Below are 57,671 nucleotides of genomic sequence, written 5' to 3'. Positions count from 1 at the left end.
TTCCATGCTTTCGGTGTCTTCTACTCCATTTTTATCGACCATTCCCAAATGCTTAAAAATAATTTGGCCGGGCTCATCCAGACTGTCAATTGTTGAAACCATTCCTTCACCTTCTGTATTCACAAAGTAGGTTTTCCCATCCACTTTCCAATCGCTCTTCATTTGTGATGGTGAACCTGGATTAAAAAATTTCGTCCATTCACTATACGTTTCATCTCCCCAAAGAATATCCCAAACTCTCTGTTTCGGAGCATCAATGATTTTTTCGTAAGATAAAGTTTCCATATTTTTAGATTTTTAATTTGAATATTAAAATTGGTTTTCAGAAAGTTGCTTCACGATTTGCATTGCCTTTGGAAATTTCTCTTCAAAAAACTTTTTGAATTCTTCATTAGTCTGAATTTCACTTTTAAGTTTCGTTCCTTCTTCATTTTCTTCTAAAATCCAAGCTTCGGTCGCGTCACCCCAATTTTGCGGAGTTTCAATTCCACCATAGATATCTCCGAGATGTAAAAATTTCATTTCCTGATTAGGAATATTTTTCTCTACCCGACTATACATTCCGTTATTATTCGGATCAAAAAATTTCACGATGCTTCCTTCTTCCAAAGTTCCCGTGTAAAAAGAACCTTCCGTAAAAGCCGTCGTCCATTGCCTATAAGAAATATCGTCCCAAAGCACACTCCAGACCTTTTCGGGTTCTGCATTTATCTGTATTTCAAAATTTAATTTTTCCATAGTCTAAGCCTTAAAATTTATTTAAAGAATTTGTAATTAATTTGTCATCCTGGGAAGAAAGAGTCTTCATAAAAATTGAATTTATCCTCCTACAAAGTCTCCGCCATTAATATGAATAATTTCTCCTGTGATAAAACTTGAATCTTCCGAAGCCAGGAAAACATAAGCCGGAGCCACTTCAGAAGGCTGTCCAGCCCTTTTCAAAGGATTATCTTTTCCGAAAGCCGACAAATTATCAAAAGTTTCCTTTACAAGAGGTGTCCAGATCGGACCGGGAGCAACGCCATTTACCAAAATTCCTTTTTCTGCAATATTAACAGCTAAAGAACGTATAAAAGTAGCAATTGCACCTTTCGTTGCCGAATAATCGATCAAATGATCGCTTCCGCGATAGGCTGTAACAGAAGTTGTACAGATAATTTTTCCGCCTTTTTTCATTAGTGCTAAAAAGTCTCTCGTCAAAGCAATCATTGAAATAATATTAGTGTCAAAAGTTTTCTGAATCTGATCATCTGAAATCTTTTCGATATCATTTTTAGGAAACTGGATTCCCGCATTATTGACAAGAATATCCAATGTTTTCCAGTCTTTTTTGATCTTATCTAAACATTTTGTCCTGAAAGTCTTTTTTGAAACATCACCTTTCAGCAAAATACATTTCTGACCTTCTTTTTCAACCAGTTTTTGAGTCTCTTTGGCATCTTTATCACTTTCTTTGTAAATGATCGCAACATCTGCGCCTTCCCTAGCGAAATGAACAGCAACAGCCTGTCCGATCCCACTGTCGCCACCGGAAATTACAGCTTTTTTATTAAGAAGCTTTTTACTTCCTAAATAATTTTTACGGATAATCTCAGGATAAAGCCCATCTTTTGGAACTTTAGATTTTGAATTTGACTTGTTCTGTGTTTTCATAAGCAAATCTTTTTATGAATACCATCAAACAATAAGCCGAAGAGGAAAAATTAAGAAAGCCAGATAATGGAAGCTGAAAGTTTTTAACTCCGTTAAATAATTTAACTTCCCGCTTCCATCTTCCAGCCATATCTTTAAGAATTGTAAGCGGCTTCCAAATCCTGAATAACAATTTTCTGCATTCTCATCATAGCCTGAACTACTTTTCCTGCTTTCTCCTGATCCGAATCACTCATCAGCTGAATCAATCTTTTTGGAACAATCTGCCAGCTGAAACCATATTTATCCTTTAACCAACCGCACATGCTTTCTCTTCCTCCATCAGAAGTCAAAGCATTCCAATATTTGTCTGTTTGCTCCTGATCGTCGGTCATCACAACCATTGAAATTCCTTCATTGAAATCAAATTGATGATCGTAAGAATTATCCATACAGAAGAAACTGTAGCCGTCGATTTCAAAATGTGCATGTTGAATATTTTCCGCAGGTTCAGGAGTTGGATGGCCTTCACTTCCATCGCCATATTTTAAAATGCTTCCGATTTTAGAATTCGGGAAAGTTTTTGTGTACAATTCCATCGCTTCCATCGCCTTTCCATTATTTTCATGGATAAACATCAAAGTCGGAATAATTTTCTGCTCGGTTCTCTTCTCACCTAAAAATATCTGCCACGTGACATCATATTTATCTTTAAGCCAGCCATATTTTTTGCTCCAGGAATAAGAGTCCAAAGGCATTAAAGCCATTCCGCCTTCCATCAGCTGATCCCAATATCTTTGAACCTCATCTTCCGTTTCACAGATTACCATGAAAGAAACGGAAGCATTTTTTTTGAATTGCGGACCTCCGTTTAATAACATTAATTTTTGACCAAAAAGATCAATGTTCATCACAACAGGCGTATCTGCAGTAATTTTTCCTTCAAATACTTTGCAGTAAAATTCTGCTGATTCTTTTGCGTTTCCGTCGTACCAAAGACACGGGAAAATATCATTATTCATAATTTTAAATTTTATTTTTTTTGCCTTAAACACTAATAGGTAGAAATATTTCACGAATAATCACAAATGCTTCGACAAGCTCAGCATAACATCTCTAATACTAACAGTTTATTTAGCGATATAATTGATGCGTTGTCATGCTGAGCATGTCGAAGCATCTAACCAAAATAATGTATCAAAGTGAAAATTTGTGCAAACATTAGTGCAATTTGTGTTTAATATCAATTTTTAAAAGAAACATGATTCTCATGCATATATACTTTCAGTTTTTTCATCGTATTTTTACCGAAACCATGTAACTGCATAATTTCTTTCTCGGAATAATCCGATAATTTTTCCAGAGAATCTATTTTCTCTTTTTCTAAAGCTCTTCTTGCCGGCATTGCAATAATTCCTCTCAGAAAATCTCCTTCCACAACATGATTAACAACACAAATAGAGCTTAAACATTTCGCCATTATTATTAAGTTTATCATGATGCTTTAAAAGTTTTTTAGTGATTTTCAACGTATTTATGGAAATTATTCAGGATAGCATACCAACCGTCTCTTTGCATTTCCGTAGAATTTTGTTTTTCAGGATCGAAAGTTATTTTAACATTTGTCGTATTTTCATCAATAGAATCAAAAAAAATATCTACATTTCTTCCGTCTTCCATATGATATTTTATTCTTTCATTAGGAATAACCCCATCATAAGTTCCTATAAAATCAAATCCGAAGCTTTTATCTTTCGCTTCCATTCTGTTTTTAAATTGTCCGCCAACTCTTAAGTCGTTTTCGGAACTCGGACACTCCCATGATTCATGGGCAAAATTCCATTTTGTAATATGTTTTGGCTCATTATAATAATCCCAAACCTTTTGAACGGGAGCCAAAATCGTAATGTCAATATGAATAGGTTCCATAATAATATTTTTTTAGGTGTTATAAAGGGCAGCCAAAATTCAGCTACCCATTTTTATAATTTAGTTTAAAGATAGGATTATTTTGTATATTGTTCATTATAGTTCACCATCCAATGAACACCATATTTGTCCTGAAAGCTCCCGAAATAGTCGCCCCAAAATTGGTCTTCAATAGGCATTTCAACGTTTCCACCTTCTGAAAGTCCTTTAAAAAGTCTGTCTGCTTCATCTTTCGATTCAGGGAAAATTGAAACATAATTGTTGTTTCCTACATTCAGTTTTTGCCCAAAACTTGGAACAATATCTGAAGCCATCAACAAATCTCCACCGATAGGAAGCGCGATATGCATTACTCTGTTTTTTTCTTCGTCTGATAAATTTTCAGTTCCGGGTGCATTTCCCATTTTGTGAATTTCACCAACAAATTCACCTCCAAAGACAGATTTATAAAAATTGAAAGCTTCTTCTGCTTGTCCATCAAAATTTAAGTACGGATTTAATTTAGCCATGATATTTTATTTTTAAAGTTTGTTTTTTATTTGTAATTGCGAGCTTGCTACGTGGCAATCTCATCTTTTTTAAACGCAAAGAGAACAAGGATTTTAATTATGAATATTTCGTTTGCAAAAGCATTCTATTCAGCAAATATTGAACGTATAGATTGTCATTCTGACGAAGGAAGAATCTATTTAATGATCTTAAATATTCAAAAATTTTGCAACCTCATTCACAGTAAAATCAATCAGTTTTTCATCCACATTCCCTCCAAAATCCGCCATCATATAGGAACCGTGAGTGGCAGGAAGAATCATTAATTGAGAACCTTCCACCAAACGCCACATTTCAACGACGTGTTCGGGTTTCATTACATCTTTATCACCGGAAATAAATAAAGCTGGAGATTTTATTGAAGTTAAGATATCTTCGCTCCAGTCTTCAAAAGTCTGCATTCTTTTGCTGTCTTTATCAAACATATTTTCAAGCGCAGAAAAGTCAGGATTCAGGTTTAAAAAATTAATTTTAAGCGGTTCCGGCATTGATTCTAATGTTGCTTCCATCATATTTTCGAAGAAACCATCCATCATTCCGCTTCTTTTATAAAATGCGGATGCAATAACGAGTTTTTCAACCCATTGAGGATGTCGGTGGGCAATTTGCATCACTGTATTTCCTCCGTTGCTGAAACCCCAAAACGAAGCTTTTTTAATATTTAGGTCTTTCAAAAGAGCAGCAACATCATCTGCATCCTGCTCGAAGGTTTCAGGAATATCGCGATGTCCGGTCATTCCGTGGTTTTGAAGATCAATCCCTATTAATTGAAACTTGTTTTCCAGCCTCGAAATCACTTCTTTATAATCAAATAAAATAGAACCGCCTCCTCCATGAACTAATACCAAAGGTTTTCCTGAACCGTAGATTTCATAATACATCTGAATTCCATTGATGTGCTTAAGACCTTTTTCAACAGGATTCATGTTTAATATTTTAGATCTTTATCAAAATCGTATTTCATTCCCTCGTAACCAAGAATTCTTCGCATTAATCCGATTTGTCCGCTCAGATAATCTTCACGACCGATGCACATTCCTACGAAATTCAGAACCGTTTCCGGAAAAAAATCGATGTTCATTCCCACCGGAAAAGCTTTATCCAATTCCTCGTCGGAAACTTCCAATAATTTATTATAAACAAGAGGTGAAATTGTATGGAAAGCATCTTTAAGCTGTTGTAAAGTCGGATATGTTAAATTTTCATCCAACGCTTTTCCCTGAAAGAAAAAATCTTTAAATTCAAATTCTTCCTGAAGTCCGAGAACAAACCCCAAAGCGTAACGCATATCGAGAAAATTCCCGACCATCCAAACGATATGATTGGTTCTGCCTTCAATTCTTTTCAGGGCATCTTCTTCAGAAATTCCGTCGAGAACCATCAGAAAATTCTGACTGTGACCTCGAAAAGCCGGAATAATAATGTCTAATTTTTTTGATTTTGGTGTATCCATTTTGTTTAGTTTTAATATTCTCTTTTGTTTCCGCAGATTATACGGATTTACACAGATTCTATTGGTGTAACCTTAAATCTATTTTTCTTGTGGATTTTGCAGATTGAGCAGGTTTATTTTATAGCTCCGGGTTTTCCTAAAATTCTTCTGAGATAGCCGAATTGACCACTATGGTAAATTTCGTGAAGAGACAATCCTGAAATGTCATTAATTATTGAAGGATCAATACTTTCAAGGCTATTCAGTTTTGTTTCAAATTTGTTCTGAGATTCTTTTAAATAAGATTTTAATTCTTCAAAACTTAAAAATTCATCTTTCCGATTCAAAGGAATTTCACCTCTGTTGTAGCATGAAAACTTCCCGTTATCCCAAATCGATTCTTCACCTAAAACATTTAGAAAAGCATTTCTTATGTAAATTAAATGTCCTAAAATCCAATTCATACAATTGGCTTCTCCATTAGGAAAAATCATTGCTTCTTCGTTTGAAATATCATTAATATTCATCGAAATTACTTTGTAATTACTAAGTATCAAATACTTTATAATTTCAACATCGTTTGATTTTGTTTCCATTTAATTATCCTTGAGGAAGTTGAGAAAGATCTGCAAATGTTACATTCCAGCCATGTCCATTGATGTCCCAAAAAGAATTTTGATACATCCATCCGTAATCTTGTGGTTCTTCATGTTGATGAGCCCCGTTTTCGACGGCAGCATTTACCACCTGATCAACTTCTTCACGGCTGTTTAATCCGATCGCTACTAAAACCTGAGTGGTATCGCCTTTTGGAACAGGTCTCTCAGAGAACGTCTGAAAATATTCTTCCGTCAAAAACATAACGTAAATATTGTCATTCATTACTACACAAACTGCTTTTTCATCTGAAAACTGTTCATTGACAGAGAATCCAAGTTTCGTCCAAAACGCTTTTGTTTTCTGAATATCTTTAACCGGAAGATTGACATAAATTTGATTGATTTTCATTTTGTAATTTTTTAAATGTTAAACTTTTAACCAAAATTACCTAGTTAACATGAAAACCAACTTGCCATAAGACAAGATTTAAATTTTCTTCGGATGAGACACCAGCTCTTTACGAATTCTGCTTAAAGAAGTATCTGTAACTCCCAGATAGGAAGCGATTTGCTTCAATGGAGCAAACTGTACAACATGAGGTTTTTGTTCTAAAAGATTAAGATAACGTTTTGTCGCAGAAAGCGTAAACATCTCTACCGAGCGTTGCTTATAAACAAAAAGCTGCTGAGACATCCAAGCTCTTCCCCATTCTCTGAGATTCGGAATTTTGTGGAATAATTCCTGAAAAGTTTCAAAACTGAATTTCCAGCATTCGCAATCTGTAATGCAGACAATATTTTCCTGCGTCGGAATTCGTTGAAATAATGAAGAAACTTCGATAATGATTTCGTTTTCTACAAAAAAATGTGTCGTCACTTCATTTCCATTAAAATCATTGACAAACGAACGAGCCAAACCTTTCTCCAAAATATAATATTCATTGGCAGTTTTTCCTTCTTCAAGAATACAATCTCCTTTCTGGAAAACTACTTTTTCGTGAGCATAAAATATCTCTTCCAGCTCTTCATCTAGAAAAAAAGGGAAATCGTAGCAGATTTCTAAGGCTTTATTTGTCATCAAGTCAATGTTTTTTAAGTTTTTTAAAAATAGAATTTTTATTGGACTTGATGAAAAAATCATTAAACAAAATAACGAATTGTGATAGATTATTTTATTGCAATCCTTTACACATAATCGTTGTAAGCTGTTTATATTGATTATAAATTATTAAACGTTCTGTTCGATCTATCATTCTAACGAAGGAAGAATCTCTAAAATTCAATTATATTTAAAAAAAGATTCTTCATTACACTGCGTTTCATTCGGAATAACAAACGAGCCGTCTATTTATAACTTTTAAAACAAAGAAAGCTGAATCGGTTTCGGACTGGAAGGTTTCTGAACATCCCCGAAAACTGTTTTCCCGCCAAAACGCCAGGAATTTTGTCTTTCTTCTTCAATCACTTCCTGAATATCAAAATTGGGTGTAAAATCTTTTTCTGTGGCTTCAACAATTTGATGAAGTTTATTCAGCGTCTTTAATTTATCTGAATTTCCGAGCTTTGATTTTTCAATTCCAGATTTAAGGATTTGAATGCTTTCATCATAAACTTTGGTCGGAACCGGGAAAGGATGTCCGTCTTTTCCGCCATGCGCAAAAGAAAATCTTGCAGGATCTTTGAATCTTGAAGGCGCACCGTGAATCACTTCACTTACCAACGCCAAAGACTGCATCGTTCGCGGGCCGACACCTTCCAGCATCAATAAATCTTCGAAATTCTGAGGTTGTTGTTCTCGCGTTACGTATAAAAGCGCTCCGAGCCGTCTTAAATCAATATCAGAAGCTTGTACATCATGTTGATTGGGAAGAATTAATCTTGAAAAATCGCTCATAATTTCTGCAGAATCGGTATGGGAAATATCTAAAATTCCTTTTCTGTTTTCTGATGCTTCCGAATCTGTTAAGTTTAAAATTTTTCCTCTTGAAATTCCATTGATTCCTGTGTGAGGCTCTTCAATAAAGGATTTTATATTTTCTGAATGCCAATGATAACGTCTTGCGGTTCCATCTGACTCATGCATTCCTTGTTGAACAACGCTCCAGTTTCCGTTGTCTGACAAAATAAAATTATGCAAATACAATTGATAACCATCCTGAATCGCCGTATTATCAACTTTTGCAGAAAGTTTGCTGGCTCTCACCAATTCGGTTCCGTTCAACCCTGTTTTATCAGCAATTTGCAGTAATTCTGACGGTGTATCTCTGGAAAATTTACCCTTTCCTCCACAAATATACAGTCCGAGTGTTTGAGAATTAGGATTAATTGAACGCTTTAAAGCACCCATAACGGAAGTTGTAATTCCTGAAGAATGCCAATCCATTCCCATCACCGCTCCAAAACTCTGGAACCAAAACGGATCAGCCAATCGGCGCAGAACTTCATCTTTTCCATAATCTGTAAGAATTACTTCAATAATTGAAAGCCCGAGAATAGACATACGCTCATACAACCACAGCGGTACTTTGCCATAGTGAAGGGGTAAATCTGCTGTTCCGGAACGTTTCATTTATTTTGTAAAGTTAGGTTTTAATATGATGATATTTTGATGATTTGAATCAGTATTTAAACACGAATGGTACAAATGTTTTTCACAAATAAGCACAAATTATTAATCAATAGGAACGGGCTTTAGCCCGTTTAAGAAATTAAAAACATCATATTGGCTTTAGCCAAAATTTATAAACCTTTATTTAATTAGTGATATTCGTGAAAAATATTTGTGCCATTCGTGTTTAAAATAAACCTTTATGTTTGTCCTCATCAAACTTTTCATTAAAAATAATTTTATTTCCAAAAGGATCATCGACGGTAAAAGCAATGGCATTGTAAAACGTTTTTTCTAAACCCGGTCGATTGTATTTGTACTTTTTATCGATCAATTCTTTATGATAATCTGCGACGCCTTCACCCCAGATAAAAACCCTGCTTCCGGGAGTTCCGTCACCGTGATGTTCGCTTAAATGAAGAATGATATTATCTTTTTTAACTTCCATATAAACGGGAGTGTCGTCTTCAAAATGATGTTCCCAAACAATTTCAAAACTTAGCCAATCGATATAAAATTCTATCGTTTTTTGATAATCAAAAATTCTGAGAATGGGAATAACTTGTTCTGCTTTCATATTTAATATTAAACTTATTGATGTGAAAGAATATTAATTAATTTTCCAAACGGATCTTTGACGAAGAATCTGCGAACTCACCAGTCTTCATCGGTAATTTCGTAAGTAATTTCAAATTCTGAATTCTTCACTTTTGCATACCATTTGATTGAAATTTAGAAATTCTTACTGCCAAAAAAGCCTTGCGAAATAAAACTTTCACAAGGCTTTTATAAAAATTTTATTGCTAAATTATTTTAATGCTTCAATTGCTGCACTATAATTTGGTTCGTTGGCAATTTCTGAAACCTGCTCCGTGTAAACCACTTTATTATTTTCGTCAGTTACGATCACGGCACGGCTCAAAAGACCTTTCATCGGAGAATCTGTGATTGTTACTTCATAATCATCACCAAAACTGCTTCTGAAATCTGAAAGTGTTTCAACATTATTTAAACCTTCTGCTGCACAAAATCTTGTTAAAGCAAAAGGTAAATCTTTAGAAACGTTGATTACAACAGTGTTTTCAAGGCTTGAAGCTTCCTCATTGAATTTTCTTGCAGAAGACGCACAAGTCGGAGTATCGATGCTTGGGAAAATATTGAAAACTTTTTTCTTTCCTTCAAAGCTTTCAAGAGTTTTTACATTTAAACCTGAATCTACCAGAGCAAAATCTCTTACAGTGGTTCCTACTGCCGGCAAAGTTCCTATTGTATGTACTTCGTTTCCTTTTAAAGTGATATTTGACATAATTTTATTTTTTAAGTTTTTCAAATTTAATCAAAATGAAGAGGATTTTTTGTCAAATAAAGGTTAAATAATTCTTAAAGTGGAAAATCTTATTTAGGTTTAATCTAAAAAAATTAAATTTTAACTAAATTTGTGGAACTAAAAAATCAAATAATAAATAATAGTATAATGTCAGACAAATCAAAAATCTATTACACATTAACGGATGAGGCTCCAATGTTGGCGACACACTCGTTTTTACCGATTGTAAAAGCATTTACAAAATCAGCAAATATTGAGATCGCAGTTCCGGATATTTCTTTGGCAGGAAGGATTTTAGCAAACTTCCCTGAATTTTTGAAAGATGATCAGAAAATCGATGATGCGTTGGCTCAATTAGGTCAATTGGCAACTCAACCTGACGCAAACATTATCAAATTACCAAATATTTCAGCTTCTGCACCTCAGTTAGACGAGGCAATCGCTGAATTACAATCTAAAGGTTTCGCAGTTCCGAATTATCCTGCAGAACCGAAAAATGATGAGGAAAAGGCAATCAAAGCTAAATATGCTAAAGTATTGGGAAGTGCTGTAAATCCTGTGTTAAGAGAAGGAAATTCTGACAGACGTGCTCCAAAAGCTGTTAAAAACTATGCAAAAGCAAACCCTCACAGAATGGGAGATTGGGCTTCTGACAGCAAAACCGACGTTGCTCACATGAACAACGGAGATTTCTACGGAACTGAAACTTCTATAACGCTAGAAAATGCCACAAAATATAAAATCGTTTTCAAAGGAAATGATGGTGCTGAAACTTTATTAAAAGATTTCGCAAGTCTTCAGGCTGGGGAAATTATCGATTCTTCTGTTATGAATTTAAACGCTTTGAAAGCTTTCGTACAGGAAGCTATCGAAGAAGCTAAAAACAGAAATGTACTTCTCTCTGCTCACTTAAAGGCTACGATGATGAAAATCTCTGACCCTATTATTTTCGGAGCGATCGTAGAAACTTTCTTTAAAGATGTTTTCACTAAATATGCTGAGACTTTCAAGTCTTTAGATGTTAATCCAAATAACGGTCTTGCCGATCTTTTCGAAAAAATCAAAGGAAATGCTCAGGAAGCTGACATTAAAGCTGACATCGAAGCTGCTTTGGCAAACGGACCAAGAGTGGCAATGGTAAATTCTGATAAAGGAATTACAAATTTCCACGTTCCTTCTGACATCATCGTTGATGCATCTATGGCTGCTTTGGTAAGAGGTGGCGGTAAAATGTGGAACAAAGAAGGGAAAGAAGAAGATACGGTTTGTATCATTCCGGACCGTTCTTACGCTGGTTTCTATCAGTCTGTAATCGATGATATGAAAGCTCACGGAAAACTGGATCCTACAACAATGGGTTCTGTTCCGAACGTTGGTTTGATGGCTCAAAAAGCTGAAGAATACGGTTCTCACGACAAAACTTTCCAGGCTACGGCAGACGGAACAATTGAAGTTCAGGATGAAGCAGGAAATGTTCTTCTTTCTCAAAAAGTAGAAAAAAGCGATATTTTCAGAATGTGTCAGACTAAAGATGCTCCGATTCAGGATTGGGTAAAATTGGCAGTAAACAGATCCAGATTATCTGATACGCCTGCAATTTTCTGGTTAGACAAAGGAAGAGCGCACGACAGAGAAATCATCAAAAAAGTAGAAAAATATCTTGCAGATCACGATACAAACGGTCTTGACATTAAGATTCTTGATGTAAAAGACGCAATGACGGAAACACTGAAAAGAGCAAGAGAAGGAAAAGATACAATTTCTGTTTCAGGAAACGTATTGAGAGATTATTTAACGGATCTTTTCCCAATCCTTGAGCTTGGAACTTCTGCAAAAATGCTTTCTATCGTTCCATTAATGAATGGTGGCGGTTTATTCGAAACAGGTGCAGGAGGTTCTGCTCCAAAACATGTTGAACAGTTCCTGGAAGAAGGTTATTTAAGATGGGATTCTCTAGGTGAATTCTTGGCTTTACAGGCTTCTTTGGAGCATTTAGCACAAACTCAGGGGAATACAAAATCTCAGGTTTTAGCTGATGCATTGGACGAGGCAAACGCGAAATTCTTAGCTACGGACAAATCTCCTGCAAGAAAAGTAGGACAAATCGATAACAGAGGCTCTCACTTCTATTTGGCAATGTATTGGGCAGAAGCTTTGGCTAATCAAACTGCTGATACTGAATTGGCTAAACAATTTGCTCCGATTGCAGAAGCCATGAAAGAAAATGAAGAAGTTATCAATGCCGAATTAATTGGTGCTCAAGGTAAACCTCAAAACATTGATGGCTACTACAAAACTGATACTTATAAAACGTATGCAGCAATGAGACCAAGCACCGTTTTAAATGAAATTATTGACGGAATTTAATTTTCTGATTTAATATAAATAAAAAGCTCCTTTTTAAAAGGGGCTTTTTTATTTTTAAACAAATAGCACGAATGTTTTTCACAAATAAACACAAAATATCCCATCTCTTTTGTCATTCCGGAGGAATCTAAGCGTAGTATTAGCGAAATATTTTTAAGTTTTAGCTAAAGCCAATTTTGATTATATAAATTGAAAACGGGCTAAAGCCCGTTCTATTGATGGTACAACATTATTATATATTGTGGAATTAGTTAAAATATTCGTGATCATTAGTGTTTAAAACCATCCTCCACAATCACTTTCCGATGCTCCCTTCCCCAAATAATCATTTCCTGAATAATATTCCCAAATGTTCTGCAATAATCTGTTGCCTCATATTCTATTAAAACAGGAGTTTCGGGATAAACATTTCGTTTGACCAATTTGTTTAATTCCATGTCTTTTAATTCCTTTGAAAGCATTCTTGTGGTGATTCCGGGAATGCTTCTTTCAATTTCACGGAAACGTTTGTGACCATTACAAATAGCATTAATAACAGGAATTCTCCACTTCCCGCCAATGAAATAAAGGGTGTCTTGTAATGCTCTCAGCTCTTCGGTTTGATCTCTTTCCATGTTGCAAATTTACGTGATATAATTGATGATACTGATATACTCTATGATACTGATTACAAAAGTATATCAATTTAAAATAACTTTGTCAAAAATTTTAAAGATTAAAAAACAATGAATAAATTTAATAACAAATTAGCCATCGTAACCGGAGGAAACAGTGGAATCGGGTATGCAACCGCAAAAGAATTAATCGCAGAAGGCGCAAAAGTAATCATCACAGGAAGAAGAAAAGAAGCTATTGAAAAAGCGGCTGAAGAGTTGGGAGCAATTCCGTTTGTGGCGGATCAGTCAAATCTTAATGATATTGATTCGTTAAAAAATGAAGTAGAAAGTCAGTACGGCAAAGTTGACATATTATTTATCAATGCCGGAGTGACGGGAGGTTTAATTCCTATTGAAAATATGAGTGTTGAGAATTTTGATAATGTAATGAACATCAATTTCAGAGGAGCATATTTTACGTTGAATAAATTCATTCCGTTGTTGAATGAAGGATCTTCTGTTGTCTTTTTGTCTTCGATCGTTGCAACAATGTATCACCCAAATAATTCCGTTTATCAGGCAAGTAAAGCAGCATTAAATTCAATTGCAAAAACAGCAGCTGCGGAATTGGCACCAAAAAAAATCCGGGTCAATATGGTAAGTCCGGGACCAACAAAAACGGAAATCATGTCGAAAGCGGGATTAGATGAAGAAAAACTGAAAGGCATCAACGAATGGTTGATCGACACCATCCCTTTGAAAAAAATGGGAACAGCGGAAGATGTTGCCAAGCTGGTTGTTTATCTGTCTGATGATAACGTCTCAAGCTTCATGACGGGAACAGAAATTATTATTGATGGCGGAATGATTTTATAGAAATGATAAATAAATTAAGAACAAAGGCTCATTTACTTAAGATGAGCCTTTTCAATGAAATTACATTTTAACTAAGTCTTGAACAATGTGAGCACAATGGCTTACCTCCAGTTCCAGACCTTTTGTTTTTTGCTTCAATGTTATTTCCTTCTGTACACTTAGTGTTGTTGTGGTGAACATTCTGCTGAATGCTGTGCCACGGTGATGTTTTTGACATAAATTAATATTTTAAATTCAAAGATGAATTTATCAACATATTTTATTAAATAATTGTGGGAATCCGTTATGAAAATTTATAAATAAGAATATGTAAATCAGTTACAAGGTTAACCTCCATTTAAATTTTAAACTCTTAAAATTCCATTTTCACCTTTCGATTTGCCCGGCTCACCTAATTTCCCATTCCGAAACATCCTTCAACAAACTACTTTTGAGCCATAAAAATAAATCATTATGGACTCAGTAAAGAAAAAAAGAGCAATAAAACCGATAGCCATTATATTTTTGACGGCTTTAGGAATCTTTGCCATTTTACAGCTTTTTAACAAGCCATTAGAAGGGAAACCTGTCGCAAAAAAGATTGAAGCACCTCACAAAGTTTTGGCAATTCTGGAAAATTCTTGTTTTAATTGTCATTCGAATCAACAAAATTTGAGTTGGTATGATAAAATTGCCCCGATTTCTTGGGTAGTGAACAAAGATGTAAAAAGAGCGAGAGAAGTTCTTAATTTCTCCGAATGGAATTATTCGGCAGGCGAACATCAGGGAAAAATATATGCTATTCTCAACATGATGCAAAGCGGAAAAATGCCACTTCACGAATATACAATTCTTCATCCGTCAGCAAAAATCACACAAAAAGATATTGATGTAATTAAAAAATATACACTTTCATTATCGAGTGTTGCTCCTGTAAAAAATGAACTGAAAAATATTCATCAAAATATTGAAATTAAAGAAAATAATACACCATCAAAATTTCCGGTTTCGCCAAACGGTGTAAAATATACTGATGATTATAAAAACTGGAAAGTCATTAGCATGAGTACACTTTTCGATAATTCAATTCGTGTAATTTATGGAAATGATATTGCCGTAAAAGCCATTGAAACGGAAGATTTTCATCCTTGGCCAAACGGAAGTATCGTGGTAAAATCAGTTTGGAAACAGGAAAAATTATCTGATGGAGAAGTAAGAGCAGGAGAATTTGTAAATGCGCAATTCATGGTAAAAGATTCAAAAAAATATACCGATACAGAAGGTTGGGGATTTGCGAAATTTTCAGGAAAAGATCTTCATCCGACAGGAAAAACAGCTTCATTTGCCAAAGAATCCTGCATTGCCTGCCATCGACAATTAGCCGAAAAAACAGGATATCTATTTGATGTTCCCATGAAAATAAATACGGAAAGATTAATTAAAAACCTTCAGAAATAATGAAAAAAATATTATTTATCATTGTATCAGTTTGTGCAATATTTACGGCATGTAAAATTGATGAACCCGATAAAAATTTGCACAGAGTTGTTTTTGATCCGGGAAATTTGAAATTTATTTCAACTTCATTAAATACTACAAAAGAAACATCATCCGCTTTGTATGGAAATAAGGAAGCATTACAATCATTACAAAGTGAAATTCATCAACCAAAACCAGATTCTGAATTAAAATTAGTAACCTGGAAATATCACGAAAATCCGCAATATATCGGAGGTACAATTACAGGAGAATTACTAAGTGTTGAAACTCTTAAAACCGATAAAAACGGAAAGATTTTCTATCAAATTCAAAATTCATCTGAAAAAGAAAATAATCAATTCAATAAAGAAGAAAGAATTAAATATATAATGAGTTACAAACCTGTCGTAAGACCATAATAAAAGTAAAGTGAGGTATTTTTCAATCTGGAGTCGGGAAATCGGCTTCGGATTGTCTGTTAAAATCAATAATGACCAGGCAATCACATTATCACTTAAAAATATTAACTTAACATTTTTAAAATTCGCAGTTCTCATGCAGCAGCAAAAAATAAAAATTTCACAAACCATCATCTGGATAAGTTCCATATTTTTAGGAGCATTATCTTCGGTTCCACAACTCGCTTCTCATGCTTTCAACTGGAAGGAAGCCGTAGTAAACTCGGCTATCACAGCGGCTTTTTCCATCATCATGTGGTATCTTAACATATATTTGCTCAATCGAAATTCAGAAAAAAAGAGGCAACAAATATCCTATTCAAGATTAATGGTTGTTCTGGCTTTCGGAATGGTTGTCATGTTTTGTCTGGCATGGATTCAACAACTTATTTTATCACACATCAATTTCGGTGCGGCAATGCTGATGGTCGAAGTCAGAGGGATTTTGATCAATCTTGTATGCTATATGTTTTTAACTTTACTTCAAAATAATTACACCGGACAACAGGTTCAACTGGAATTAGAAAAAGTAAAAAGCGATAATTTGGGAGCTCAGTTTGAGTTATTAAAACAACAAATTAATCCACATTTTCTTTTCAACAGCTTAAATACTTTAAAATCGATGGCTGAAACGAATGACTCCGAAACCGTCGATTTCATTATGAAATTGTCTGATTTTTATCGTTTTACATTAGAAAGCAGAAAATTGGATTTAATTACTGTTCAGGAAGAAATGAAAATTATCGATTCGTATATTTTTCTGCAAAAAGCACGTTTTGGTGAAGGAATTACATTGACTAACGAATTAAATAATGAAGTTTTAAAAACTTTAATTCCGCCATTTACCTTACAATTATTAGTTGAAAACTGCATCAAGCATAATATTGTTTCACAAAGTAAGCCTTTACACATAAAAATTTATACTTCAGATAATAGAATTGTTATTGAAAATCCTATTCAAAAGAAAATGACGACAGAAGATTCATTAGGAATCGGACTGGACAATGTAAAATTGCGTTACAAACACTTATTAGAACAGGAAATTCAAATTAATTCAGACGAAAAAATATTTCAAATAAAACTACCTCTCATCCATGAATATAATCATCATTGAAGACGAATTCAGAGCTGCGAAATCTCTTCAGAATTTAATATCAGAATTAAAACCAGACGCCAAAATTCTTGGAGTTTACGACAGTATTGAAATGAGCGTCGAAGCTTTATCAAAAGATGTAAAGCCCGATCTTATTTTCATGGACATCCATCTGTCGGACGGACTTTCGTTTGAAATTTTCAAGCAGGTGGAGATTACCTGTCCGGTAGTTTTTTGTACCGCTTTCGACCAATATATGCTGGATGCTTTTAAAAGCAAAGGGGTCGATTATGTATTGAAACCTTTTTCAAGAGAAGACATTGCTGAAGCGTTGAGGAAAGTTGATGAATTAAAGAAATTCTTCCAAAAAAACGAATTACCGGATCTGGAATCTCTTTTACAAAAAATCAGTCAGCCGCAATCTGCGGGCAAGAGTAGTTTTTTGGTCTTTAAAAATCAAAAATACACAACAATTCTCACGGAAAACATTGCCTATTTCTACATTCACAACGAGATTACACATCTTGTAACTTTTGATAAAGAACAGTTTCAGTTAACTCAATCTTTGGGACAGGTCGCCGAACAGGTTTCCGAGAAACAATTTTTCAGAATTAACCGACAATATTTGGTCAATTTTAAAGCAATTAAAGAAATGGAACATTATTTTCAGCGTAAAATATTGGTTAAATTAACGATAGAAACTGCTGAAAAACTTCTTATTAACAAAGAAAAAACACACAGTTTTTTTACGTGGCTGGAAGACCGCTAAGCTTCTGAAAATTTTCAACTTTATATTATACAGGTTCACCTTTCATTTTGTCCGGCTGAACCTTTTTTGTATTCTTTTGCGCCGGAAAGGTATTTACTTTTGAATAAAATTAAAAGAAATGGTACTTAAAAATTTAATAGGAACAGCCGCTTTTGCAGCATTAATGTTCATCGTTTCTGCTTTTGCTTATAACAGTAAAACTGAAGAGACTCCTAAAAATTTAACTTCAGAAAACAACGGTTTTGCCGTTTTGGAATTGTTCACTTCAGAAGGTTGTTCGAGCTGTCCTCCCGCCGATCAACTAATGGGCGAAATTGAAAAACAATACAAAGATCAACCTGTTTACATCCTCGCCTATCACGTCGATTACTGGAATAATCTTGGCTGGAAAGATAAATTCAGCAGCGTCGAAAACTCTAAACGCCAACAGCAATACAGTCAAACTTTACGCTCACAGGTTTACACACCTCAACTGGTTGTCAATGGTGAAAAAGAGTTTGTAGGTTCCGACCGCAATGCAGTGGAAAGTGCGATTCAGACAGCTTTATTTAATACGAAAAATGCTAAAGTTGATTTATCTGCCAAAGTTTCTGAGAAAGAAATTAATGTAAACTTCAAAACTGTAGAAAATTATTCACAAAACAAACTTCTTATAACGCTTGTCGAAAAAAAATCATCTACAAACGTACAAAAAGGTGAAAACGAAGGTCGTCACTTGATCCATTGGCAGATTGTTCATCAGCAAAATCAGATTTCTTTAAAAAATTCGACAGAAGGAACGACGAGTTTCAAACTTCCTGAAAATTTCAATACCAACGACTGGGAAATAATCGGAATGATTCAGAATGTAAAATCCGGTGAAATTCTAGGCTCTGCAAAGGCTTCTTTTTAAAATTATTCTTCGCAAATATTCAAAATAAAAACAGTAACAACTTAAAACATTAAAAAAATGAAAACAAAAACAACAAAAATCATCTATTGGTCAGGAGCAATTTTTATGTCATTATGGTTTGGAGCAAGCGGCTTCTTTGAACTGACAAAAAATCCTGTAGTTTGGGATATCACCTTGCAATTAGGCTATCCATCGCATTTTATCTATATTCTAGGAGTATTTAAATTAGCCGGAATTCTGGTTTTATTACTTCCCAACAGATTATTGAGATTGAAAGAATGGGTTTTCGCAGGAATGTTTTTCGACATCACTTTTGCGTTCTTTTCAAAAATCGCCGTGCTTGGTTTTCCGTCAACGATTGATGCAATTGTAGCATTCACGGTACTTTCAATCACTTATTTTATGTTTAGAAAACTGCACACTCCAGAATTAATTTTTGGAGAAGCTTAGTTTAATTAAATTTTAAAGTAAAAACAAAATACATTCGTCTTTAACAAAACAAATATTAACTTTTCAGACTTATGTTAAAAATAAATCCTCCCAGCAATGAGAGGATTTATTGTTGAAAATTATGAGTAGAAAATATAAATCTTTATAAATTTCTTAATGATTTAAGCATGAGCTTTTCTTAATTTGACCATCATTAAAACAAGTAATCCTAAAATTCCAAGTACAAAATAACCTTCTGCAACCTGTAACTGAATTTGAGGTCTGATGATTGCAACAATTCCGTAACTGATCGCTGATGTGATAATGAAAGCAATTCCCCCTGTCAAACCGCCTGCAATTCCTGCAGAATTCGGGAATCTTCCGATACAGTAAGAGAAATAATTGTTAAAAATAAATCCCGCAGTCACATGAATCAAAAATGCAAATGCAACCAGACTGTAAATATTATTTGAAAAATAGGAAGCCAAAAACATCAAAATAATTAAAAATATTTGGATAAAGTTGGCGTAACGAATTTTAGGTAAAAACGCTTTATTGATTAATGCTTTTCCTAAAAATCCACCTGTCATCCATGCAAAACCGAGAATTAATGAGACATAGCCTGCAACAACTTCAGAATAACCCATTTTATGCTCAATAATAAAAGAACCACACAGATTGAAAAACATAATCATTGAATAGCTCAATCCGCACATTACCATTCCATAGAAGAAATCTTTTGCTTTAAACATAGAATTATATTCCTTCAATAAGAATTCCAGACGAAAAGGATTTCTCTTTTTTAATGTTTCACCGGAAAATATAAATTCTAAAATCAAAAGCAGCAAACTATACCCTGCCAAAACATAAAAATTTGACTGCCATCCGAAATTTTTCTGCAAATATCCACCAATAAAAGGCGCAATGATAGGACCAACCGACCAAACGATCGTCATGATACTGAGATAATGCTTCCTTGCTTCACCTTCATAAACATCGACAAAAAATGCCCGTTTTGAAACGACGGCGAATCCTGATAACATCCCTTGTAATACACGCATTGCATAGATTACAAAAATATTTTGTGTAGTTGCTGTAATTAAGAATGAAACAACGAACAACGCCAATGAAATCATTGACACCTTGTATCTTCCGAATGAATCTACAATACTTCCGGCGAAAAACTGTGTCAATCCGTAACTGATTAAAAATATCGATAAAGTAAGCTGAATATTGCTTTCCGTCTGATGCAGTTCTGTCGCCATACTTGGCATTGAAGGCAGATAAATATCCGTCGCCAAACCCGACATCGGAATTACAGCAAATGCTAAAATTGTAGCAATAGCTTTATTTTTTTCTTTGAGTGTTACCATTCTTTTCATTAAATCTTTTCATTAAATCTTTTCATTAAATCTTTTCATTAAAAACTCAGATTTCTGTTAAAATTTTTCAGAAATCTGAATTTTATAAATAGTTTTTAGTTGTTTACTAATTTCATGGAACCTTCGCTGTATCTTTCTCCAATATTTGGATATTTTTTCAGAATAGCGTCGATGGTTTCCAGATCTGATTGAGAAAGCTCAATATTGACAGCGGCAATATTTTCTTCTAAATATTTAATACGTTTTGTTCCCGGAATCGGAATAATATCTTCACCTTGATTCAATACCCAGGCAAGAGCTAACTGAGTTCCTTTTACACCTTTAGATTGAGCAAATTCATTGATTTCTTTGGCTAAATTTCTGTTATTTTCAAGATACTCTTCCTGATAACGAGGCAGAGATTTTCTGAAATCTTCATCTCCAAAATTCTGAACATCATTAATATTCGAGAAAAGCCCTCTCGCCAAAGGAGAATATGGAACCAAACTAATTCCCAACTCTCTGATTGTCGGTAAAATTTCTTTTTCAACATCTTTTGTCAACAATGAATATTCTGACTGCAAAGCTGCAATCGGATGAATTTTATTCGCTTTTCTGATGGATTCTGCAGAAGCTTCTGACAATCCTAAATATCTTACTTTTCCCGCTTTTACCAAGTCTGCCATTGCTCCGACCGTTTCTTCAACAGGAATATTCGGATCAACTCTGTGAGCATAATACAAATCGATTTCATCAATTTTTAATCTTTGAAGACTTAAATCAACCGCTTTCTTGATCCATTCCGGTGAACCGTCAAAATAAGTTCCGGGAGCTCCACTGTGACTTGCTTTTCCATCTTTAAACCTGAATCCGAATTTTGTAGCAATAAAAATTTTATCACGATTCGGAACCAAAACCTTTGATATCAGTTTTTCATTTTCTCCGTTTGCATACATATCTGCTGTGTCCCAAAAGTTCACTCCTAAGTCCAAAGCTTTGTGTAATGTATTGATACTTTCCTGTTCGTCAGCCGGTCCATATGCAAAACTCATTCCCATACATCCCAGACCGATAGCAGATAACTGCTCATTTGTTTTTCCTAATTTTCTAAATTTCATGATAACTGTGATTTTAAATTGATAAGACAAAATTATAACAGAAATCCATCGATTATAATATAGAATTCAAACGAAGAATTATAAAATTCAAACAACAGCGTTTCTTACTGTATTCGGAGTTATTCCGGTTTGCTTTTTAAAATAATTGGTGAAGTAAGCGGGTTCTTCAAAACCTAATCCGTAGGCAATTTCTGAGACATTCCAATCGGTGTGTTTCAACAAAGCATTCGCTTCCTGAATGATTCTTGACGTGATCTGCTGGCTCGTTGTTCTTCCTGTAATCTCTTTCACAGAGCGGTTTAATGAGTTTACATGGATGGATAAACTTTCTGCATAATCAACCGGACTTTTCAATCTTAAAAATCTTTCCGGACTGTCGATCGGGAATTGCCTTTCCAGCAACTCCATGAATAAAGAGGCAACTCTTTGTGAAGCATTCTGATAAGGTTCAAAATTTTCTGCAGGGTGCATTTTCATCGTTTCATGGATTAAAAGATGGAGATAAGCCCGAAGCATATCATATTTATGCAGATAATCCGACTGAATTTCGGTCATCATTTTAGTAAAGATATCACTTACAGTTTTCTGTTGTTGCTCATCAATAAAGAAAACCGGAGTTCCGCCAACTTTAAAAAGCTGCGAATCCTGAAGTGTTCCCAAACGGTTTCCATCATATAAAAAATGGTCTGTAAAAAGACAGAAAAACCCCTTTTGATTTTCATCTTCTGCCTCCCAGGAATAGGGAATTACAGGATTTGAAAATAATAAAGCCGGTTTATCCACATGAATCCATTTATCTGCATAATGAAGCTTACCTTTTCCTATAATTAACGAGATTTTATAGTAGTCTCTCCTGCTATAAGGCGTAATGGATGAACAATTTTCACGCGAAAATACATTAAAATGCCCAACTCCGGGAGTTTTAATGCATTGCAAACCTTTATTTTGAGCATTTCGCTCATAAAAACCTTTTATTGATTCTCTGGATTCCATGATCCAAAATTATAAAATTCAAACAGAATTTGAATCATAAAATAATTACAATTGATAAAATGATTTGAGAGCTTTGTCTAATTTTTCACTTTCGTTTATATTCTGTTTCTAAATTAGCCCCGATAGAAACGGTTACCCCGCAACTGGTGTTGGAAAGCTGAAGGGTTTAGGCTTGGAGAGCGTTGGCGTGAGGAGTATGAGTGGATAGCGGGAAATAGCTTCTAAAATTATTAATAATAATGAATGAGTGAGTGAAGATTTCTCCTTCGTCGAAATGATAATTGGAGTATGTGTTTTTCGGGAAACTATTTATAAAACAACAAAACCACTCTTTACGAATGGTTTTATTTATTTTGAAACCGAGTTTTTATTGGTAGATTACTACATCATCTTTTTTAATTTGATAGCGCGTTTTCTTGTAAGGAACTAAAACATAGCTTTCTTTAATATGGCTTCCACTTTTCCAGAGCTTACCCTTTCCCTGTCTTGTAAGAATAATGCTTTTTGCAGCTCCATCCGGAATGAAAATTTCAGCTTTTTTCATGTCTTTACTGAAAATAACTGCCGTCATTGTGGTATATCCTTTATCCGAGCCTACTTCATTTAATTTAATTTTTTGCTCAAAAACTCTTACACAATCATTTTTAATTTGTGAATAAGTGTATCCTGCAGAACCTTTGCAGCCATGAACATCTTTGTCACCTCCGACCATCGGAGCTTTTTGCGCAAAAACCAAAGAACCAAGGAACATCGCGCTGAATAAAATTGTTTTTTTCATATTTTAATTTTTTAATGTTTTCAATTTGGTATTAGATAATCTGATTCTAAGATACGAAAAAGCCACTCAAAATGAGTGGCTTTAAAATATTATTTTGTCCAGTTGATTTTTGAATGTTTTACATCTTCGGAATTTGTACCAATCATGATATCAAATTCTCCAGATTCCCAATCATACTTCAAATCTCCGTTATAGAATTTCAAGCTTTCAGGAGTAATATCGAAAGTTACTTTTTTAGATTCTCCTTTTTTCAACATCACTTTTTGGAATCCTTTTAACTCTTTTACAGGTCTTGTAATGCTTCCCACCATATCTCTGATGTATAATTGAACAACCTCAGCACCATCGTAGTTTCCAGAGTTTGTTACCGTCACTGAAGCCTGAATTGACTGATTTCCTTTTGGATTTACATCAGAAACCGCCACATCAGAATAATTGAACTTTGTATAGCTCAATCCATATCCGAACGGATAAAGAGGTGTATTACACTCATCCATATAGTTTGAACGGAATCTCTGATACTCACATTTATCAACTAATTTTTGGTCTAATGGACGACCTGTATTTTTAGCATTATAATAAATCGGAACCTGTCCTAAACTTCTTGGGAAAGTCATTGGTAATTTCCCTGAAGGGTTTACTTTTCCAAAAAGAACGTCAGAAATAGCGTTTCCAGCTTCTGAACCTGCAAACCAAACATTAAGAATTGCATCAGGCGTATCTTTTACATTCGTCAAGGCTAATGGACGACCTGTGAAAAGTACCATTGCTATTGGCTTTCCTGTCTTTTTTAATTCGTTTAACAAATCTACCTGAGATTGTGGAATAGTAATCTCCGTTCTTGAAGAAGATTCCCCGCTCATTTCTGCAGATTCTCCGATCGCTAAAACAATGACGTCTGCTTTGTTGGCAACATCAACCGCTTCTTTTAATAAAGTTTCTTTTGAGCGATTATCTCTGTCGGTTTTTTTACCGTGAGCTGCATAAATATCTTCCAATTTTGCATCATAATCGATGTTTGCACCTTTAGCAGAAAGGAATTTCACTTCTTTTCCGAAATTCTCCTGCAAACCCTGCATTAAATTAACTGATTTTGCATGTTGAGCGGCAACACTCCAAGTTCCCGCCATGTTTAAAGAATTATTTACCAATGGACCAATCACCGCCACCGTTCCTGATTTTTTCAAAGGAAGAACCTGATTATCATTTTTCATTAAAACCATTGACTGAGCTGCAGCATTTCTTGCAATATTTCTGTTTTCCATGCTGTAAACTTCTTTTGCCGCTAATGCTGCATTCCCATATTTGTAAGGATCTGTAAATAATCCTAAGTCATATTTTGCTTCAAGAATTCGTTTTGCTGCAGTATCGATTTCAGCCTGAGTTACTTTTCCTTCTGATAAAGACTTTTTAAGTGTCGTTAAAAATCCTTCACCCACCATATCCATATCGATCCCTGCTTTTAAAGCTAAAGCCGAAACCTGCTGAAGATCTCCCATTCCGTGGTCAACCATTTCGTTGATTCCGGTGTAATCGGTCACTACAAAACCTTTGAAGTTCCATTTATTTCTTAAAACTTCAGTTTGCAGCCATCTGTTTCCTGTTGCAGGAACTCCGTCAACTTCGTTGAAAGAAGCCATCACAGAAGCTACGCCTGCATCAACAGCCGCTTTGTAAGGTGGAAAATATTCATTGAACATTCTCACGTGGCTCATATCAACTGTATTGTAATCTCTACCCGCTTCACCTGCTCCATACAATGCAAAGTGCTTTACACAAGCCAAAATTGTATTTCCTTGAGATAAATCTTTACCTTGATAACCATAAACCATATTTTTAGCAACCTCGCTTCCTAAATACGGATCTTCACCCGAACCTTCAGAAACCCTTCCCCATCTTGGTTCGCGGGAAATATCCACCATGGGAGAATAGGTCCAGTTGATCCCGTCAGAAGAAGCTTCTTTAGCTGCGACTCTTGCAGACTGCTGAATCAGATTCATATCCCAAGAAGCTGCTAAACCTAGTGGAATCGGAAAAGTTGTTTCATAACCGTGAATAACATCCATCCCAAAAATCAATGGAATTTTCAGACGGCTGTTTTCAACAGCAACTTTCTGAACGGCTCTGATTTTATCAGCACCTTTTATGTTGAATAGTCCACCGACTAAACCTTGTTCAACTTTTTTTCCGATATCGGAACTTTTAGCCAAACCTGTAGTAAAATCGCCTGAACTTGGTAAATTCAGCTGTCCGATTTTTTCATCTAAAGTCATTTTCGACAAAAGATTATCTACAAAAGCTTTCTTTTTAGCCTGATATTGAGCCGTCTGATAAGACTGAACGGGCTTCGTTACCATTTCCTGCGCCGAAAACATCGGAGCAAGTGCTAAAGTTGCAATTACAATTAACTTTTTCATAAATCTATCTTCGTTATAAATTATAGTTCTGTTTTTATTTTAATTTTTTGACTGGTTAAACACAAAGGCGTTTCACTCAGCAAAGGTTTTATGCTTTACTTTCTAAATAACAATTATTTTGCTTTTCTTTTTGACAGCATCCACTCATATAGCTTAGGATTTGAATAGGTTGAATCCCAAGAATTGTGATTGTCATTCGGAAAAATTGTCAATTCTGCATTTGGATTGACCGGGTGTAATTTTTGGTAAAAATTAAGAGCATTTTCAGGTAAAACTACATCATCCATTCCGCCATGAAATATTTTGATGTTCAAATTTTTGTACTGATCGATATTTGCTTCCATTACTCTATCCGTCGGAGCACATACTGAAACTACAGCAGCGAACATTTCAGGATGTTCCATTGCCAATTTCAACGTCCCCCAACCTCCCATTGAAAGTCCGGTAAGGTAAATTCTGGAAGCATCAATCTTATATTTTGCCTGAATTTCTTTAATCAAATTATAAACTGTTTCCGTATCCCACCACATATTTTCGGGACATTGGGGCGCTAAAATAGCAACAGGTTCTTTGATTAGATTTTTATAGGTAAAAGGGCTGTGAGCCTTTACAATTTCAAGATTAGTTCCCCTTTCACCCGAGCCATGAAGAAACACAATCAAAGGAACATTTCCTTTTGTATTTTGAGGATAATCCAATATGTAGGAAATTTTTTCCTGTCTTTTGACTTCTTTGTTCAATTCTCCTTTAATTTCCTGAGCGTTTAGGCTTAGAGAAAATGGCAGAAGTAAAAGAAGGATATGCTTTAGTTTTAATTTCATATGAGAATTTTTAAGCTTTGGCTACAGCCAATTTAATTAATTCTTTTTTATTTAAACGGGTTAAAACCCATTCTTATTGATTATTTTATGAGCCTTGTCAAGGTTGACCGATATTAACTAGCCCCGATTGCAGCAATTGTTTGAGCTCATTTTCTGGGTTTCGGCGGCGGCTTTCCCCCCACCGAAACCAAAAAAATAGCGAGTGCGGAAAGCGGGAAATAGCTCCTAAAAATATTACTTAATGTTATACTTTTCAGACTTAAAGCTTAATTTCTTTAATCCTTGTTGGATTTCAGGAGCATTCATAAATAATTTCCATAAAAATCCTGTTCTGTAATTTTCAATCATTGGAGCAATTGTTCCCTGATCGATCGCCAAATATCTTGGAGTCGTCCAATTATTATAATTGATTGAAGTTGCGTCGTAAGGTCCTGCAGAACCTATAAATTCAGGTTTTTGAGTATAAATGAATCTCAAAAAGTCCATTGATTCTTTGGGTGAATATGGGAAACTGCTCAAAGCCGCTGTCGGAGAGATTACACCATGATCATTTTGTGGAAAATGTGCGTCGTAACCAACACTTCCATCATTATTTCTTGAATAACTAGCTGTTAATCCCCAATAATTTGGTCCGTAACCTTTCCATTTTTTTGGATTTTCAATGCAATATTTATAGTCGATAAGAACTTGATTTTTATTTAAATCAAAGTAATTTTTAATTAATTTATCAGATAAATTGGTTGGATCTAAACCTATGTAAGAATATTGTGTCCAAAATAAAGGTCCGCCATATTCTTCAGCTCCATTATGTTTTACATACATTGGTAATCCATATTTTTCTTTGTCTGAAAGATAAGTTCCGTTTCTTGTCCAGCCTTTATAATACGTTTCGGCATCAATTGAATAAGTAGGTGATGAAGCAGCTAAAATGTAAGTAATCAAACATTCATTATAGCCTTGTAATGGGAAATTCATTTCCCACTGATACTCCGGTGACCAATGCCAATATAAAACTTTTTCGCCTCCTTTTGTGTACCAGTTCCATTGAATTCCTTTCCAAAGTTCGTCACATTTTTGGGCAAGAGCTTTTTCTTCAGCGTTTCCGTTTTTGAAATATTCACGAACCATTAAAATTCCTGAAGTTAAAAATGCTGTTTCCACTAAATCTCCGCCATTATCTTTTTTACCAAAAGGAACCGTCTTCCCTGTTTCCCCATTGATCCAGTGTGACCAAGCTCCTTTGTGACGGTCTGCCTTTGCAAGGAAATCCATCATTATAGTCAATCGTTTCACCGCATCTTTTCTTGGAACAAAACCTCTTTCAACTCCGACCAAAATAGTTGCTAAGCCAAATCCTGATCCACCCGTTGTAACAACGTGTTTATCATTATCCGGATAGATATTGTCTTCATGATAGCGCTCTCTTCCCAACATGGAATGTGGTTCCGCGTAATCCCAGAAGTATTTCAAAGCATCTTTCTGAACTCTGTCCATTAATTGTTCGTTGGTAATACTACTTTTTACCACTTCAGCTTTTGAAACCTCTTGTTTGGTTGTTTGGGAATTTTTGCAGGAAACAAAAAATATAGGAACACTTAAAATTGATATTATACTTAGCTTCATATAAGTTTTCAATTTAAAAATAAAAAATTGGTTAAAAAAATAACCAAAGTTAAACTTTGGTTATTTTTATGTTTATGATTTTTAGTAACCAGGGTTTTGGACGAAAAGCCCATTACTCTGATTCATTGCATCTAAAGGGATTGGGAAAAGTTCATTTTTTCCAGTTACAAATCCTTTAGATCCTAAATAAGTAGCAGCTTGTCCTGTTCTTACTAAGTCTGGGAATCTATCATTTTCCATTGCTAATTCTACTCTTCTTTCCTGCCAGATAGCGGTTCTAAGTGTAGACTGAGTACTAGCTGTTGTATTAGCAAGGTGAGCTCTAGTTCTTACTTTATTTATATTTGTAATAGCAGCAGCGGTATTTCCTAACTCATTGGCAGCTTCTGCATTGATTAAAAGAATATCAGCAAATCTTAATATTCTTATATTTTGAATAGAACCATATCCACATGCGTTATTATTTAAAGATGATGGCACATAGACTTTCTGATTCCAAGAATTTCCTGCTTGAGGATCCTGTTTGTGAATCAAATCTCCTTCAAGAGTTGTTTCTCCTTCTCTCAAAATACTCAATTCTTTTCTGATATCTCCAGGCTCAAATGCATTTTCCAACGCTTGTGTAGGAGTAAAGAAACCCCATCCAAATTGATTTCTAACCCCTTGAACTTCAGCATACTGACTTCCTCCAAAACCTGCAGCACAATCACAATTAACTTCAAAAACAGATTCTGTACCGAATTCTCCAGCTGGTCTGAATAAATGGTTGAAATCCGGGTCTAGACTATACCCCATTCCAATAACTTGGTTTGAAGTATCATAAGCTTTTTGATAATCTTTCATATAAAGATATACCTTTGAAAGTAATCCTAAAGCCCCCCCTTTCGTTACTCTTCCACGATCCGCAGCAGGATATGTCTGAGGTAAAACCGCAGCAGCAGCCGTAAGATCAGAAACTATAAAATTATAAACTTCTGCTGTAGAGTTTCTTGCTTTCAGATAATTCCCATCTGCTGGTAACCCATCATATATAGGAACTCCGCCATAAATTCTTACCAAATTGAAATAGAAATAAGCTCTTAACATTCTAGCTTCGGCTATCAATCTATTCTTAAGTGTAGCATCCATATCTATTTTAGGAACATTTGTAATAACTTGATTTGCCCTGTTAACAGCTTGCCATTGTCCAATCCAATAACCTCTTACTCCATCATCACTTACTGTAAATGTAAAGTTATCGTATGCATTAATAAATGATGCATCCCCAGGATTAGATCCTTTTTCTACATCATCGCCTGTTACTCCAAATACATACTGAGCAGGGAAACCTGAATTTTCCCAGCTTCTTAGGAAACTATAAATAGCAGTGGTTGCCTGCATGGCATCCTCTTGTGTCGTGAAGAAATTTGACACATCTGTTTGTCCTTCATCTTTAATATCTACAAAATCATCATTACAACTTACGATTAATGAAAATATAGAAAGTGTTAAAAATATTTTTTTCATGATCTTTTAATTAAAATGTTAAGTTCATACCTACTGTATAAATCGCAGAGATTGGGTAAATATTATTATCAATTCCCATTTGTACTCTATCCGTATTTGTAATCTCTGGTGAGAAACCATGATACTTGAAACTAGTCCAAGGGTTCTGTGCACTCACATATAATCTTAATTTTGTAATAGAAAGAGCATTTGCAAATGCTTTCGGTAAATTATATCCAACCTGAATATTTCTGATTCTGATATAGCTACCATCCTCTACATAAAAACTATTTGGTAAAATAATGGATTGATTAGATGTAATCATTGAATTAGTATTAGAAGTACCAGCTCCCTGCCATCTGTTATTATACATATCTAAATCCCACGTCTCATTTCCATAACGTTGTTCACGGTTATAATTGTATATTTTGTTACCAAATACACCTTGGAAATCAACGGCAATATCAAAAGCATAAATGTTAAAATTAACACCAAAACCATAATTACCTTTAGGAATCGGACTTCCTAAGAATGTTTTATCTCTTGAGTCAATAACGCCATTACCATCCTGATCTGCGAACTTAAACCATCCTGCTTTTGCTCCAGCTTGTCCTGATGCAGCAGCTTCAGCATCTGTTTGGAAAACACCGGCAACCTGATAACCATAATAAGAACCAACTGACTGACCTGCCTGTAATCTTACAATAGAATTTCCAAATAAACTTGCTCCGGTTTCTAAGTAGGATCCACCGTAAACTGACGTAATTTCATTTTTAAGTGTTGTAAAATTACCATATATTCCAAAAGTAACGTTTTCACTAAGTTTAGTATTGTAATTAACAGAGAATTCAAAACCTTTGTTATTAAAAGAATATGCGTTGGTATAAAAACTATTCCAGTTAGCTGCACCAGATACAGTTCCTTGGTTTACACCGTAAACCACATTCTTAGAATCTTTATCATAATAAGCTGCATCAATCTTAAGTTTATTATTAAATAATGCCATCTCCAATCCTACATCTTTTCCTGTTGTAGTTTCCCAACCAATAGTTGGGTCAATAAACTGATCAATCGTCGCTGCAGGATAACCCGTATTTCCAAAATAAGCACCACCACCTATAATAGATGTATTTGCATTAAACTTTCTTGATACATTAGGATTTCCCAACTCCCCATAGCTGGCTCTTAGTTTTAGTAAATTGAAGACATTCTGTTCACTCATAAAATCTTCTTTAGATATTACCCAACCAGCACTAACTGCAGGAAAGGTTCTGGATCTATCAACACTAATTTGTGAACTGGCATCTCTACGAATTGATGCATTTAATAGATATTTACCTTTATAATCATAGTTAATTCTTCCAAAGAAAGATTGAATTCTTTGTTGATCTTGGAAAACACCGGAAACAACAGCATCATCTCTATCTATACCACTTACATGAACAATGTCTGTTCCGTTTGCAATATTTAGAGACCCATTTGTTCCGTCATAATTAACATTTTTAGCAGACCAATAATCTTGTGATAAAGAAGTTCGTGTTCGTGAAAAACCTGCAAGTACCTCTAAATTATGACTTCCTAAGCTCTTTTTCCAATTAATGGTATTATCCCAAACATAATTTCTATTTCTAAAATTTCTTGTAACTAATGTAGATGCTACTTGACCAGAAACAGGAACATAAGAAAGTGTTGGAGTATATTCATATTGACTAGGGCTATAATTATCACTAGAATAGCTAATTCTGAATGTGAAATCTTTCAAAAATTTCAATTCTCCCCATACGTTATTGAGCAATCTCTCCTGTCTTACCTGAGAACGATAAAGATCAAGCATAGCTCTTGGGTTGGCAATAGAATACCCATTAAAGTATTGATAATCTCCCGTATTCGGATTCATTACTGAAAATATAGGCGGAGCAACAAAAGCTGTCAATAATGGATTTTGTGATACATCAGTACGCATTTTGGAGAAACTGAAGTTATCTCCAATCGTAATATTATCAGTAATTTTATAGCTAAGGTTTAATTTACTGTTAAATCGATTAAAACCACTTCCTGAATTGATACCTCTACCTGCTGCAAGGTTACCTTCATCCTGAAGATATCCTACACTTGCATAATAATTAAGTTTCCCCAGACTTCCTGTTGCAGAAAAATCATTAGAATTGATTATGCTTGTGCGAAACACTTCATCAAACCATTTTGTATCAGCCGGAAATTGATTTCTGTTAATTGACCCTGCTCCGTTTCCATTATCATTATAAAGTTTTTCATTATAAAGCTCAATGTACTGATCAGAATTAACCATTTCAGGAACATTAGTTACCTTTTTAAATCCCATATAAGAATTGAAATTATAAACAGGTTTTCCTTTTCCAGTTTTGGTTTTGATAATTATAGCCCCATTAGCAGCCTGAGCTCCAAAAATAGCCAAACTTGATGGATCTTTCAAGACACTCATTGATTCTATATCCTGAGAACTAAGATAAGAGATATCAGTAGTAATCATACCATCTACAATAAAAACGGTATTTCCTGTAAGAGAACCAACTCCCCTGATGTCTACTCTTGGAGAGCCTCCGGGAGTACCAGAATTCGTAATGTTTACCCCTGCAAGTTTTCCCTGAATAGAACTAATAGGATTCGCATTGGGCTTATCTGCCAGATCTTTTGCTGAAACCATTCCAATACTTCCTGTTACATTCTCTTTTTTCTGTGTACCATATCCTATAAGTACAACCTCTTCAATCTTTTGTTCTTTCGGAACAGTGTCTCTAGGGGTTGTCTGTGCATTGACATTCATACCGAAGTATAGAACTGCAATGAGACATGAATACTTTAAATCACTTTGTTTCATATAGTTTAATTTTATTCGTACAATCACTATTTTAACAAAAAGACATTCGCCTTTTTTGCCCCTTTCATTGAAAAATCCTTTATTCTCAAAAAAAGACATTATTCAAAATTATAAAAATATATTCAACAATGTTAATTTTACTTAATATTTTTATCATTCTGCCAATACCTTAAATTTACATAAAAACAATTAATTTTCTTTTATATTCATTAAATCATTCAACATAATCAGAATAATTAAATATTTTTTAATTCCATAATAATTCTATTTAATTAAAAAAAAATTTAAAATTTCTTCTTATTACCTTATATGAAAGGTTTTGAGAGGTAATATATCACAAAAGGTGTTCATTTTATTATATAATAACTAACAATTAATATCCTTCGTAAAAGTTTGTTAAAATAATTATTGTGTTTAAATTTGGTTCATTATTTGAAAACTATTAATGTTTAATCAATATCAATGAAAAAATACATTATCGCAGCTGTCTTGCTTGTAGGAACAGGAGCTGTTATCAATACCACAATGCAGTCTTGTACTTCTTTGGCGACATCTGATCTGGGGCTATCAATTATTAAAAAATTCCTTTTGAACGGAATTGATAAAGGAGTAAATGTTTATAGCAACAGAGATGCTTTTTTACAAAATAATATGGTTGATAAGGCATTACCAAAACAACTGAGAGATATCAACTCAATGTTAGAAAAAGTTGCTCCGTCTTTGGTTACAAAAGAAAGACAATATATTGCTGATGCTGCAGTTTATACCATAAATATCTCAAAACCGATTTTGGTAAGCGCAGTGAACAGCCTGAATGCCCAGGATGTTACAAGAATTATTCAGGGAGAAAAAGGAACTGCTACCTTGATTTTAAAAGAAAAAACAGCTCAGCAATTAGTTGCTGCAATTACCCCGAAAGTTGATGAGCAGCTGAACCAATACGGAATTGTGAAAAGCATCAATACGGCTTTATCAGGAAGCAATTTATTAAGCAGCCTTCTTGGCGGAAACAAAAATACTGTGAATGCGGGTGGTCTCAGCCAGTTGGCTTCGGAGCAGCTGGTGAACGGAATATTTAATATCATCGAAGATTACGAAATCCAGAACTCCAAGTCACTTCTTGGACCTCTTGGAAAATAAAAAATTTTTCGCTATATTTATATATAATTTAAAATTGGTGATGGATATATTACAAGGAAATCAACATGCAAATCCTGAAGAATTTTACAGTTCTTTAAAGGAAAAACTGGAAGATCATCATGATTTTCCCGAAGATTATTTATTTAAATTTATAATTCCTACGGATCAGGCAAAACTTACGGAAATTTACAAGGTTTTTGACGGTATAAAATTCACACTGGGAAACCGCGAAAGTAAAAACGGAAAATATACTGCCTGTAATATAAACGCATTTGTTTTGGATGCAAATCAGGTAGTACATATTTATAAAGAAGTAGCAAAAATAGAAGGTGTAATTCTATTGTAAAAATAAAAAAGTCAGCTTTACGCTGACTTTTTTATTTTTACATTTTTATCTATCTATTATTTTTCAATAAAATATTTTACATTCTCGATCGGTCTCCCCAACATGGCTACAGAACCTTTAATTATGATTGGTCTCTGTATCAGAGAAGGATTTTCAGATAAGACTTTTATCCATTCTTCTTCGGATAAATTTTTGTTTGCAAAATTTTCAATATATAACTTTTCTGTTTTTCTGATGATATGAAAAACACTTTGATTCAATTTTTTCAGAACTGTTTTGATTTCAAGAATACTTAGCGGATCTTCCACAATATCAATGATCTCAAACGGCACTCCATTTTCATCCAGATACTCCAAAACCGCATTCGATTTTGAGCAGCTTCCATTATGTAAAACCTTAACCAACATATTTAATTATATTTAAAAATTAAACTTGTACTTAACAAATTTAAAAAGAAATCAACCTATCCGAATCTTAATTTGTAATAAAACTTTGTTAAAACAAACCGTTCAGTTCTGCTTCAATTTTTTCTAAAATAAGTCCAAAATCTTCCGGTTTTTCAACGAAATCCAAATCATCAACTTCAATAATCAACAATTTTCCTTCTGTATAATTGGAAATCCATTTTTCGTATTTCTGATTCAGTTTTGAAAGATATTCGATACTGATGGATGCTTCATATTCTCTTCCTCTTTTGTAAATCTTTTTAACCAGATTCGGAACATCAGATTTAAGATAAATCAATAAATCCGGTGCAGAAACGAAAGATTTCATTAAACTGAATACAGCATCATAATTTTTAAAATCACGATCCGAAAGAAGATTCATGTCATTCAGGTTTTCCGCAAAAATATGTGCATCTTCATAGATCGTACGATCCTGAATAATGTTTTTCCCACTTTCTCTGATTTCTTTTACCTGACGGAATCTGCTTCCCAAAAAATAAATCTGCAAAGCAAAGCTCCATTTGCTCATGTCTGCATAAAAATCCTCCAGATAAGGATTATGATCTACATCTTCAAACTGAGCATCCCAACCGTAATGCTTGGAAAGCATCGTTGTCAACGTAGTTTTTCCTGCTCCAATATTTCCAGTAACCGCAATATGCATATTTTTCCCTTAATGTATTTGTTGATTTTGATAATAACTAAACTCCGACAGATTCAACTTCCGAACTATCCTCAATCAGCTTCTGTAAAGAACTTTCCGCAGGATTTTTATCTTCTATTTCCTGTGTTTTTTTCTCTAGCTTTCCTTCCGGACTGTCTGGTTCTGCAGTTTTTTCCGCCGATTTTTCTACATCTTGTTCTGTAACCTTTTCTTTATGATCCGGTTGATCAGGTTCTGTTTGCAGCTTAGCTTCTTTGCTCTTTTCGAGGTTGTAAAGATAAAGCTTGTTGGCTTTGATTTCAAAATAAGAAAGGGTGTTTTTATCCACAATTTGTGCATCGGGATCCTCGAAAATCTTAACCATTTCTTTTTCCGGAATGTACTTTAGAATAGAATTATTTGTTATGACTAAAATAAATTCGTTTTCCCTTCTGAAACGTTTTCCGTTTTCAATGGGAGCTTCAAAGATTTTTTCAAACTTAAAAGTATAAACTCTGATGTGTTTTCTCGTTAAAATATATATCTTATTTTCGTAAACCAAAAGATCCGTAAGATCATCAAAACTGGCATCAAAAGGATAAGAATTAATTGTCGTCTCGTTTCTGAAATTATACTGTATCAGACGTTTTGTGCTTTCATCCAATAGCCATAATTGCTGCAAATCTTCGGCATAAGCCATTTTGATAAAACCAAATTTCTGCTTGAAATCCACCTTTTGAATTTCATTCATATTCTGATCAACATATTTCAGTTCCTGAGCATTTTCCGAAAATAAAGGTACACTTAAAGGATTCTGAACGCCCTGAACTTTATAAGGAACCGTAAACATTAGTTTTCCGATCTGTTTTCCCAAAGAATCATACTTCGTAAAACTGAAATCTTTGCTTTTATAGATGTATAAATTTCCGTAATCGTCGGCAAGCATATCTTTAGCTTCCTTAAGCTTCAAAGTGTCTAAAGGAATGGCTTTCTGCGCAGATAACGAACAGAAAATCAATATAAATATCAAATGTAATATTCTCAAATTCTTGTAGATAATATTCCGGTGGAATTCCGGCAATTTACATGTTTTATTTTATTAAGAAAGCCGTTTTTAATTATTTAATAGAAACCTCATACATTTTTGCCCAGTTCTTACCTGTTACCAACATATTATCACCCTTAAAGGCAATTCCGTTTAAGACGTGATTTTTGTCGTTTTTAATATTTTCGTCGGTAATTTTTGTAAAATCAAACTTTCCTACAACCTCTCCTGTTCCGGGATCAATTTTCAAAATAATAGGTTTAAACCAAATGTTGGAATAGATAAACCCGTTGTGATATTCCAATTCATTCAGCTGATCGTAAGTTTGTTTATTTCCTGCGACAGAAACCGTTCTCACAACTTTTGAAGGATTATTAACATCGAGAAAGAACAAGTTCTTTGAGCCATCCGTTGCCACAAGATTTTTCCCGTCATACGTCAGTCCCCATCCTTCACGAAGCTCTTTCGGCAAAGGAAATTCTGAAATTTTCTTCAATGTATTTTTATCATAAACAAAACCTACTCTATTTTGATAAGTAAGCTGATAAATTTTATTTCCAACGATGGCACAACCCTCAGAAAATATATCTGCAGCCTGTTTTTCTTCAACAATTGGAGTGGTTCCTCCCAATGTATATTTTATTAACTGAGAAGAATTCGCCAAACCGTCACTTTCATAGACCGTACTTCCTTCAAGAAGAAAACCTTCAAGAAAATTATTCTGATCATGAGGATATTCTGCTACGATTTCATAAGAAATATTTTTTTCAGGATTCTTTGCAAAAACATTAATTGTAGCATCCTGATTCAAATTTTCACCGCTTTTTGTTTTAATATTAAAGGTAATCTCGTTATCACCCAAAGTAAAAAACTTAGGATCAATGATTAAATTTGATGTTTCACTGTCTCCGAAACTGATCGAAATATTCTCTGCAATTTCCGTTACTTCTTTCGGAAGAGTGAGTTTATCTCCGAAATGATATCCGTTCTGCATCATCGAATTGTTGTAATCTGCCAAAGAATTAAGAATATCCTTATTGTCTTTGCATGAAGCTAACAATAAAAATGCAGTGAAACCAATCAATATATTTTTCTTCATTGAATTTTAATAATTTTTCAAAAATAGTAATTTTTTATTCCTTTTACGAAAAATAGCGCTCCGAAGAACGCTATTCATTATTTTTAATAAATATATTGAAATTTTTCACTTATTTGATCGCAACTTCATAAATTTTTGACCAGTTTTTCCCTGTCACCAACATATTTTCACCTTTGAAAGCAATTCCATTTAATACATCATCGCTTCCTTTTGTATTTTGTTTTGCGATTTCTGTAAAATCAAATGTTCCGACAACTTCTCCATTTGCCGGATTTATTTTTAATATAATCGGTTTTTGCCATACGTTTGCATAGATAAACCCATTGTGGAATTCAAGCTCGTTCAATTGATCATAAGCCTGAGAACTTCCTGCAACAGCAATGTATTTCACCATTTTTGAAGGATTATTTACATCAAGGAAATACAACAATTTACTTCCGTCTGACGCAATAAGGTTTTTTCCGTCATAAGTTAATCCCCAACCTTCTCCTAATACATTCGGATAAGCGAATTCTGATAATAATTTCAAAGAATTTTTGTCATAAATGTATCCTTTTTTGCTCTGCCAGGTCAGTTGATATACTTTATCACCCGCAATTGTACTTCCCTCAGAAAAATCTTCCTGTCCCTGTTTTGTAGAAGCCAAAGGAGTTGTCGTTCCCAATGTATATTTTAAAATCTGTGAAGAACCGTTCTGCCCGTCACTTTCGTAGATTGTATTGCCTTCGATCTGGAAGCCCTGTACGAAATTTTTAGGATCGTGAGGATATTCTGCTACAATTTCGTAAGATAATTTTTGTTCGGGATTTTTTGCAAAAACGTTGATCGTTGCATCCTGAGTCAAAGTTTCGCCACCTTTTGTTTTAATGTTGAAAGTAACTGCATTGTCACCCAATGTAAAGAATTTTGGATCGATCGTTAAATCCGAAGTTTCTTTATCTCCAAAACTGATTGAAATACTTTCCGCATCATCCGTTACATCTTTTGGCAATGCTAATTTATCACCAAAATGATATCCTTTCTCCGTCATTGAATTGTTGTAATCCGCCAATGAATCAAGAACTTTTTTATCATTTTTACAAGACACCAACAACAAAACCGCTGCAAAACCTATTATAATATTTTTTTTCATTTAATTTCTAAAATTTCCCCAAAATTAGCAAAATTTATTCCTCTTTGCTAATTTCATCGATATGTTGACCAAATTGTAATATGTAACCATTGTTATCATAGATCGCAAACTCTCTCATTTCCCAGTCGAAAGTCTCGATTTCGTAGCATATTTTTGCTTTAGTTTTTAATTCTTCCCAAAGCTCATCAACATGATCAACATTAAAATAAAATGAACCTGTAAAACCTATTCCATTGAATTTTTCGTGTGAATTGGGTCTTGACAACATGATCTGTACATCATCTTTTTTAAGAGATGCCCATTGCCAGTCTGTATTTGCGCCCAGCAATGTAAAGCCAAGACATTGAGTGTAAAACCCAATCGTTTCTTCAAGATTTTCTGTCCATAAAACCGGACGAAGGAAAGTAAATTTTGCCATCTTATATTAAGTTTACTTACTTTCTAAATAAGGCTTCAGACTTTGACCGATAATTCCATTCCAGCCTTCTGTAAAAGATTTTTTAGAAAAATTTTCGCCCAGATCTTTAAAATTATCAATATCATCATGAGTCAATTTCACCAAAGTCTGTTCACCTTCCGGTTGAAGTTCCCAGGTTATCACTGTTTTTTCTTTTGAAAACTCGGGATAAGACCAGGTATGTTTCAGTTTCTGATTCGGAACAATTTCTAGAATTTCCGACTGGTGATGATATTTTTTCTCATCTCCAGGCTCGTAAAAATTAAATATTTTTCCGGGTTCCAATTTAAAATCATAAATATCAAAATACCATGATCTCATTTCGGTCTGGTCGGTTAATGCTTTCCAAACCTCATGAATGGGTGCATTTACTTTGTGTTCTACAATGATCGGATTACTCATATCTGATATTTTCTGTTTTATATTCAACGTAAAAATCTATCGATAATTATTTTAAACCACAAAAGTCACAAAAGATTTATGCTAAATTTAAGATTAATTTTAAAACATTTAGAAAGTTCACAAAATGAAAATCAAAAATTTTCAGAAACTCAAGTGCTCTTATCTAACCCTATCAGTGCGCAAATCCTGTAATCTTCGCTTCATCAAAATCCAGCTGCATTTCGATTGTTCTCATCACATGATCGTCGAAAATTTTCTCACGTTTCATTCTGTAAAGTTCATTTCTCTGCGCCTGAATAACCTGTCTCATAACATCTTTATTTTCATTCATTGCAGATACATAATCTCCTGTTGAAGCCATGCATTGTGCTTTATCAGCCATCATCATCATTTCATTTTCCAATTTATGCTTCTGATGCTGAACAAGACTGTTTTTTTCTGCCAAATCTGAGAAATCATTCTGCAATTTGTGCAAAGCAGTTTCTTTCAACTTTCTCATTAAAATTACTTCCTGTTTTTCTTCCGGAAGTTCACTTCCTGCATCATTTATCTTTAAAATTTTTAAAATTGGTGTCAATAATAAACCTTGTCCCACCAAAGTAATTAATATGATAACGAAAGTTACAAATAAAATGATATTTCGGTGCGGAAATGCATCTCCATTTGGTAAAAATGCCGGAATTGACAATGCAGCAGCCAGTGAAACCACTCCTCTCATCGCTGCAAAACTAATGATAAACGGTTCTCGCCAATCGGGTTTCGGAACTTTTAATCTTAGATCTTTTGAACACAGTCGCGGGAAATACATTAAGGCATAACTGTAAAGAATTCTCGTACCAATAATTGCTCCGCCAATCACCACACTATAGAAAATTCCTTCGGAAATGGTATATTCTTTCATGGCTGCAACGACAATTGGTAATTCTAATCCAATTAAAATAAAGATAATAGTATTCATCAAAAATATAAGAACGCTCCAAACATTTCCCGACTGAATTCTTGAAGTATGACTCAGGTAGCAATGTGAATTATAAGACATTAATAAACCTCCTGAAACCACGGCCAACACTCCGGAAAAGTGAAAATGCTCCGCCGCAATATACATGATGTAAGGAACGATTAATGTAATAATCGTGTCAATATTGGAATTGGAAGGAATAATCCTTAATAAAGCCCCAAATAAAAGTCCGGAACCAATACCAACTGCAAGTCCTCCGATTGCCATCGTGAAAAAATCTTTTACCGCTTCTCCAAAAATAAATTGTCCGGAAATTACTGCTGCCAAAGCAAATTTAAATACAATTAAACTCGATGCATCATTAATCAAACTCTCTCCTTCTAAAATCGTAGTGATTTTTTTCGGAATTTTCAGATGCTTTAAAACAGAGGTTGCTGCGACAGCGTCCGGTGGAGAATTTACACCACCCAACAGGAATCCCATTGCAACCGTTAATCCCGGAATAATCGATGAAGAAAGGTACGCAACAACTATCGAAGTTAGAAATACCAATCCGAAAGCCATTGAAAAAATCTGTTTCCTCCATTTGTGAAAATCCTGCCACGAGGTAAACCAAGCCGCTTCAAATAAAATCGGCGGAAGAAAAATTAAAAATACCAAATCGGGCTCTATTTCAATATGCGGCATTCCCGGAACAAGGCTTATCAAAAGACCCGCAATTACCAAAAATATTGGATATGCAACCTTCAGTTTTTGTCCGATCATCACCAGTATCATTACAGACAACAGTACTGCAATAGATATTATAACGTAACTGTGAATCATTATTAATTTTTTTGAAATATTAAATTATTTAAATTTTAACTAATAATTTTTCGTCTTTGTGTTTATACTTTTTGATTATTATGCCTTTATAAGTCTTGCTTTCTGATCAAATTTAATAATTTGTAAGGCATATTCCCGAAGAATTTTAACTTTTCCGGGATTATTCGGCCGATCAATTTCACTATCATCAGCTAAAAATATTTTACCACCTTCAAAAACAATATTATAATACGGATCATCGGGTTCATCAGGTTTTATGAATGTGACGAGTGTCCTGATTTTATATTTATCTGAAAATACTTTACCTAAATAAAGTTCTCTTTGGTCATAATCAGCGTCCGGAGTTCTATATATTGATATTTTGAAATTAAATTCTTCATTATCAAAGCCTTCTCCTGTATTAAAGAAGATATGATCAGGATTATTACTATCTAATTTTTCCGGTATGTCATTATTAAAATCAAAATAAAATACTTTTAATTCAGAAAAAACTTCGGACAATGTATTTATAATCTGTTCGTTGTCTAATACTTTATTTAAATAAATATCTTCCATAAATTAATGAACAGCAATAAATTCCTAAAGTACAATATTATTTTTTGGAGTAATTGCAGGAGGAAGATCTGTTTCATCCAGCATATCTCTCATGTCAATCTCAATGGTACGGCTTATCTGTGTGATCGGAACATCATTCGGGCTTCCTTCAAAAGGATTCACGGAAGCCTCTCCTACACTATCCAACGTATGAAAACACCACGTAACCAAAATAGAAAACGGAATATTGAACCATAGTGTCCAGCTTTCAAGGACGGTTCCTTCCCCCAGTTTATCAAATTCTTTCAGTAATCCAAAAGGTACAAAAACGATGAATAATAACAAAAGATAAGTCGTGATTGATGAAAAATTTCTGGGATAAGGAAAGTTTTTGATTCTCTCAGCTTTTCCCTGATTCTCCGTAAGTTTCACCAGTTGCTGATTGATCTGCGTCCATTGAAAATCGTTAACTTCTCCATTTTCATAAGCTTCTGACAATTCTTTGCTCTGGAAAGCCATCAATTGTGTCGCTCTGTTTTTTTTGCTTAAAATATATTTCAGTTCACCATCAGAAAGGTAGTTTTTCAGTTCGTCGTCTAACTTGAGAAGCTTTTCGCAAATGTCATATTTTCTTGCATATTCCTCATATTGGGCTGTACTCATATTTTCCCAGGCTCTTGGCTCACGAAGCTGAAAACGAAGAGCTGTAAGCCATGCGTAATGGCGTTTGAACATTGATTTTACTTTATCTGTATTTTTTTTGTGAAAGAGAATCTCTCAAGATATAACCAAAACTTCGGCTTTCATTAATAATTGCTCCGTAGATCTGTCTCGCTTCCCAAAGTCGGCTGTAACTTGCATTATTTTTGAATCCTACAATAAAAGCAACCGCGGTTCCCATAATCGCGATCGGCTGCCAAGGAAAGGAAATAAATTTCCAGCCCAGATAATAAAGTACCGTCGGAATTGTAGATAATATTGTCAGGCAGAGAATGCTTCTCTTTGTCCAGACAACGAACTCCATAGCTCTAAATTTTTTCCCTGCGTGCATAATGTGTTTATGTTTTTTATTTTTATTATTTAAAATTATGTATCGTTTAAATTTTTAAAAATTCTTCCGGAAAACAGTTTTTTTAATCTTTTGTAAATGGAATATTGTTATAAAAACCGATCTGGATCTGTCCGCGATGTTTATTTTCCTGAATCTGATTCATATAACCAGCTTCTATCCTCATATTTTTATTAATTACATATCCCAAAGCTCCGTATACTCTGTTTCTGTCGAAAACAGGACTGTCAAAATGCAGAAATATTTCATTATAAGCCGAAGCATACAGTGTTTTTGGTGACATTTCTTTATTGGTGATCGGAATGTTAAGCCCTAATAAATACCTGAACCTCATCCTGAAATCATCCTGTAAAAAACGTTCTTCCAATCGATAACGATGCTGAATATTAAAGCGTCCGAACTTCTGTTTTGTAATGTATTGCTGGAAAATTCTGTGCTCTATATTTTCAGTTTTTTCACCGTTTACATAAGGTCGGCTCAAAATAAAACCATATCCTAACAAAATATTATTGTTGTTTTCTGTAAGATCATATCCAATTCCGGTACGAATTAAAAGCTGCTCCAGATCTCCGATCCCATCAAAGTTTCTGTACTGGATTTCGTTGTGTAAGTTTAATTTTTTGCTAATTTTATTGTTCCCAAAATACATATACCAAGCTCCCAGATCATTTTTCTGCGCAAACGAAAATGTTGTTGTTAAAGAAAAAATACCCAATGCTATATTTCTAAAAATAGTCCTCATTATTCTATTACTATTATCTATCGTTTTTAACAAAGTTAATACTTTAAATCAATAATAACAAACTATTAGATTTGATGTATTTATGTTTCACAATTAAATAGATTATTCTTTTTTCAAAAAAAATCAATTTATAGCAGTTGATTAAGATTTGTTTTAAAATTGTTAATCTATTTTAGATCACACATATAAAAAAACCGACAGATTTTATTGTCGGTTCTTGTTTTAATATATTTCGTATTCAAAATATTAACTTTACGGATGCTGCATTTTCGCCGGATCATCGTAATTTACCATCCAATTGATTCCGAATTTGTCTGTAAACATTCCGAAATAAGCTCCCCAGAAAGTATCTGCCATTGGCATTGTTACCGTTCCGTCTGCAGAAAGCCCTCCAAATAATTTATCAGCCTCTTCCTTAGATTCTGCATTGATTGAGATCGAGAAGTTATTTCCGGTTTTAAATTGAGATGCATAGTCACAACCCATATCACTTCCCATCAAAACTGTCTCTTTAGAAATCGGAAGAGAAACGTGCATGATTTTGTCTTTGTCTTCCTCTTTCGCTTCCTGACCTTCCATTGGAGGCATTTCCCCAAAAGTTCCGATGTAAGGATATTCTCCGCCGAAAACCGATTTATAAAAATCAAATGCTTCTCTGCAATTTCCGTTGAATGTTAAATAAACATTTACTGATGCCATAATGTGTTTCTTTTTTTAGTTAGTATAATTTAGTTTTAATTTGTTTTTAAAATGTAAAGCTTATTGCTTTTCGGATACGTTTTTATTGTATTTTTAGAACTACCTGTGTTGATCGATTAGAATCATATTTCCATCCGGATCCTTTAAATAAATATGAGCAGGTCCCGAAGTTGTTTCATCAGTATCTTTTTCCAGCGTTAATCCCTGTTCTTTTAACTTTTTCTGAATATCACGAACATCATCAAAATCCTCAAGATTTTGAGCATTCTGATCCCATCCCGGATTGAAGGTGAGCATATTTCCGTCAAACATCGCCTGAAAAAGACCGATAATATGATCGCCGTTTTTCATAATCAAATAATTATGCTCTGTATTTCCAGCCATGTGACTGAAACCCAGTTTTTCATAAAAATCTTTAGATTTCTGAAGATCTTTTACACTTAAACTAATTGAAAATGCACCTAATTTCATATTCTTGTTTTATTTAATGCTAATTTATATCCTGCTAAGACCAATCCCCAAACCAAGATTCCTAAGATCCAGAACCAAATCGGAGTGGGCAGCATTACCATGTTATAAATGGTGAAAAAAGTAAAAATAACTCCACAGATAATTGCTGCAGCCGGTTTGCCATTACCAGCAATTTTAGTTGCTACAAAACCTGAAACTAAGGCTCCTAAAGCGTAACCAAGTATTACTATAAATTTCCCCATAAAAGGTAAATTTTCAACATATTTCTTAAAACCTTCCAAATCATCAGGTTTTAAACCTGCCGGAAACGGATACAAAGAATGCCCTAGTCTTTCCATCAGCCAAACTCCGATCGATCCTACAAGTATTCCGCCTATTACAGCTAAAATCCGTTTTATCATGATCATTGATTTTTAATACGGGTTTTAAAATCCAAAGTTCCGTCGTAACTCTTCCAATCACCGATCAATTCGATATATTGAGCTTCTACTTTTTCATTTTCTTTATTCCATTTGAAAGTATAAATGAATCTGCCTTTCAAAATTCCGGAATGCTTTCCTTTATTTTCTTCCGCCAATTCATACTCGCCAAAAACAACCCCTTTTTTCTTGGCATCTCTGTATTTGGTAATGGTAAAAGTTCCTTCGAATTTGGAGTAATTTTTATCAACTAAAGTATAACCGGAAACAAAATATTCCTGATCATTTTTCTTATTCTGTTCTGAAATACTGATTTTCAGTTTGATTTCCTGATTTTTGTCTCCGATCGTTCCTGTGTAAGCTTTGCTGTTATTTAGCCAAACATTTGAAATATCCGGCATTTGTGAGAAAAAGAAATTTGAAATGAGAACGAAAAGGAATAAAAGTTTTTTCATATTGTTTTGAACGTGTTTAGTTTTTTATTTAAATATCACTTTAGAAATATCATTCGGAGAAAAATTTGCCCACCAAACATCAAAATCCAGATTTCCCGAATAGTTTTTCCATTTTCCTTTGAAAGTTAATGTAGCATTGGTATCTTTCGTCATCAATTTTAGAGTCTGGATTCTAACCTTTCCTGTAAAAATTCCAGAATGTTCTCCAGAGTCCAGTTCTTTTAAAGTAAAATCACCAAAAACAAGCATTTCATCAGGAAGGTCTTTCACATTATACTTTTGGGTAAAAACTATTTCTCCTGAAAAATTTGATTTGTTCCCTTCTACGTCAGAATAACCTGAAACTAAATACTGCTCCTGCCTTTTAGGATTTTTAGCAGCTTTTTCTATTCTTAATTTAATAACAGTCTCCTGTGTAGAAATCATTCCGTAAAAAGGAGTTTCTTCATTCATCAGTAAATGACTGAAATCTTCATTCTTCAATGGAAATTCCCTCGACTGTCCAAAAGAAAATGAGTAAGCAAAAATTAGAAATAATAGAACTTTTTTCATCAAAATTATACTCCGAATTGTGCTAAATGATGATTTAAATGTTTTGCAAACATATTGTTCCATTCCTGAGCTTTCAGTTTTCCGAAAGAAAAAGATTCTTTTCCATCAAAAGCTGCAGTTCCTAACTGTTGAGTTTTTTGAATAAACCCGATAAGTCTCTTTTTTTCTTCCTCGAAATCTTTTCTTTCTGACACGATAAACTGAGGGGCAGTCGGTCCGTTTTGCGTATATGCTTTTTCACCCACTACTTTAGGTTTTACAAACGATTTTAAGATAAACTTGGAGATCGAACCCGGTTTTTTGTGTTTTTCAGGTTCGTAAACCATTTCATAAGACACATTACAATGTGCCAACATTTGATCCACCATCATTTTCCCCCACAAACTTTTCGTTTCCGGTGTAAGATTATTTATCCTATCAATGTAATTCTGAGCATCTTTTGCATCAAAAACGTTTTCCATAGTTTATTTAATTGTAAAAAAACAAATATATCAGTTTTTTTCATTTCTTTTTCACCATTTATTAAAAAGAATTTAATCAACTACAATTCAGATGATTACAATCACTTATCTGCAATACTTAATTGTGAATTGTCATTTATCAATCTTTTCTGATGTTATGAATCAAAATTTGATTTATAATTGGTTTTTTCTATTAAGTTTAATTTATTAACTTAATGATTAAAAGTCAATATTTTTTTAATTTGATTATAATAAGCTTTTAAAAAAGTCGTTTTTACCATAATAAATACTAAAGCCTTGAAAAAATATCTTCTACTTTTATTAATTTCTATATATTCTTTTTCAACCGCTCAAGAAATGGAAATATGTAAGTGTAATCTTCTAAAGAAATCTGAAGACAGTCTTAATACTTTTTATTCAATATATAAGTTCAAGCCTATTTTAAAAAAAAATGCATTAAAACCTCAGTTTGACTATATTTCGATTAAATATTTAAAGAAATTTTCTAAGTCTCAGGATATCCTAGATTCAGTAGAAATAAAAATCAATACCGAGGTAAGCAAAATAGCTCCTGATACGACTTATATTTCTTATAAAATTAGAGATTCTATCGAGAGAATTGAATATTCAAAAAAATATGGAGATATTCCTAAGCCTGTTATTATTAAAACAGGTAAGCTCAACGGAATATTAGCTATATTATATCGCACTCGCTATTCTTTCAATCCTAAATATTATCTCAGAATTTCTTCTGATAATGGGAAAAACTGGAAAAACTATTACACAGGTTTAGAAGGCTATAAAAACTATTTGTTTAAAAGTAATTCTCAATATCCTTTATGGAAAGACCATGACAACATACAAATTGAAGCAGATATTGTGAGAATGATTGAAGAACCATTATTTCCTTCAAGCCCATTCCCTAAATATGAAACCATTAAAAACAATGCTCTAATAACATTAAGTCTAAAAGAAATTTTAAAAGATTCTGATGAAGATGGTATTAATGATATTGAAGAAAAATTAGTCTACTTTACAAATCCTTTCTCAAAAGATACAGATAATGATGGTATCAACGATTTTGAAGATGAAAACCCAAGATACAAAAATTTGGATAACGATTTTACAAGACTTATAGAAATACTAAGATTTGGGGATTATTATTCATTGACAAAAAATTCTAACGTAAGAATGGACGAGTTTATTACAGATTTAAAAACAGTTCACGAAGATATACAAAGACAAATAAAAAATCGAGAAACAGAATTTAAACCCCGAGAAAAAAGTTTCTTAGACCTTTTAGATTTTAGAGTAATTGTTACTGATGATGAAAATATAAGGCGAATGAATACTTATGGTGAAAAAACAATTTTTCTAACTTCTAAGGAATATCTCAAATATTTAAAATACAATTATGGTATTAGTTACAATCCAAACTACAGTAGAATTCTCAAATGTGATGATAAAAAAGACACTTACATTTTAACTTTTGATGGCTTGATAAGAGGTGAGACTTATATTTTTATAAAAGTTCCGGAAGGCTGGATTGTAAGAGTTGGAAGTAGATGGCAAACTTAAAACAAAAACTCCCTACAAAATGTAAGGAGTTTTATATTTAAAATTAATTCAAAATTATCTTTGAACAGCTTTCTTCATCGCATCAGGTCGCAAAATTCTGTAACGAATTTCCATGTCTTTCGGAATGTAGAAAACCAGTGGTAACTTACTGTTATATCTTACCGTTTCCGGCTGAAGGGAAACAAATTTTTTAGTTAGTTTTTGATCCGGACAAGCCATTAATGTTCCGCCCGTTTCACCTTTTGATTCTATTTCATAATAATTATAACCCCAACCTTGAAGATCCTGATTATTCACCTTTCCAATCAAAAAATGCTTATTACAATCCAACATTTTTTCTGTCCCGGCAAAGAACTCTACTTTTAAATCATTTTCATTTTTTGCAATAGGAAGCTGAACATAAACTTGTTTATAACCTTCTTTAGCTTTTGGAAACATTTCAATCTGTAATTTCTCAAACTTTTCAACTTTCTTCTGAGCGAAAGCATTGGCTCCGGCAAACATAATCAATCCTGCAATAATTGTTTTTGAAAATTTCATATTTTTTGTATTTAAATTTTACAAATTCCTTAAAGCCAAAAATCATTCCAAAATCTGAACATTCGTTCCTTTTGTATGGGCATTCATCTGCGGTGCATAATAATTCTGAATGGTTGTAATCCCATTAGAGAATTTTCCGGATGCATTGGCAACATAATCATATTCGAACACATATTTTCCTTTTTGCATATTTTCGATATAGAAGTTGGTGGAAGCATCTTTCGTTGACTGATAATACCCCAAATTATTTTTCCACTGATATCCCGAAAGTACATCTAAAGGTTCAAAACCTGCCGCTCTCATGTCTTTAATATGGATAAATTCCATGGGGCGATCGGTATTTAAAATCATTCTTACAGTAACTTTATCACCTACTTTCAACGGAGTTTCCGGAGAGATCTTTTGCAGTTCTTCTCCATTTACCGTTTTGATTTTTTTATACAATTCTTTTGTTATGGATATGTAATTCTCAGAAGATTTTATTTTGTCAAGATCTTCATAATATTGCCAGAATAATCCTCCCTGCACGATTCCTGCTCCGGGTTTTGTTACAGTAACTGTTGCTAAGTTTTTGTCTAAAACATCCGTTTTCACAGTAGATTTCACATAACCCGTTGCCTGAGTTTGTGGCTGTAATTCTTTTCCGCCCCAGATGATGGTTGCTTTGTCGCTTTCGGCACTCGTCCAAGATTTTCCTGAATTTAAAATGGTAAAAATAACTTCCGAAGTTCCTCTTGAACTTCCCCAAGAATTCACTTCTTTTTGGGTAATCAACCAGATTTTCATGTCTTCAATGAATTTCTGGTCGTTTGGTTTCAATTTGTTGAAAGCTTCCAAAGCACCTGCGTGATTCACCACTTTCGAGCTGAACCATCCCCAATCATCAAGATTCTGTTTCCAGTAAACACCCTGAGTTTTTGAATCTACAGAAGTTTCCTTTAAATAATTCATCAACTTATCTGAAGTGTCTTTCAAGCCATAATCGCTCATCAACAAAGCCGCACGATGCAATCCAAAGAAGGTAAAATCTGTGATTTTTGCCGTTTTTGCTTTTTGTTTTACTAATGATTTTATTGTTGCTCCTTTTCCTTTTAATGGATATTGTTTTTCCCAATAATTTCTGGTATCAAGATAATCCAGCGTCCAATTATTCCAGACATTTTCTTTCTTTATATCCGAATATTTATTGATCTCGTTGTCCACATATTGAACTAATTTTTGAACCAATTCGTTTTGTTCTGAATTTTGATAATCTTTCACATTATCTTTTAACCAGGAATTGATTTTTCCTAAGTTTTTAAGAATATAAAGCGACGTTGAATACGAACTCGGATAACCGGAATACCAAGAAAAGCCACCATCCGGATTTTGAAGTTTTTTGAAATCATCCCAATCCTGATTGATAGAATTTTTCATTGAATTAACATCGAACAGTAAAGCCAGTTTTTGCATTTGTTCGCCTTCATTTTTACTTTCTAAAACCCAAGGCGTTTCTTCTAATAACAATTGTTTCAGCTCTTGATTTTTTTCAAGATTTGAGTTTAGTAATCCCTTATTTTGATATTCTTCGAAAATGGTTTTTAGTTTAGGATTAGCTTTGAATATCTCTGAAGCCAAAACATCTGCAAACCATTTATTAAAGATCACATCAGCAGAATTATTCTGATCATTTTTAAGACTTGGAAGCGCAAACATGATTTCCCAAATCGGATTGGTTGTCAGTTCCAATGTATTTGAAACATTCGAAATCGTTGTTGAATTTGCGTTTTTAAGATTTTCTATTTCAAACGTTTTTGTTTCACCTTCTTTTACAAAAACCGGAACTGCATCCGTCACCAACATTCTGTTTGGTAAGATTGCCACCGCTTTTTGCTCACCATCAGAATATTGACCGGCTTTTGCAACCACTTTCAAAATAATCGAGGAAACGTTATTCGGAACCTTCACTTTCCATGTCAACGCTGAATTTCCGTTTTCATTTAAATCAAAATTCTGGATGCTTGAATTTAAACCAAATTTCGACGAAATATCTTCGTTTGTGAAAGCATCCAAAATCTGTAAACTTGCCGAGCCGTTTAATTTTTTGCTTGTTAAGTTCGATAATTTTGACTGAAGATTCAATTCGTCACCTTCTCTCAAAAATCTTGGATAATTTGGAGTTACTGAAAATTCTTTTTGTGTAACGACTTCTTTTTCCAATGTTGCAGCTCTTGCATCTTTTGTGTGAGCAAGGAACATTAATTTCCATTTTGTGAGTGCTTCCGGAGAATTGAATTCGAAGCTTACGTTTCCGTCGGAATCTGTTTTTAAATCCGGATAGAAGAAGGCGGTTTCGTTTAAATTCTGGCGGACAGGAATTTTACTTAAATCAATTTCTGCCAGTGGAGTTTCTATTTTAGGTGCTTTTACTGGCTCAGGAACAACATTTTGAATTATCGCAATTTTATCTTCTGCAACTGCTACTTTCATTGCCATACTTGCTTTTGCTCTTCCAATTGGAGGTGGCGGTGTATATGCTGCAGCTTTTACTCCTTCTACACTAACCAGACCTGTCCTTGTCTCAAGAAGACCTCCACTCATCCATAATATACTTCCGTCAAACCAATCAAAAATCGGAACCTCAACCTGTTGTCCCTCAAAATAATCTAATCTTTTTTGGTAATATTTCTGAAGAAGATATTGTCTGATGTCATAAGAGGTTACAATTGAAGTCGGAGCATATAAACTGTACCAGTTAAATTTATTGACAGCAAATTTATCCAGAGACATATCATACATATTCGCTAAAACTTCTGCACTGATTCTCTCTTTTTCATTTCCTAACACTTTTACAGACCATTTTTCTTTTGAATTCGGCTGAATTTTATCCCTGAAAGTAACCGTTTCTATTCTCAATGGTTCTTCAGTATCTTTAATAGCAAGATTTACAGATTCCGTCTGAACATCATTAAACGCTACCACCTGAAACTGCACATTCAAAGTCTGTATATTTTTATCTTTAGAAATATCTGTTGTGTATTCTACAATTCCGTTTTTAAATTGACGAACCTCAGAAACCGTTTTCCCCGATCCGTCCTGAACAAAAATATTCAGCAAAGCATCCGGAATTGCAGAATAAACATGAAATACAGCTTTCTCTCCTCTCACAAACTCTTTTTTAGGCTCTAAAACCGTAAGGAAAGTTTTCTGATTAGCTTTCAAAGAATTTTTATTCCAGACACTGAAATTTTGAGAAGTTTTTATCGTGTCTTTTCCTTCAATATTATACAATTCAAGCTTATAATCTCCTGTTTCTAATTTTCCTAAATCCAGATTAGTTGTTGATGTTTGGTTGTCAGCTGTTGGTTGTTGTGCTTTTTCAAAAACCAGTGTTGACTTCCAATTTTTAATTTCATCATTTTTATCATAAAAATCGTGTGGAAATTTGCTGATGAACTCTTCTTTTGAAAATTTCGGTAAATCCTGAACTTCCGATTTGAAATTATTTCTAAAAATCCTGTCGGGCGATTCTAGTTTTGAAAGTTTTACCTGATAAGATTTTTTAAGAAGTTGCTCATTATAATTTTTCGTTTCAACTTTTAGTTTTACATTTTCATCAGAAAAAGTATTTTTAATTTCATCAGCCTGTATGTAATGAGAAACTGAAGCTACTTTAAGTTCTGTATCTGCTGTTTGTGTTTCACCATTGATGTCTGTCACAGAAGCATTTATTTCATAATTATCAATCTGAATACCTTCTAATTTTTCGTCTTTTTTCAGATCCAGTTTAATTATGAATTCTCCTTTTTCATTTGTTTTCACTTCTCCTAAAATAGAATTCTCATTGTCGTCATTTTGTGGATACCAGCTAAAATATCTCCAGCGGATATTATGTTTTTTGATTTCATAATTTACGGTCGTATTACTCAAAGCAACACCCGAAAACATAATGGCTTTTCCTTTCAGTTCGATAATTTGTCCGTATTTGTATTCGTCTTTCACAGGATCAAACGTCACTTCAAATTTTGGTCTTTTATATTCCTCAACTCTGAAATTTTCATAGCCATCATTTTCATCAGTCCTCAGATAAAATGTTCCGTTTAATTTACCTTTTGGAAGAATAAAACTTCCGTGATAAGAACCAAATTCGTTGGTTGTAAATGTTTGTGAAGAAACTTCCTGACCGTTTGTATCTGTTAAAGTTATCTTTTGTTTTAATCCCGCAACAACAGATTCAATTTCTTTATCATGCTGCGTATTAATTACTTTAAAATAAACTGTCTGACCCGGTCTGTAGATCGCTCTGTCCATGAAGATTTGAGCTTTACTACGCTTGACTTCTTTATTTTGATCATTATTAGAAACTCTGTTTCCATACACTTCCATCATCTGAAAGTCATTTGTTTTTGGCTGTTGGATCAAGAAAGTTCTGTAATAATCACTACTTGTTGTCTTTGGAAATCTAAAAACACCTTTATCGTCTGTTTTCCCATCCATTTTAGTTAAAGTTTTATTAGAAACAAACTCATAAAATGTAAGATTTTCATTGATAGCAGGTTTCCCGTTTTCGCTGTTAACTAATTTCAACTCATTTGATAATTGATCTCTGTCTGTCTTTGTCTGATAAATAATTCTGTTATCCGAAACCAGAAAATAAAAATCCTTTTCAGCTTCAGCATCTTTGGCGCTGATTTCAGCAACAGAATATTCTGCAAGATAAATTCCTGATGGAAGAGATTTTATTTCTAAAGATGTTTTATGATTTTGAAAATCTTTAGGATCATCTAATTTGTAAACCTCTTTTTTAACAAGATTTTTTTTAATCTTACCAAATGTGTTGGAGTAAGAATTTTTAGCATACTGTAAAAACGATGTCAAATCATCTTTCACCTCGTAAATATTAATTGAAAAAGCGGAAACATTTTTATATTCTGCAACAAAATGAATCGGCATATTACTTTGCGTCTGCTGTTCATATTTAATATTTAGAAATGGATTTAAGATCTGATCTTCTTTGTTTTTAATATTGCCAATGAAAGAAGATTTCGGATATTTCGTTTTTGCCTGACTGGCAATTTCAAGAGCTTCTTTTTCCTTCTTTTTGGAAATCATCTCTTCCATAATATCATCCATGATCAAAACTTTATAATCGCCCTCAGTGTCGGATTTCAGGAGATTTTGAAGCTGAACCAATTTATCTTTGCATTGATTAGAATTACAGTTTTCCTGCAATTTTTTGTGCATGAAATATAATTTGGAATTCCCAGTGTTCTGAGCAATTAATTCATCATAAATTATATTAATGCTGATGCGATTCTGTTCAAGATCATTTTTGGTAAAAAGATCATTATCAGAAAGAAAAGTAATCTTCTTGGTAAGATACCAATCCCATAATGTCGGGAAATAGGAAATATAATCGTTATTTGAAAAAGCATTCTCATATTTTTTAAGAGAAATTTTTCTCATTTTTTCTTTTTGCTGATCAAGTTCCTGATAATTTTTATTTAAATAATTTTTAAAATCAAGCTTGCTCCATGTCTCTATTTGAGAAATATCCTGAGAATTTATATTGGTGCGTTCTCCAATTTCCCACGAATGTTCGTTATAATAATCGAGAAAAAATCCATTCAATAAAACCTCAAACAATATTTTATCATCGTCTTTTAATTGTTTTTCAACATTCTTCAGTTTTTTGAAAAGCTGACTTACGGCATCGTTTTTTTCATCATCTGATGTTTGGTTTACAATACTGAATTCTGCCTTTAAAGATTGAATAAGCTGTAAAATATTATTATCTTTCATCGCTTGTTTTTGTATGTCTAAAATTATGGGAACATTAGATTTATAAGCACCTTTTTGAGAATTTGCAGCTACTTTCTTCCATTGCTCGTCGTAATATTTCTGAGCAAAAACCGCTGAAAAATTCAGCAGGAGAAGCAAAAGCACAAAAATCTTGGAAAATCTTTTCATATATGTTATTTTTGATAAATGAATTTCTTAAAAATACTGAAAAAATCCGTTATAGACAGTCAACTTTACGTATCCTTAACGGGAACTCTTTTCGCAGTATTTTTCATGGAAGAGCAAAACACATTCCGTTATCCGACAGTGTTCTTAATTTTCATCACCTATTTCAGCGGATATCTGTACACAAAATACCAAAAAACAAAACATTTTTTTAAAATACTCATTCTAAATGTTGTGGCAGGAATCATTTGCTCACTTTTAATTATTCACAATCATAACGAAATACGATTGATAAAATGGTTTATAATAGTTATTTTAGGATTGTTGTACAATAGTTTTTTCCTCGATATGTATATTCGAAAAATTCCATTATTAAAGGTATTTTACGTCGGTTTAGTCTGGGCTTTAATGAATTGCTGGCTAACGCTGCCGGAATTTAATTTCCCCATATTTTTTATCAGTTTCTTTTTTATTACAGCTTTGGTTTTACCTTTTGATATTCGCGATATGAAAGTGGATACCATAAAGACATTTCCAACGATCATTGGCGTTCAAAACACAAAATATATCGCTTATTCATTAATCTTTGTAAGTACTATTCTTTCAGTTTTTTATTTGGAATTAAATTATTCAATTGCTTTTTTTCTTTCAGGCATTATCACTTATATTTTAATTTATTTTTCTGAAAATGAAAGAGATGATTCTTATTTTTCTTTTTGGATAGAAACATGTTCTGCACTTCCTTTTTTATTTCTACTAATAATGGAGTATTTTTGACAAATGAATATTAAGAAACTTTCCCTGTACAATTTCAAAAACCATTCTGAAAAAAAATTCGAATTTTCACCTCAAATTAATTGTTTTGTGGGAAATAACGGCGTGGGAAAAACCAATATTCTGGATGCACTTCATTACTTGTCTGTCGGGAAAAGTTTTTTAGGAAATACAGATACAAACAACATCAAAATTGATGAAGATTTTTTCACCATCGATGCTGAAATTCAGAATGATGACAGCGAAGACACCATCAGAATTTCTCAGCCGAAAGAAGCAAAAAAAATCATCAAGAAAAACGATAAAAGTTACGATAGAATGGCAGATCACATCGGATATTTGCCGAGTGTAATGATTTCTCCATATGATTCTAATCTGATTTCGGATTCCGGGGAAAGCAGACGGAAATTCTTGGATTCGATGATTTCTCAGACCGATTCCGAATATCTTTTTGATTTAATTCAGTATCAGAAAACAGTTCAGCAAAGAAATGCACTGTTAAAATATTTTGCCAAAAACAGAGTTTGGGATAAAGATTCTTTAGAAATCTACGATGATCCGATCACCAGATTCGGGACAAAAATTTTCATTAAAAGAAGAAATTTTGTTGAAAAATTAAATCCGATTGTTACGAATTTTTATCATATAATTTCTGGCGGAAAAGAAACTGTTTCCGTTCTTTATGAGTCACATTTACTTGAAAATTCCTTTGAAAATTTATTACAGGAAAGCCTGGAAAAAGACAGAATGTTGACTTATACCTCAAAAGGAATTCATAAGGACGATCTTCTTTTTGAAATGGATTCTGTTTTAATAAAAAAAATTGGTTCGCAAGGTCAGCAGAAATCATTCTTAATTTCTTTAAAACTGGCGCAGATGAGTCTTATTAAAGAATTAACAAACAAAACTCCGATTCTTTTACTCGATGATATTTTTGATAAGCTGGATGACAGCCGCGTTTCTCAGCTTATTGAATTGGTAAATCAGGAAAACTTCGGACAGATTTTCATTACCGATACGCATAGAGAACGTACGGAAAGTGTGGTAAAAAAAATTAATGAGGAAAGTATCATTTTTGAAATTTAAAATGAAGAAGAATAAAAAACGTGAATTTCAATCCTCAGAACTTGTAAAATCTTTTGCAAGAATTCATGGATTTGAACATAAATTAATAGCTTTTGAAATTAAAGATTTTCTTGAAGAATACCTTGATGAAAGCCTGTTTCAGGAAATTAAAAGCGTGAATATTGAGAATAAATGTGTTATTATAAAAATAAATTCACCTTTGTTGAAACATGATTTTCAGATGCGTAAAAGTTTTTACCTGAGAAAATTTCAGGATAAATTTGGAGAGGATAAATTTAATGATCTTCAGATTTTGTAGCCATCGTACTGTTCATTAATTCATCTGCTTTTTCGTCTAAACCTGATCTTAACGGAATGAAAAATTTAAAGGGGTGCTTTAAAAAATATTTAAAAATTCCTTTATAAATTTCACTTACCTGTCCGAAATTCAGTTTTCTGGATCTGAAAGCTAGAAACATAGACAAACTGAAACTCACTAAAAAGTTAAAGAATCCAATGACAAAAACGGTGATAAAAGAAATCCAGAAGGTGTAAGAATCAACAGAAAAATCTTTTCCGTACAATCCGATAGCGAAGTTTCCGGCGGCAAATGTAATATGCCGAATATCCAGATCCAGCCCCAAAAAAGCCCCTACCGGAGCTGTTGCCCCAAGAAAAACTCCAAACCAGAAATTTGATATGATTCCGGGCCAGTTTTTAGCATAATACTTAGACAATCCTTTCGCGAATTTTTTTCCGAAAAGTCTTCGTATCGAAAGATTTTTTGCTATTCTTTCCGGTATCTGATAAAAAACAGAATTATTACCAATGTTCCCGGAAATAATCCCGGAAATAAAAAGATAAAACCCTGCAATACTCGCATGAAGAATCGCTTTTGAGTTAAAAGGATCCAAATCTTTCAATAATTTATCTGATCTTTCAACAGCTAAATTTTGTGAGAAAAAGACATCTAAACCATAAATTATTAACAAAGCAATAGGAAAGGACAGCAAAACATTTCCTACAAATGCAATAAACTGACTTCTGAATAATTTCGAAACCAGGTGCGCAAATTCCATGCTACTGCTCTTTATATTTCCTTCTTCTGCCAAAACTTTGGTCATTGTTGCAGCGGTCATTGCAGGCTGTTTGGTAGCCAAAGTGAATCCCATTAAATAGATCATCACAAATCCCATCGCATAATTCATCGAATACAAAAATGCGTGCGAAAAATCACTTCCGGGCACATAGCCGTACAACATTTTCAAAATACATAAAGCACCTACAATAATCCCTCCACCACTGGCTTTGTAGAACATTGTCATATACTCCTTTTTGGTTGAAGTAATGTAATGCGCTCCCGTTTCCGCAGTGTGATTGGTAATTAAATGTGAGATTAATCTTGT

61 protein-coding genes (2 of these 61 cut by a window edge) are annotated in these 57,671 nt (G+C 33.7%); 14 read left to right on the top strand and 47 right to left on the bottom strand.

Going from position 1 to position 57,671, the window contains the following annotated elements; translation table 11 throughout:
* From ABD745_RS06205 to tpx, 15 genes are all read right to left on the bottom strand, one after another.
* Nucleotides 1-285, bottom strand: partial view of an SRPBCC family protein gene (locus ABD745_RS06205; protein WP_344826809.1) — the 5' portion only. The gene continues 189 nt to the left of window position 1, outside the view; the window shows 285 of its 474 coding nt (coding positions 1-285); it begins with the start codon at nt 283-285; the stop codon falls past the left edge of the window.
* Nucleotides 286-309: 24 nt separating this feature from the next.
* Nucleotides 310-738, bottom strand: a complete 429-nt coding sequence (locus tag ABD745_RS06200; RefSeq protein ID WP_344826806.1) for an SRPBCC domain-containing protein — start codon at nt 736-738, stop codon at nt 310-312.
* 81 nt (nt 739-819) lie between these two features.
* The gene (locus ABD745_RS06195) at nt 820-1,653 is read right to left on the bottom strand and encodes an SDR family oxidoreductase (protein WP_344826804.1); all 834 of its coding nucleotides are present in this window, start codon (nt 1,651-1,653) and stop codon (nt 820-822) included.
* A 134-nt stretch (nt 1,654-1,787) separates the two neighbouring features.
* On the bottom strand, nt 1,788-2,654 hold the full coding sequence (locus ABD745_RS06190) for a VOC family protein (protein ID WP_344826801.1): 867 nt from the start codon (nt 2,652-2,654) through the stop codon (nt 1,788-1,790).
* A gap of 221 nt (nt 2,655-2,875) precedes the next feature.
* Nucleotides 2,876-3,130, bottom strand: coding sequence for a helix-hairpin-helix domain-containing protein (locus tag ABD745_RS06185; RefSeq protein ID WP_344826799.1), 255 nt, complete (start codon nt 3,128-3,130; stop codon nt 2,876-2,878).
* A 17-nt stretch (nt 3,131-3,147) separates the two neighbouring features.
* Nucleotides 3,148-3,561 (bottom strand): SRPBCC family protein, encoded by a 414-nt coding sequence (locus ABD745_RS06180; RefSeq protein ID WP_344826796.1) that lies wholly within the window; start codon nt 3,559-3,561, stop codon nt 3,148-3,150.
* A gap of 77 nt (nt 3,562-3,638) precedes the next feature.
* Nucleotides 3,639-4,070, bottom strand: coding sequence for a VOC family protein (locus ABD745_RS06175; RefSeq protein WP_344826795.1), 432 nt, complete (start codon nt 4,068-4,070; stop codon nt 3,639-3,641).
* Between the two features lie 189 nt (nt 4,071-4,259).
* Complete coding sequence (locus ABD745_RS06170) at nt 4,260-5,036, bottom strand: alpha/beta fold hydrolase (RefSeq protein WP_344826792.1); 777 nt, start codon at nt 5,034-5,036, stop codon at nt 4,260-4,262.
* A 2-nt stretch (nt 5,037-5,038) separates the two neighbouring features.
* Nucleotides 5,039-5,563, bottom strand: coding sequence for a DinB family protein (locus tag ABD745_RS06165; RefSeq protein WP_344826789.1), 525 nt, complete (start codon nt 5,561-5,563; stop codon nt 5,039-5,041).
* A gap of 113 nt (nt 5,564-5,676) precedes the next feature.
* The gene (locus ABD745_RS06160) at nt 5,677-6,138 is read right to left on the bottom strand and encodes a hypothetical protein (RefSeq protein WP_344826786.1); all 462 of its coding nucleotides are present in this window, start codon (nt 6,136-6,138) and stop codon (nt 5,677-5,679) included.
* 4 nt (nt 6,139-6,142) lie between these two features.
* A complete protein-coding gene (locus tag ABD745_RS06155; RefSeq protein WP_344826784.1) occupies nt 6,143-6,550 on the bottom strand; it encodes a VOC family protein in 408 nt (135 codons plus the stop codon).
* A gap of 78 nt (nt 6,551-6,628) precedes the next feature.
* A complete protein-coding gene (locus ABD745_RS06150) occupies nt 6,629-7,219 on the bottom strand; it encodes a Crp/Fnr family transcriptional regulator (protein ID WP_344826781.1) in 591 nt (196 codons plus the stop codon).
* A 279-nt stretch (nt 7,220-7,498) separates the two neighbouring features.
* A complete protein-coding gene (locus ABD745_RS06145) occupies nt 7,499-8,710 on the bottom strand; it encodes a DUF763 domain-containing protein (RefSeq protein WP_344826778.1) in 1,212 nt (403 codons plus the stop codon).
* A gap of 226 nt (nt 8,711-8,936) precedes the next feature.
* Nucleotides 8,937-9,326 (bottom strand): glyoxalase superfamily protein, encoded by a 390-nt coding sequence (locus ABD745_RS06140; RefSeq protein ID WP_344826775.1) that lies wholly within the window; start codon nt 9,324-9,326, stop codon nt 8,937-8,939.
* A 231-nt stretch (nt 9,327-9,557) separates the two neighbouring features.
* Nucleotides 9,558-10,055, bottom strand: coding sequence for a thiol peroxidase (gene tpx / locus ABD745_RS06135; protein ID WP_344826773.1), 498 nt, complete (start codon nt 10,053-10,055; stop codon nt 9,558-9,560).
* Between the two features lie 168 nt (nt 10,056-10,223).
* Here tpx and ABD745_RS06130 point away from each other — a divergent pair, with 168 nt between their 5' ends.
* The gene (locus tag ABD745_RS06130; protein ID WP_344826770.1) at nt 10,224-12,443 is read left to right on the top strand and encodes an NADP-dependent isocitrate dehydrogenase; all 2,220 of its coding nucleotides are present in this window, start codon (nt 10,224-10,226) and stop codon (nt 12,441-12,443) included.
* 269 nt (nt 12,444-12,712) lie between these two features.
* Here the strand turns inward: ABD745_RS06130 and ABD745_RS06125 are convergent, their stop codons facing one another.
* Complete coding sequence (locus tag ABD745_RS06125; protein WP_344826768.1) at nt 12,713-13,057, bottom strand: winged helix-turn-helix transcriptional regulator; 345 nt, start codon at nt 13,055-13,057, stop codon at nt 12,713-12,715.
* A gap of 111 nt (nt 13,058-13,168) precedes the next feature.
* On the opposite strand from ABD745_RS06125, the gene ABD745_RS06120 reads away from it, so the two are divergent.
* Entirely contained in the window at nt 13,169-13,915 is a 747-nt protein-coding gene (locus ABD745_RS06120) for an SDR family oxidoreductase (RefSeq protein ID WP_344826765.1), read from the top strand.
* A 67-nt stretch (nt 13,916-13,982) separates the two neighbouring features.
* Here the strand turns inward: ABD745_RS06120 and ABD745_RS06115 are convergent, their stop codons facing one another.
* A complete protein-coding gene (locus tag ABD745_RS06115; protein WP_344826762.1) occupies nt 13,983-14,132 on the bottom strand; it encodes a hypothetical protein in 150 nt (49 codons plus the stop codon).
* 236 nt (nt 14,133-14,368) lie between these two features.
* On the opposite strand from ABD745_RS06115, the gene ABD745_RS06110 reads away from it, so the two are divergent.
* From ABD745_RS06110 to ABD745_RS06085, 6 genes are all read left to right on the top strand, one after another.
* The gene (locus ABD745_RS06110; RefSeq protein WP_344826760.1) at nt 14,369-15,352 is read left to right on the top strand and encodes a heme-binding domain-containing protein; all 984 of its coding nucleotides are present in this window, start codon (nt 14,369-14,371) and stop codon (nt 15,350-15,352) included.
* Entirely contained in the window at nt 15,352-15,792 is a 441-nt protein-coding gene (locus ABD745_RS06105) for a hypothetical protein (RefSeq protein WP_344826758.1), read from the top strand. The genes ABD745_RS06110 and ABD745_RS06105 overlap by 1 nt, the downstream gene beginning before the upstream one ends.
* Nucleotides 15,793-15,802: 10 nt before the next feature.
* On the top strand, nt 15,803-16,945 hold the full coding sequence (locus tag ABD745_RS06100) for a sensor histidine kinase (protein WP_344826755.1): 1,143 nt from the start codon (nt 15,803-15,805) through the stop codon (nt 16,943-16,945).
* On the top strand, nt 16,926-17,693 hold the full coding sequence (locus ABD745_RS06095; protein WP_344826752.1) for a LytR/AlgR family response regulator transcription factor: 768 nt from the start codon (nt 16,926-16,928) through the stop codon (nt 17,691-17,693). Before ABD745_RS06100 ends, ABD745_RS06095 begins: the two co-directional genes overlap by 20 nt.
* Before the next feature lie 118 nt (nt 17,694-17,811).
* Nucleotides 17,812-18,585, top strand: coding sequence for a DUF1223 domain-containing protein (locus ABD745_RS06090; protein ID WP_344826749.1), 774 nt, complete (start codon nt 17,812-17,814; stop codon nt 18,583-18,585).
* 57 nt (nt 18,586-18,642) lie between these two features.
* Nucleotides 18,643-19,035, top strand: a complete 393-nt coding sequence (locus ABD745_RS06085) for a DoxX family protein (protein WP_344826746.1) — start codon at nt 18,643-18,645, stop codon at nt 19,033-19,035.
* Between the two features lie 161 nt (nt 19,036-19,196).
* Here the strand turns inward: ABD745_RS06085 and ABD745_RS06080 are convergent, their stop codons facing one another.
* From ABD745_RS06080 to ABD745_RS06040, 9 genes are all read right to left on the bottom strand, one after another.
* Nucleotides 19,197-20,387, bottom strand: a complete 1,191-nt coding sequence (locus ABD745_RS06080; protein WP_344826743.1) for an MFS transporter — start codon at nt 20,385-20,387, stop codon at nt 19,197-19,199.
* Between the two features lie 104 nt (nt 20,388-20,491).
* Complete coding sequence (locus ABD745_RS06075; protein WP_344826740.1) at nt 20,492-21,493, bottom strand: aldo/keto reductase; 1,002 nt, start codon at nt 21,491-21,493, stop codon at nt 20,492-20,494.
* A gap of 87 nt (nt 21,494-21,580) precedes the next feature.
* Complete coding sequence (locus ABD745_RS06070; protein ID WP_344826738.1) at nt 21,581-22,486, bottom strand: helix-turn-helix domain-containing protein; 906 nt, start codon at nt 22,484-22,486, stop codon at nt 21,581-21,583.
* A gap of 367 nt (nt 22,487-22,853) precedes the next feature.
* A complete protein-coding gene (locus tag ABD745_RS06065) occupies nt 22,854-23,264 on the bottom strand; it encodes a hypothetical protein (protein ID WP_344826735.1) in 411 nt (136 codons plus the stop codon).
* Nucleotides 23,265-23,353: 89 nt separating this feature from the next.
* The gene (gene bglX / locus ABD745_RS06060; protein WP_344826733.1) at nt 23,354-25,681 is read right to left on the bottom strand and encodes a beta-glucosidase BglX; all 2,328 of its coding nucleotides are present in this window, start codon (nt 25,679-25,681) and stop codon (nt 23,354-23,356) included.
* Nucleotides 25,682-25,794: 113 nt separating this feature from the next.
* Nucleotides 25,795-26,502, bottom strand: coding sequence for a carboxylesterase family protein (locus ABD745_RS06055; RefSeq protein WP_344826730.1), 708 nt, complete (start codon nt 26,500-26,502; stop codon nt 25,795-25,797).
* Nucleotides 26,503-26,736: 234 nt separating this feature from the next.
* Complete coding sequence (locus tag ABD745_RS06050) at nt 26,737-28,125, bottom strand: glucoamylase family protein (RefSeq protein WP_344826727.1); 1,389 nt, start codon at nt 28,123-28,125, stop codon at nt 26,737-26,739.
* An 81-nt stretch (nt 28,126-28,206) separates the two neighbouring features.
* The gene (locus tag ABD745_RS06045; RefSeq protein WP_344826724.1) at nt 28,207-29,631 is read right to left on the bottom strand and encodes a RagB/SusD family nutrient uptake outer membrane protein; all 1,425 of its coding nucleotides are present in this window, start codon (nt 29,629-29,631) and stop codon (nt 28,207-28,209) included.
* A gap of 10 nt (nt 29,632-29,641) precedes the next feature.
* On the bottom strand, nt 29,642-32,467 hold the full coding sequence (locus ABD745_RS06040; protein ID WP_344826721.1) for a SusC/RagA family TonB-linked outer membrane protein: 2,826 nt from the start codon (nt 32,465-32,467) through the stop codon (nt 29,642-29,644).
* Between the two features lie 462 nt (nt 32,468-32,929).
* On the opposite strand from ABD745_RS06040, the gene ABD745_RS06035 reads away from it, so the two are divergent.
* Together ABD745_RS06035 and ABD745_RS06030 are read left to right on the top strand one after the other, a co-directional pair.
* Complete coding sequence (locus ABD745_RS06035) at nt 32,930-33,607, top strand: DUF4197 family protein (protein ID WP_344826718.1); 678 nt, start codon at nt 32,930-32,932, stop codon at nt 33,605-33,607.
* A 40-nt stretch (nt 33,608-33,647) separates the two neighbouring features.
* Nucleotides 33,648-33,953: a DUF493 family protein gene (locus tag ABD745_RS06030; RefSeq protein ID WP_047400168.1), complete on the top strand. Its 306-nt coding sequence runs from the start codon at nt 33,648-33,650 to the stop codon at nt 33,951-33,953.
* 56 nt (nt 33,954-34,009) lie between these two features.
* On the opposite strand, the gene ABD745_RS06025 is transcribed toward ABD745_RS06030, so the two are convergent.
* The 18 genes from ABD745_RS06025 to ABD745_RS05940 all read right to left on the bottom strand — a co-directional run bounded on the left by ABD745_RS06025 (nt 34,010) and on the right by ABD745_RS05940 (nt 46,362).
* Nucleotides 34,010-34,360 (bottom strand): ArsC/Spx/MgsR family protein, encoded by a 351-nt coding sequence (locus ABD745_RS06025; protein ID WP_047400169.1) that lies wholly within the window; start codon nt 34,358-34,360, stop codon nt 34,010-34,012.
* Nucleotides 34,361-34,448: 88 nt separating this feature from the next.
* On the bottom strand, nt 34,449-35,063 hold the full coding sequence (locus tag ABD745_RS06020; RefSeq protein ID WP_047400170.1) for a deoxynucleoside kinase: 615 nt from the start codon (nt 35,061-35,063) through the stop codon (nt 34,449-34,451).
* 37 nt (nt 35,064-35,100) lie between these two features.
* A complete protein-coding gene (locus ABD745_RS06015) occupies nt 35,101-36,072 on the bottom strand; it encodes a hypothetical protein (protein ID WP_344826710.1) in 972 nt (323 codons plus the stop codon).
* An 88-nt stretch (nt 36,073-36,160) separates the two neighbouring features.
* Nucleotides 36,161-37,186 (bottom strand): glutaminyl-peptide cyclotransferase, encoded by a 1,026-nt coding sequence (locus ABD745_RS06010; protein WP_344826707.1) that lies wholly within the window; start codon nt 37,184-37,186, stop codon nt 36,161-36,163.
* Between the two features lie 109 nt (nt 37,187-37,295).
* Complete coding sequence (locus ABD745_RS06005; protein ID WP_344826704.1) at nt 37,296-38,318, bottom strand: glutaminyl-peptide cyclotransferase; 1,023 nt, start codon at nt 38,316-38,318, stop codon at nt 37,296-37,298.
* Between the two features lie 34 nt (nt 38,319-38,352).
* On the bottom strand, nt 38,353-38,736 hold the full coding sequence (locus ABD745_RS06000; RefSeq protein ID WP_344826702.1) for a VOC family protein: 384 nt from the start codon (nt 38,734-38,736) through the stop codon (nt 38,353-38,355).
* A gap of 12 nt (nt 38,737-38,748) precedes the next feature.
* Nucleotides 38,749-39,177 (bottom strand): SRPBCC family protein, encoded by a 429-nt coding sequence (locus ABD745_RS05995; protein WP_344826699.1) that lies wholly within the window; start codon nt 39,175-39,177, stop codon nt 38,749-38,751.
* Nucleotides 39,178-39,349: 172 nt separating this feature from the next.
* On the bottom strand, nt 39,350-40,960 hold the full coding sequence (locus ABD745_RS05990; protein ID WP_344826697.1) for a Na+/H+ antiporter: 1,611 nt from the start codon (nt 40,958-40,960) through the stop codon (nt 39,350-39,352).
* 78 nt (nt 40,961-41,038) lie between these two features.
* Nucleotides 41,039-41,515 (bottom strand): hypothetical protein, encoded by a 477-nt coding sequence (locus ABD745_RS05985; RefSeq protein WP_344826694.1) that lies wholly within the window; start codon nt 41,513-41,515, stop codon nt 41,039-41,041.
* 24 nt (nt 41,516-41,539) lie between these two features.
* On the bottom strand, nt 41,540-42,229 hold the full coding sequence (locus ABD745_RS05980) for a bestrophin family protein (RefSeq protein WP_344826692.1): 690 nt from the start codon (nt 42,227-42,229) through the stop codon (nt 41,540-41,542).
* Between the two features lie 10 nt (nt 42,230-42,239).
* A complete protein-coding gene (locus ABD745_RS05975) occupies nt 42,240-42,545 on the bottom strand; it encodes a bestrophin family protein (protein ID WP_344826689.1) in 306 nt (101 codons plus the stop codon).
* 82 nt (nt 42,546-42,627) lie between these two features.
* Complete coding sequence (locus ABD745_RS05970; RefSeq protein ID WP_344826686.1) at nt 42,628-43,305, bottom strand: DUF2490 domain-containing protein; 678 nt, start codon at nt 43,303-43,305, stop codon at nt 42,628-42,630.
* A 252-nt stretch (nt 43,306-43,557) separates the two neighbouring features.
* Nucleotides 43,558-44,004: a VOC family protein gene (locus ABD745_RS05965; protein ID WP_344826684.1), complete on the bottom strand. Its 447-nt coding sequence runs from the start codon at nt 44,002-44,004 to the stop codon at nt 43,558-43,560.
* 99 nt (nt 44,005-44,103) lie between these two features.
* Nucleotides 44,104-44,475 (bottom strand): VOC family protein, encoded by a 372-nt coding sequence (locus tag ABD745_RS05960; protein ID WP_344826681.1) that lies wholly within the window; start codon nt 44,473-44,475, stop codon nt 44,104-44,106.
* Nucleotides 44,472-44,876 carry a hypothetical protein gene (locus tag ABD745_RS05955; RefSeq protein ID WP_344826679.1) on the bottom strand — a complete coding sequence of 135 codons (405 nt, stop codon included), beginning with the start codon at nt 44,874-44,876 and terminating at the stop codon, nt 44,472-44,474. Before ABD745_RS05955 ends, ABD745_RS05960 begins: the two co-directional genes overlap by 4 nt.
* 2 nt (nt 44,877-44,878) lie before the next feature.
* Nucleotides 44,879-45,349 carry a hypothetical protein gene (locus ABD745_RS05950; protein WP_344826677.1) on the bottom strand — a complete coding sequence of 157 codons (471 nt, stop codon included), beginning with the start codon at nt 45,347-45,349 and terminating at the stop codon, nt 44,879-44,881.
* Between the two features lie 24 nt (nt 45,350-45,373).
* Nucleotides 45,374-45,901 carry a hypothetical protein gene (locus tag ABD745_RS05945; RefSeq protein ID WP_344826674.1) on the bottom strand — a complete coding sequence of 176 codons (528 nt, stop codon included), beginning with the start codon at nt 45,899-45,901 and terminating at the stop codon, nt 45,374-45,376.
* 5 nt (nt 45,902-45,906) lie between these two features.
* A complete protein-coding gene (locus tag ABD745_RS05940) occupies nt 45,907-46,362 on the bottom strand; it encodes a DUF1569 domain-containing protein (RefSeq protein ID WP_344826671.1) in 456 nt (151 codons plus the stop codon).
* A 297-nt stretch (nt 46,363-46,659) separates the two neighbouring features.
* On the opposite strand from ABD745_RS05940, the gene ABD745_RS05935 reads away from it, so the two are divergent.
* Complete coding sequence (locus ABD745_RS05935) at nt 46,660-47,940, top strand: hypothetical protein (protein WP_344826669.1); 1,281 nt, start codon at nt 46,660-46,662, stop codon at nt 47,938-47,940.
* A gap of 54 nt (nt 47,941-47,994) precedes the next feature.
* Here the strand turns inward: ABD745_RS05935 and ABD745_RS05930 are convergent, their stop codons facing one another.
* Nucleotides 47,995-48,480, bottom strand: coding sequence for an ecotin family protein (locus tag ABD745_RS05930; RefSeq protein WP_344826666.1), 486 nt, complete (start codon nt 48,478-48,480; stop codon nt 47,995-47,997).
* A gap of 42 nt (nt 48,481-48,522) precedes the next feature.
* Nucleotides 48,523-54,429, bottom strand: coding sequence for an alpha-2-macroglobulin family protein (locus tag ABD745_RS05925; protein ID WP_344826664.1), 5,907 nt, complete (start codon nt 54,427-54,429; stop codon nt 48,523-48,525).
* Nucleotides 54,430-54,660: 231 nt separating this feature from the next.
* Here ABD745_RS05925 and ABD745_RS05920 point away from each other — a divergent pair, with 231 nt between their 5' ends.
* From ABD745_RS05920 to ABD745_RS05910, 3 genes are read left to right on the top strand one after another with little or no spacing between them, the layout of a single operon-like run.
* Nucleotides 54,661-55,203: a UbiA prenyltransferase family protein gene (locus tag ABD745_RS05920; RefSeq protein WP_344826661.1), complete on the top strand. Its 543-nt coding sequence runs from the start codon at nt 54,661-54,663 to the stop codon at nt 55,201-55,203.
* Nucleotides 55,204-55,206: 3 nt separating this feature from the next.
* Nucleotides 55,207-56,286 carry a DNA replication/repair protein RecF gene (recF, locus tag ABD745_RS05915; RefSeq protein ID WP_344826658.1) on the top strand — a complete coding sequence of 360 codons (1,080 nt, stop codon included), beginning with the start codon at nt 55,207-55,209 and terminating at the stop codon, nt 56,284-56,286.
* A 1-nt stretch (nt 56,287) separates the two neighbouring features.
* Entirely contained in the window at nt 56,288-56,584 is a 297-nt protein-coding gene (locus ABD745_RS05910) for a hypothetical protein (RefSeq protein WP_047400198.1), read from the top strand.
* Here the strand turns inward: ABD745_RS05910 and ABD745_RS05905 are convergent.
* Nucleotides 56,562-57,671, bottom strand: partial view of a recombinase gene (locus tag ABD745_RS05905; protein WP_344826653.1) — the 3' portion only. Its footprint extends 921 nt past the window's final position; only the last 1,110 of its 2,031 coding nucleotides appear in the window; the start codon falls outside the window, past its right edge; its stop codon occupies nt 56,562-56,564. The genes ABD745_RS05910 and ABD745_RS05905 overlap by 23 nt on opposite strands.

It is taken from the genome of Chryseobacterium ginsenosidimutans, assembly GCF_039536845.1.
GTDB classification, from domain to species: domain Bacteria; phylum Bacteroidota; class Bacteroidia; order Flavobacteriales; family Weeksellaceae; genus Chryseobacterium; species Chryseobacterium ginsenosidimutans_B.
This window is presented reverse-complemented; position numbering and strand designations above follow the sequence as displayed.

Excerpts from the sequence above, each read along its gene's own strand:
- ABD745_RS06170 (WP_344826792.1), bottom strand. The coding sequence starts at position 5,036 with ATGAATCCTGTTGAAAAAGGTCTTAAGCACATCAATGGAATTCAGATG.
- ABD745_RS05945 (WP_344826674.1), bottom strand. The coding sequence starts at position 45,901 with ATGAAAAAAGTTCTATTATTTCTAATTTTTGCTTACTCATTTTCTTTT.
- ABD745_RS06155 (WP_344826784.1), bottom strand. The coding sequence starts at position 6,550 with ATGAAAATCAATCAAATTTATGTCAATCTTCCGGTTAAAGATATTCAG.
- ABD745_RS06165 (WP_344826789.1), bottom strand. The coding sequence starts at position 5,563 with ATGGATACACCAAAATCAAAAAAATTAGACATTATTATTCCGGCTTTT.
- ABD745_RS06035 (WP_344826718.1), top strand. The coding sequence starts at position 32,930 with ATGAAAAAATACATTATCGCAGCTGTCTTGCTTGTAGGAACAGGAGCT.
- ABD745_RS06065 (WP_344826735.1), bottom strand. The coding sequence starts at position 23,264 with ATGAAAAAAACAATTTTATTCAGCGCGATGTTCCTTGGTTCTTTGGTT.
- ABD745_RS06070 (WP_344826738.1), bottom strand. The coding sequence starts at position 22,486 with ATGGAATCCAGAGAATCAATAAAAGGTTTTTATGAGCGAAATGCTCAA.
- ABD745_RS05955 (WP_344826679.1), bottom strand. The coding sequence starts at position 44,876 with ATGATAAAACGGATTTTAGCTGTAATAGGCGGAATACTTGTAGGATCG.
- ABD745_RS06125 (WP_344826768.1), bottom strand. The coding sequence starts at position 13,057 with ATGGAAAGAGATCAAACCGAAGAGCTGAGAGCATTACAAGACACCCTT.
- ABD745_RS06140 (WP_344826775.1), bottom strand. The coding sequence starts at position 9,326 with ATGAAAGCAGAACAAGTTATTCCCATTCTCAGAATTTTTGATTATCAA.
- ABD745_RS06145 (WP_344826778.1), bottom strand. The coding sequence starts at position 8,710 with ATGAAACGTTCCGGAACAGCAGATTTACCCCTTCACTATGGCAAAGTA.
- ABD745_RS06055 (WP_344826730.1), bottom strand. The coding sequence starts at position 26,502 with ATGAAATTAAAACTAAAGCATATCCTTCTTTTACTTCTGCCATTTTCT.
- ABD745_RS06180 (WP_344826796.1), bottom strand. The coding sequence starts at position 3,561 with ATGGAACCTATTCATATTGACATTACGATTTTGGCTCCCGTTCAAAAG.
- ABD745_RS06130 (WP_344826770.1), top strand. The coding sequence starts at position 10,224 with ATGTCAGACAAATCAAAAATCTATTACACATTAACGGATGAGGCTCCA.
- ABD745_RS06000 (WP_344826702.1), bottom strand. The coding sequence starts at position 38,736 with ATGGCAAAATTTACTTTCCTTCGTCCGGTTTTATGGACAGAAAATCTT.
- ABD745_RS05925 (WP_344826664.1), bottom strand. The coding sequence starts at position 54,429 with ATGAAAAGATTTTCCAAGATTTTTGTGCTTTTGCTTCTCCTGCTGAAT.
- ABD745_RS06075 (WP_344826740.1), bottom strand. The coding sequence starts at position 21,493 with ATGAAATTTAGAAAATTAGGAAAAACAAATGAGCAGTTATCTGCTATC.
- ABD745_RS06200 (WP_344826806.1), bottom strand. The coding sequence starts at position 738 with ATGGAAAAATTAAATTTTGAAATACAGATAAATGCAGAACCCGAAAAG.
- bglX (WP_344826733.1), bottom strand. The coding sequence starts at position 25,681 with ATGAAAAAGTTAATTGTAATTGCAACTTTAGCACTTGCTCCGATGTTT.
- ABD745_RS05990 (WP_344826697.1), bottom strand. The coding sequence starts at position 40,960 with ATGATTCACAGTTACGTTATAATATCTATTGCAGTACTGTTGTCTGTA.
- ABD745_RS06050 (WP_344826727.1), bottom strand. The coding sequence starts at position 28,125 with ATGAAGCTAAGTATAATATCAATTTTAAGTGTTCCTATATTTTTTGTT.
- ABD745_RS06195 (WP_344826804.1), bottom strand. The coding sequence starts at position 1,653 with ATGAAAACACAGAACAAGTCAAATTCAAAATCTAAAGTTCCAAAAGAT.
- ABD745_RS06115 (WP_344826762.1), bottom strand. The coding sequence starts at position 14,132 with ATGTCAAAAACATCACCGTGGCACAGCATTCAGCAGAATGTTCACCAC.
- ABD745_RS05930 (WP_344826666.1), bottom strand. The coding sequence starts at position 48,480 with ATGAAATTTTCAAAAACAATTATTGCAGGATTGATTATGTTTGCCGGA.
- ABD745_RS05940 (WP_344826671.1), bottom strand. The coding sequence starts at position 46,362 with ATGGAAAACGTTTTTGATGCAAAAGATGCTCAGAATTACATTGATAGG.
- ABD745_RS05960 (WP_344826681.1), bottom strand. The coding sequence starts at position 44,475 with ATGAAATTAGGTGCATTTTCAATTAGTTTAAGTGTAAAAGATCTTCAG.
- ABD745_RS06005 (WP_344826704.1), bottom strand. The coding sequence starts at position 38,318 with ATGAAAAAAAATATTATAATAGGTTTTGCAGCGGTTTTGTTGTTGGTG.
- ABD745_RS06190 (WP_344826801.1), bottom strand. The coding sequence starts at position 2,654 with ATGAATAATGATATTTTCCCGTGTCTTTGGTACGACGGAAACGCAAAA.
- ABD745_RS06025 (WP_047400169.1), bottom strand. The coding sequence starts at position 34,360 with ATGTTGGTTAAGGTTTTACATAATGGAAGCTGCTCAAAATCGAATGCG.
- ABD745_RS06095 (WP_344826752.1), top strand. The coding sequence starts at position 16,926 with ATGAATATAATCATCATTGAAGACGAATTCAGAGCTGCGAAATCTCTT.
- ABD745_RS05980 (WP_344826692.1), bottom strand. The coding sequence starts at position 42,229 with ATGTTCAAACGCCATTACGCATGGCTTACAGCTCTTCGTTTTCAGCTT.
- ABD745_RS06120 (WP_344826765.1), top strand. The coding sequence starts at position 13,169 with ATGAATAAATTTAATAACAAATTAGCCATCGTAACCGGAGGAAACAGT.
- ABD745_RS06085 (WP_344826746.1), top strand. The coding sequence starts at position 18,643 with ATGAAAACAAAAACAACAAAAATCATCTATTGGTCAGGAGCAATTTTT.
- ABD745_RS05965 (WP_344826684.1), bottom strand. The coding sequence starts at position 44,004 with ATGGCATCAGTAAATGTTTATTTAACATTCAACGGAAATTGCAGAGAA.
- ABD745_RS05985 (WP_344826694.1), bottom strand. The coding sequence starts at position 41,515 with ATGGAAGATATTTATTTAAATAAAGTATTAGACAACGAACAGATTATA.
- ABD745_RS05975 (WP_344826689.1), bottom strand. The coding sequence starts at position 42,545 with ATGCACGCAGGGAAAAAATTTAGAGCTATGGAGTTCGTTGTCTGGACA.
- ABD745_RS06185 (WP_344826799.1), bottom strand. The coding sequence starts at position 3,130 with ATGATAAACTTAATAATAATGGCGAAATGTTTAAGCTCTATTTGTGTT.
- ABD745_RS06175 (WP_344826795.1), bottom strand. The coding sequence starts at position 4,070 with ATGGCTAAATTAAATCCGTACTTAAATTTTGATGGACAAGCAGAAGAA.
- ABD745_RS06090 (WP_344826749.1), top strand. The coding sequence starts at position 17,812 with ATGGTACTTAAAAATTTAATAGGAACAGCCGCTTTTGCAGCATTAATG.
- recF (WP_344826658.1), top strand. The coding sequence starts at position 55,207 with ATGAATATTAAGAAACTTTCCCTGTACAATTTCAAAAACCATTCTGAA.
- ABD745_RS06010 (WP_344826707.1), bottom strand. The coding sequence starts at position 37,186 with ATGAAGAAAAATATATTGATTGGTTTCACTGCATTTTTATTGTTAGCT.
- ABD745_RS06110 (WP_344826760.1), top strand. The coding sequence starts at position 14,369 with ATGGACTCAGTAAAGAAAAAAAGAGCAATAAAACCGATAGCCATTATA.
- ABD745_RS06030 (WP_047400168.1), top strand. The coding sequence starts at position 33,648 with ATGGATATATTACAAGGAAATCAACATGCAAATCCTGAAGAATTTTAC.
- ABD745_RS06150 (WP_344826781.1), bottom strand. The coding sequence starts at position 7,219 with ATGACAAATAAAGCCTTAGAAATCTGCTACGATTTCCCTTTTTTTCTA.
- ABD745_RS06105 (WP_344826758.1), top strand. The coding sequence starts at position 15,352 with ATGAAAAAAATATTATTTATCATTGTATCAGTTTGTGCAATATTTACG.
- ABD745_RS06040 (WP_344826721.1), bottom strand. The coding sequence starts at position 32,467 with ATGAAACAAAGTGATTTAAAGTATTCATGTCTCATTGCAGTTCTATAC.
- tpx (WP_344826773.1), bottom strand. The coding sequence starts at position 10,055 with ATGTCAAATATCACTTTAAAAGGAAACGAAGTACATACAATAGGAACT.
- ABD745_RS05995 (WP_344826699.1), bottom strand. The coding sequence starts at position 39,177 with ATGAGTAATCCGATCATTGTAGAACACAAAGTAAATGCACCCATTCAT.
- ABD745_RS05910 (WP_047400198.1), top strand. The coding sequence starts at position 56,288 with ATGAAGAAGAATAAAAAACGTGAATTTCAATCCTCAGAACTTGTAAAA.
- ABD745_RS06160 (WP_344826786.1), bottom strand. The coding sequence starts at position 6,138 with ATGGAAACAAAATCAAACGATGTTGAAATTATAAAGTATTTGATACTT.
- ABD745_RS05950 (WP_344826677.1), bottom strand. The coding sequence starts at position 45,349 with ATGAAAAAACTTTTATTCCTTTTCGTTCTCATTTCAAATTTCTTTTTC.
- ABD745_RS06045 (WP_344826724.1), bottom strand. The coding sequence starts at position 29,631 with ATGAAAAAAATATTTTTAACACTTTCTATATTTTCATTAATCGTAAGT.
- ABD745_RS06020 (WP_047400170.1), bottom strand. The coding sequence starts at position 35,063 with ATGCATATTGCGGTTACTGGAAATATTGGAGCAGGAAAAACTACGTTG.
- ABD745_RS06080 (WP_344826743.1), bottom strand. The coding sequence starts at position 20,387 with ATGGTAACACTCAAAGAAAAAAATAAAGCTATTGCTACAATTTTAGCA.
- ABD745_RS05970 (WP_344826686.1), bottom strand. The coding sequence starts at position 43,305 with ATGAGGACTATTTTTAGAAATATAGCATTGGGTATTTTTTCTTTAACA.